This window comes from Sphingomonas sp. S2-65 (assembly GCF_021513175.1).
Classification (GTDB): domain Bacteria; phylum Pseudomonadota; class Alphaproteobacteria; order Sphingomonadales; family Sphingomonadaceae; genus Sphingomonas.
This window is the reverse complement of record NZ_CP090953.1, coordinates 3732370-3786852: the sequence shown is the minus strand read 5'-3', so window position 1 is coordinate 3786852 and position 54483 is coordinate 3732370. Positions and strand designations below refer to the sequence as shown.

57 protein-coding genes and 2 tRNA genes (2 of these 59 cut by a window edge) are annotated in these 54483 nt (G+C 64.8%); 34 read left to right on the top strand and 25 right to left on the bottom strand.

The annotated features are described in order from the left end of the window. The 3 genes in view from LZ586_RS18020 to LZ586_RS18015 are tightly spaced (at most 57 nt apart) and all read left to right on the top strand, a layout consistent with a single transcriptional unit that may run on beyond the window. On the top strand, nucleotides 1-581 hold the 3' portion of the coding sequence (locus LZ586_RS18020; protein WP_319938023.1) for an NAD-dependent epimerase/dehydratase family protein. It extends 91 nt beyond the left edge of the window; only the last 581 of its 672 coding nucleotides appear in the window; its start codon lies off the left edge, out of view; the stop codon is at nucleotides 579-581. Continuing rightward, nucleotides 578-811, top strand: a complete 234-nt coding sequence (locus tag LZ586_RS18255; RefSeq protein ID WP_319938022.1) for a hypothetical protein — start codon at nucleotides 578-580, stop codon at nucleotides 809-811. Before LZ586_RS18020 ends, LZ586_RS18255 begins: the two co-directional genes overlap by 4 nt. Nucleotides 812-868: 57 nt before the next feature. Continuing rightward, complete coding sequence (locus LZ586_RS18015; RefSeq protein ID WP_235077669.1) at nucleotides 869-2215, top strand: nucleotide sugar dehydrogenase; 1347 nt, start codon at nucleotides 869-871, stop codon at nucleotides 2213-2215. A gap of 29 nt (nucleotides 2216-2244) precedes the next feature. On the opposite strand, the gene galU is transcribed toward LZ586_RS18015, so the two are convergent. Next, on the bottom strand, nucleotides 2245-3111 hold the full coding sequence (galU, locus tag LZ586_RS18010) for a UTP--glucose-1-phosphate uridylyltransferase GalU (protein ID WP_235077668.1): 867 nt from the start codon (nucleotides 3109-3111) through the stop codon (nucleotides 2245-2247). A gap of 168 nt (nucleotides 3112-3279) precedes the next feature. Between galU and LZ586_RS18005 the strand changes: the two genes are divergently transcribed. Genes LZ586_RS18005 through wecC form a run of 3 tightly spaced genes read left to right on the top strand, consistent with a single transcriptional unit; the run spans nucleotide 3280 to nucleotide 6725 of the window. Continuing rightward, on the top strand, nucleotides 3280-4272 hold the full coding sequence (locus tag LZ586_RS18005) for a UDP-glucuronic acid decarboxylase family protein (RefSeq protein ID WP_235077667.1): 993 nt from the start codon (nucleotides 3280-3282) through the stop codon (nucleotides 4270-4272). 43 nt (nucleotides 4273-4315) lie between these two features. Next, nucleotides 4316-5446 carry a non-hydrolyzing UDP-N-acetylglucosamine 2-epimerase gene (wecB, locus tag LZ586_RS18000; protein WP_235077666.1) on the top strand — a complete coding sequence of 377 codons (1131 nt, stop codon included), beginning with the start codon at nucleotides 4316-4318 and terminating at the stop codon, nucleotides 5444-5446. After that, nucleotides 5430-6725 carry a UDP-N-acetyl-D-mannosamine dehydrogenase gene (wecC, locus tag LZ586_RS17995; protein WP_235077665.1) on the top strand — a complete coding sequence of 432 codons (1296 nt, stop codon included), beginning with the start codon at nucleotides 5430-5432 and terminating at the stop codon, nucleotides 6723-6725. The genes wecB and wecC overlap by 17 nt, the downstream gene beginning before the upstream one ends. 7 nt (nucleotides 6726-6732) lie before the next feature. Here the strand turns inward: wecC and LZ586_RS17990 are convergent, their stop codons facing one another. Continuing rightward, entirely contained in the window at nucleotides 6733-7668 is a 936-nt protein-coding gene (locus LZ586_RS17990) for a M48 family metalloprotease (protein WP_235077664.1), read from the bottom strand. A gap of 407 nt (nucleotides 7669-8075) precedes the next feature. Here LZ586_RS17990 and LZ586_RS17985 point away from each other — a divergent pair, with 407 nt between their 5' ends. Then, nucleotides 8076-8297 (top strand): hypothetical protein, encoded by a 222-nt coding sequence (locus tag LZ586_RS17985; RefSeq protein WP_235077663.1) that lies wholly within the window; start codon nucleotides 8076-8078, stop codon nucleotides 8295-8297. A gap of 120 nt (nucleotides 8298-8417) precedes the next feature. Continuing rightward, a complete protein-coding gene (locus LZ586_RS17980) occupies nucleotides 8418-9188 on the top strand; it encodes a metallophosphoesterase family protein (RefSeq protein WP_235077662.1) in 771 nt (256 codons plus the stop codon). A 39-nt stretch (nucleotides 9189-9227) separates the two neighbouring features. Here LZ586_RS17980 and LZ586_RS17975 read toward each other — a convergent pair whose 3' ends face one another. The 5 genes from LZ586_RS17975 to LZ586_RS17955 all read right to left on the bottom strand — a co-directional run bounded on the left by LZ586_RS17975 (nucleotide 9228) and on the right by LZ586_RS17955 (nucleotide 13944). Continuing rightward, nucleotides 9228-9848, bottom strand: coding sequence for an FKBP-type peptidyl-prolyl cis-trans isomerase (locus LZ586_RS17975; protein WP_235077661.1), 621 nt, complete (start codon nucleotides 9846-9848; stop codon nucleotides 9228-9230). Between the two features lie 87 nt (nucleotides 9849-9935). Further along, entirely contained in the window at nucleotides 9936-10142 is a 207-nt protein-coding gene (rpsU, locus tag LZ586_RS17970; protein WP_019368605.1) for a 30S ribosomal protein S21, read from the bottom strand. A 126-nt stretch (nucleotides 10143-10268) separates the two neighbouring features. Further along, on the bottom strand, nucleotides 10269-10655 hold the full coding sequence (locus LZ586_RS17965; protein WP_235077660.1) for a response regulator: 387 nt from the start codon (nucleotides 10653-10655) through the stop codon (nucleotides 10269-10271). A 62-nt stretch (nucleotides 10656-10717) separates the two neighbouring features. Beyond that, on the bottom strand, nucleotides 10718-13054 hold the full coding sequence (locus LZ586_RS17960) for an ATP-binding protein (RefSeq protein ID WP_235077659.1): 2337 nt from the start codon (nucleotides 13052-13054) through the stop codon (nucleotides 10718-10720). A gap of 116 nt (nucleotides 13055-13170) precedes the next feature. Next, nucleotides 13171-13944 (bottom strand): EAL domain-containing protein, encoded by a 774-nt coding sequence (locus LZ586_RS17955; RefSeq protein ID WP_235077658.1) that lies wholly within the window; start codon nucleotides 13942-13944, stop codon nucleotides 13171-13173. On the opposite strand from LZ586_RS17955, the gene LZ586_RS17950 reads away from it, so the two are divergent. The 6 genes from LZ586_RS17950 to LZ586_RS17925 all read left to right on the top strand — a co-directional run bounded on the left by LZ586_RS17950 (nucleotide 13915) and on the right by LZ586_RS17925 (nucleotide 21026). Continuing rightward, entirely contained in the window at nucleotides 13915-14361 is a 447-nt protein-coding gene (locus LZ586_RS17950) for a hypothetical protein (RefSeq protein ID WP_235077657.1), read from the top strand. The genes LZ586_RS17955 and LZ586_RS17950 overlap by 30 nt on opposite strands. 688 nt (nucleotides 14362-15049) lie before the next feature. Next, a complete protein-coding gene (locus LZ586_RS17945) occupies nucleotides 15050-16366 on the top strand; it encodes a UDP-glucose dehydrogenase family protein (RefSeq protein WP_235077656.1) in 1317 nt (438 codons plus the stop codon). 123 nt (nucleotides 16367-16489) lie between these two features. Next, nucleotides 16490-17443 carry a sulfate adenylyltransferase subunit CysD gene (cysD, locus tag LZ586_RS17940; protein WP_235077655.1) on the top strand — a complete coding sequence of 318 codons (954 nt, stop codon included), beginning with the start codon at nucleotides 16490-16492 and terminating at the stop codon, nucleotides 17441-17443. Continuing rightward, complete coding sequence (gene cysN / locus LZ586_RS17935; RefSeq protein ID WP_235077654.1) at nucleotides 17443-19356, top strand: sulfate adenylyltransferase subunit CysN; 1914 nt, start codon at nucleotides 17443-17445, stop codon at nucleotides 19354-19356. The genes cysD and cysN overlap by 1 nt, the downstream gene beginning before the upstream one ends. 16 nt (nucleotides 19357-19372) lie before the next feature. Beyond that, on the top strand, nucleotides 19373-20110 hold the full coding sequence (locus LZ586_RS17930; protein ID WP_235077653.1) for a 3'(2'),5'-bisphosphate nucleotidase CysQ: 738 nt from the start codon (nucleotides 19373-19375) through the stop codon (nucleotides 20108-20110). Nucleotides 20111-20153: 43 nt separating this feature from the next. Next, nucleotides 20154-21026, top strand: coding sequence for an HpcH/HpaI aldolase/citrate lyase family protein (locus tag LZ586_RS17925; RefSeq protein ID WP_235077652.1), 873 nt, complete (start codon nucleotides 20154-20156; stop codon nucleotides 21024-21026). A gap of 43 nt (nucleotides 21027-21069) precedes the next feature. Here LZ586_RS17925 and glmS read toward each other — a convergent pair whose 3' ends face one another. Both glmS and glmU read right to left on the bottom strand, forming a co-directional pair. Further along, the gene (gene glmS, locus LZ586_RS17920) at nucleotides 21070-22893 is read right to left on the bottom strand and encodes a glutamine--fructose-6-phosphate transaminase (isomerizing) (RefSeq protein WP_235077651.1); all 1824 of its coding nucleotides are present in this window, start codon (nucleotides 22891-22893) and stop codon (nucleotides 21070-21072) included. Nucleotide 22894: 1 nt separating this feature from the next. Next, nucleotides 22895-24247, bottom strand: coding sequence for a bifunctional UDP-N-acetylglucosamine diphosphorylase/glucosamine-1-phosphate N-acetyltransferase GlmU (glmU, locus tag LZ586_RS17915; protein ID WP_235077650.1), 1353 nt, complete (start codon nucleotides 24245-24247; stop codon nucleotides 22895-22897). A 69-nt stretch (nucleotides 24248-24316) separates the two neighbouring features. Between glmU and LZ586_RS17910 the strand changes: the two genes are divergently transcribed. After that, the gene (locus tag LZ586_RS17910) at nucleotides 24317-25012 is read left to right on the top strand and encodes an HAD-IA family hydrolase (protein WP_235077649.1); all 696 of its coding nucleotides are present in this window, start codon (nucleotides 24317-24319) and stop codon (nucleotides 25010-25012) included. Then, nucleotides 25009-25800 (top strand): SDR family NAD(P)-dependent oxidoreductase, encoded by a 792-nt coding sequence (locus LZ586_RS17905; protein WP_235077648.1) that lies wholly within the window; start codon nucleotides 25009-25011, stop codon nucleotides 25798-25800. Before LZ586_RS17910 ends, LZ586_RS17905 begins: the two co-directional genes overlap by 4 nt. A gap of 9 nt (nucleotides 25801-25809) precedes the next feature. Here LZ586_RS17905 and LZ586_RS17900 read toward each other — a convergent pair whose 3' ends face one another. The 4 genes from LZ586_RS17900 to LZ586_RS17885 are packed head-to-tail and all read right to left on the bottom strand — an operon-like array spanning nucleotide 25810 to nucleotide 28340. Continuing rightward, entirely contained in the window at nucleotides 25810-26817 is a 1008-nt protein-coding gene (locus tag LZ586_RS17900; RefSeq protein WP_235077647.1) for a nucleotidyltransferase family protein, read from the bottom strand. Next, complete coding sequence (locus LZ586_RS17895) at nucleotides 26814-27674, bottom strand: HprK-related kinase A (protein WP_235077646.1); 861 nt, start codon at nucleotides 27672-27674, stop codon at nucleotides 26814-26816. The genes LZ586_RS17900 and LZ586_RS17895 overlap by 4 nt, the downstream gene beginning before the upstream one ends. Beyond that, nucleotides 27662-27913: an HPr-rel-A system PqqD family peptide chaperone gene (locus LZ586_RS17890; protein WP_235077645.1), complete on the bottom strand. Its 252-nt coding sequence runs from the start codon at nucleotides 27911-27913 to the stop codon at nucleotides 27662-27664. The genes LZ586_RS17895 and LZ586_RS17890 overlap by 13 nt, the downstream gene beginning before the upstream one ends. Nucleotides 27914-27950: 37 nt before the next feature. Further along, nucleotides 27951-28340 carry a hypothetical protein gene (locus LZ586_RS17885; protein WP_235077644.1) on the bottom strand — a complete coding sequence of 130 codons (390 nt, stop codon included), beginning with the start codon at nucleotides 28338-28340 and terminating at the stop codon, nucleotides 27951-27953. Nucleotides 28341-28422: 82 nt separating this feature from the next. Between LZ586_RS17885 and LZ586_RS17880 the strand changes: the two genes are divergently transcribed. From LZ586_RS17880 to LZ586_RS17840, 9 genes are all read left to right on the top strand, one after another. Next, complete coding sequence (locus tag LZ586_RS17880) at nucleotides 28423-29631, top strand: ATP-binding protein (protein WP_235077643.1); 1209 nt, start codon at nucleotides 28423-28425, stop codon at nucleotides 29629-29631. Between the two features lie 52 nt (nucleotides 29632-29683). Beyond that, complete coding sequence (locus LZ586_RS17875; RefSeq protein ID WP_235077642.1) at nucleotides 29684-30736, top strand: substrate-binding domain-containing protein; 1053 nt, start codon at nucleotides 29684-29686, stop codon at nucleotides 30734-30736. Between the two features lie 10 nt (nucleotides 30737-30746). After that, entirely contained in the window at nucleotides 30747-32123 is a 1377-nt protein-coding gene (gene pstC, locus LZ586_RS17870; RefSeq protein ID WP_235077641.1) for a phosphate ABC transporter permease subunit PstC, read from the top strand. After that, nucleotides 32116-33441, top strand: coding sequence for a phosphate ABC transporter permease PstA (pstA, locus tag LZ586_RS17865; RefSeq protein ID WP_235077640.1), 1326 nt, complete (start codon nucleotides 32116-32118; stop codon nucleotides 33439-33441). The genes pstC and pstA overlap by 8 nt, the downstream gene beginning before the upstream one ends. Beyond that, nucleotides 33441-34208 carry a phosphate ABC transporter ATP-binding protein PstB gene (gene pstB / locus LZ586_RS17860; RefSeq protein ID WP_235077639.1) on the top strand — a complete coding sequence of 256 codons (768 nt, stop codon included), beginning with the start codon at nucleotides 33441-33443 and terminating at the stop codon, nucleotides 34206-34208. Before pstA ends, pstB begins: the two co-directional genes overlap by 1 nt. Next, nucleotides 34208-34897: a phosphate signaling complex protein PhoU gene (gene phoU / locus LZ586_RS17855; protein ID WP_235077638.1), complete on the top strand. Its 690-nt coding sequence runs from the start codon at nucleotides 34208-34210 to the stop codon at nucleotides 34895-34897. The genes pstB and phoU overlap by 1 nt, the downstream gene beginning before the upstream one ends. An 11-nt stretch (nucleotides 34898-34908) precedes the next feature. Then, complete coding sequence (phoB, locus tag LZ586_RS17850; protein ID WP_235077637.1) at nucleotides 34909-35601, top strand: phosphate regulon transcriptional regulator PhoB; 693 nt, start codon at nucleotides 34909-34911, stop codon at nucleotides 35599-35601. Nucleotides 35602-35677: 76 nt separating this feature from the next. Next, on the top strand, nucleotides 35678-36034 hold the full coding sequence (locus LZ586_RS17845; protein WP_235077636.1) for a hypothetical protein: 357 nt from the start codon (nucleotides 35678-35680) through the stop codon (nucleotides 36032-36034). A 166-nt stretch (nucleotides 36035-36200) separates the two neighbouring features. Further along, the gene (locus LZ586_RS17840) at nucleotides 36201-37325 is read left to right on the top strand and encodes a hypothetical protein (RefSeq protein ID WP_235077635.1); all 1125 of its coding nucleotides are present in this window, start codon (nucleotides 36201-36203) and stop codon (nucleotides 37323-37325) included. Nucleotides 37326-37364: 39 nt separating this feature from the next. Here the strand turns inward: LZ586_RS17840 and LZ586_RS17835 are convergent, their stop codons facing one another. Both LZ586_RS17835 and epsC read right to left on the bottom strand, forming a co-directional pair. Then, entirely contained in the window at nucleotides 37365-37700 is a 336-nt protein-coding gene (locus LZ586_RS17835) for a DUF2794 domain-containing protein (RefSeq protein WP_235077634.1), read from the bottom strand. 38 nt (nucleotides 37701-37738) lie between these two features. Further along, the gene (gene epsC, locus LZ586_RS17830; RefSeq protein ID WP_235077633.1) at nucleotides 37739-38422 is read right to left on the bottom strand and encodes a serine O-acetyltransferase EpsC; all 684 of its coding nucleotides are present in this window, start codon (nucleotides 38420-38422) and stop codon (nucleotides 37739-37741) included. A gap of 154 nt (nucleotides 38423-38576) precedes the next feature. On the opposite strand from epsC, the gene LZ586_RS17825 reads away from it, so the two are divergent. From LZ586_RS17825 to LZ586_RS17810, 4 genes are all read left to right on the top strand, one after another. Beyond that, nucleotides 38577-39356: a sulfite exporter TauE/SafE family protein gene (locus LZ586_RS17825; protein WP_235077632.1), complete on the top strand. Its 780-nt coding sequence runs from the start codon at nucleotides 38577-38579 to the stop codon at nucleotides 39354-39356. 127 nt (nucleotides 39357-39483) lie between these two features. Then, nucleotides 39484-40047, top strand: coding sequence for an alkyl hydroperoxide reductase subunit C (gene ahpC, locus LZ586_RS17820; RefSeq protein WP_235077631.1), 564 nt, complete (start codon nucleotides 39484-39486; stop codon nucleotides 40045-40047). Nucleotides 40048-40189: 142 nt separating this feature from the next. Further along, a complete protein-coding gene (ahpF, locus tag LZ586_RS17815) occupies nucleotides 40190-41767 on the top strand; it encodes an alkyl hydroperoxide reductase subunit F (RefSeq protein ID WP_235077630.1) in 1578 nt (525 codons plus the stop codon). Nucleotides 41768-41896: 129 nt separating this feature from the next. Beyond that, nucleotides 41897-42796 carry a hydrogen peroxide-inducible genes activator gene (locus LZ586_RS17810; protein ID WP_235077629.1) on the top strand — a complete coding sequence of 300 codons (900 nt, stop codon included), beginning with the start codon at nucleotides 41897-41899 and terminating at the stop codon, nucleotides 42794-42796. A 36-nt stretch (nucleotides 42797-42832) separates the two neighbouring features. Here LZ586_RS17810 and LZ586_RS17805 read toward each other — a convergent pair whose 3' ends face one another. Genes LZ586_RS17805 through pgsA form a run of 3 tightly spaced genes read right to left on the bottom strand, consistent with a single transcriptional unit; the run spans nucleotide 42833 to nucleotide 44072 of the window. Next, a complete protein-coding gene (locus LZ586_RS17805) occupies nucleotides 42833-43270 on the bottom strand; it encodes a molybdenum cofactor biosynthesis protein MoaE (protein WP_235077628.1) in 438 nt (145 codons plus the stop codon). Beyond that, nucleotides 43267-43518 (bottom strand): molybdopterin converting factor subunit 1, encoded by a 252-nt coding sequence (gene moaD / locus LZ586_RS17800; RefSeq protein ID WP_235077627.1) that lies wholly within the window; start codon nucleotides 43516-43518, stop codon nucleotides 43267-43269. Before moaD ends, LZ586_RS17805 begins: the two co-directional genes overlap by 4 nt. After that, a complete protein-coding gene (pgsA, locus tag LZ586_RS17795) occupies nucleotides 43518-44072 on the bottom strand; it encodes a CDP-diacylglycerol--glycerol-3-phosphate 3-phosphatidyltransferase (protein WP_235077626.1) in 555 nt (184 codons plus the stop codon). The genes moaD and pgsA overlap by 1 nt, the downstream gene beginning before the upstream one ends. Before the next feature lie 115 nt (nucleotides 44073-44187). On the opposite strand from pgsA, the gene LZ586_RS17790 reads away from it, so the two are divergent. Then, nucleotides 44188-45480, top strand: a complete 1293-nt coding sequence (locus tag LZ586_RS17790; RefSeq protein ID WP_235077625.1) for an MFS transporter — start codon at nucleotides 44188-44190, stop codon at nucleotides 45478-45480. Here the strand turns inward: LZ586_RS17790 and LZ586_RS17785 are convergent. The 6 genes from LZ586_RS17785 to aroA all read right to left on the bottom strand — a co-directional run bounded on the left by LZ586_RS17785 (nucleotide 45477) and on the right by aroA (nucleotide 51637). Beyond that, nucleotides 45477-45644, bottom strand: a complete 168-nt coding sequence (locus LZ586_RS17785; RefSeq protein WP_235077624.1) for a hypothetical protein — start codon at nucleotides 45642-45644, stop codon at nucleotides 45477-45479. The genes LZ586_RS17790 and LZ586_RS17785 overlap by 4 nt on opposite strands. A 369-nt stretch (nucleotides 45645-46013) precedes the next feature. After that, nucleotides 46014-47021 carry a LacI family DNA-binding transcriptional regulator gene (locus LZ586_RS17780; protein ID WP_235077623.1) on the bottom strand — a complete coding sequence of 336 codons (1008 nt, stop codon included), beginning with the start codon at nucleotides 47019-47021 and terminating at the stop codon, nucleotides 46014-46016. Nucleotides 47022-47243: 222 nt separating this feature from the next. Then, the gene (gene ihfB / locus LZ586_RS17775) at nucleotides 47244-47525 is read right to left on the bottom strand and encodes an integration host factor subunit beta (protein WP_184086611.1); all 282 of its coding nucleotides are present in this window, start codon (nucleotides 47523-47525) and stop codon (nucleotides 47244-47246) included. A gap of 153 nt (nucleotides 47526-47678) precedes the next feature. After that, on the bottom strand, nucleotides 47679-49391 hold the full coding sequence (rpsA, locus tag LZ586_RS17770) for a 30S ribosomal protein S1 (RefSeq protein WP_235077622.1): 1713 nt from the start codon (nucleotides 49389-49391) through the stop codon (nucleotides 47679-47681). A gap of 276 nt (nucleotides 49392-49667) precedes the next feature. Then, on the bottom strand, nucleotides 49668-50297 hold the full coding sequence (locus tag LZ586_RS17765; protein WP_235079850.1) for a (d)CMP kinase: 630 nt from the start codon (nucleotides 50295-50297) through the stop codon (nucleotides 49668-49670). A gap of 5 nt (nucleotides 50298-50302) precedes the next feature. Beyond that, entirely contained in the window at nucleotides 50303-51637 is a 1335-nt protein-coding gene (aroA, locus tag LZ586_RS17760; protein WP_235077621.1) for a 3-phosphoshikimate 1-carboxyvinyltransferase, read from the bottom strand. 101 nt (nucleotides 51638-51738) lie between these two features. Between aroA and LZ586_RS17755 the strand changes: the two genes are divergently transcribed. The 3 genes from LZ586_RS17755 (at nucleotide 51739) to LZ586_RS17745 (ending at nucleotide 52812) form a co-directional block, all read left to right on the top strand. Next, nucleotides 51739-52062: a TIGR02300 family protein gene (locus tag LZ586_RS17755; RefSeq protein WP_235077620.1), complete on the top strand. Its 324-nt coding sequence runs from the start codon at nucleotides 51739-51741 to the stop codon at nucleotides 52060-52062. An 84-nt stretch (nucleotides 52063-52146) separates the two neighbouring features. After that, nucleotides 52147-52222: transfer RNA gene (locus LZ586_RS17750), tRNA-Ala, on the top strand. Between the two features lie 504 nt (nucleotides 52223-52726). Beyond that, nucleotides 52727-52812, top strand: a tRNA-Leu gene (locus LZ586_RS17745). A gap of 14 nt (nucleotides 52813-52826) precedes the next feature. Here LZ586_RS17745 and LZ586_RS17740 read toward each other — a convergent pair. Continuing rightward, nucleotides 52827-53060, bottom strand: coding sequence for a hypothetical protein (locus LZ586_RS17740; protein WP_184086612.1), 234 nt, complete (start codon nucleotides 53058-53060; stop codon nucleotides 52827-52829). Between the two features lie 158 nt (nucleotides 53061-53218). On the opposite strand from LZ586_RS17740, the gene LZ586_RS17735 reads away from it, so the two are divergent. Further along, nucleotides 53219-54483 carry the 5' portion of an ABC transporter substrate-binding protein gene (locus tag LZ586_RS17735; protein ID WP_235077619.1) on the top strand. 220 nt of this gene lie beyond the right edge of the window, so 1265 of the gene's 1485 nt are visible here — the first part of the coding sequence; its start codon is at nucleotides 53219-53221; the stop codon falls past the right edge of the window.

The following is a 54483-nucleotide window of genomic DNA, read 5'->3' as shown; positions in this document are numbered from 1 at the left end:
CAGTGCTCGGGATCGACAACTTGAGCGCGTATTACGATGTTTCGCTGAAGGAAGGACGCACGGCCATTCTCGGCGAAAAGCCCCGCTTCTCACTTGCGCGAATATCGATCGAGGACATGTCCGCGCTGGAACAGGCATGGATGGAGTTCAAACCGGACGTGGTCATACATTTGGCCGCGCAAGCGGGGGTTCGCTACTCGATTGAAGAACCCCGCAGGTACATCGGCTCCAACGTGATCGGCACCTTCAACCTGCTGGAGCTTGCTCGACACCATCCGGTTCGCCACTTCCTCGCTGCGCCTACAAGCTCGGTCTATGGCGCGAACGCGCAGATGCCGTTCGAGGAAACGCAGCGCACCCAGACGCCGCTGAGCCTCTATGCAGCCACCAAGGGTGCGACCGAACTGATCGGACACAGCTACAGCCATTTGTTCGGCACGCCGATGACCTTCTTCCGCTTTTTCACAGTTTACGGGCCCTGGGGAAGGCAGATGCCATCGTGGCGCTCACCACCGCCGTCCCGGGCAAGACTGCCGTCGAGGGCGACAGCCTCTCGCCAGTTGCGCCCTTTCGCACCGTGAACATCGGTGCCGGCACGCCAACCCAACTTATGGACTATATCGGTGAGCTCGAAAGAGCGCTCGGCAAGACCGCTATAAAGAACTTCCTGCCTATGCAGCAAGGCGACGTGCCGGCTACGGAGGCTTCATCGGTCTTGCTGAAGCGCCTGACCGGCACAATCCCGACCACGCCCCCGAGTGCTGGCGTGCCCGCGTTCGTGCGATGGTATCTGGATCATTATCGATCTTGAAACCCCTGATGAGTGATGAACGCAGTTGCGCTGTGATTCATACCGACGGGAACTTACATGAGCATCGAATGGCCGGCCCATGGCCTGAAGCTTCAGGCGCGCATTGAGACCGGGACAGCAAAGATCGGGGTGGTCGGCATGGGCTATGTCGGCCTGCCGCTTGCAGTAGCCTTCTGCGAAGCTGATTGCTCTGTGCTGGCCTTCGATCTCGACGACGCCAAAGTCGAAGCGCTTTCCGCCGGTAGCAGCTACATCAAGCACATCGACAGCGGGCGTATTGCACCTTTGGTGAAGGCGCTGAAGCTAGAAGCGACCTTGGATCTCAGCCGACTGGCCGAAGCGGACGTCGTGCTGATCTGCGTACCCACTCCGCTGACGCGCCATCTTGAACCCGACCTTAGATATGTCGAGGCGACGACTACCGCGATTGCCAAGACGCTCCGCAAAGGACAGCTGATCATCCTGGAGTCCACAACTTACCCCGGGACGACGCGCGATGTCATGCAGCCGATCCTCGAAGCGAAGGGACTGAAGGCCGGATCAGATTTCTTTCTCGCCTACTCGCCCGAACGAGAAGATCCCGGCAATCCGACATACTCGACCACACAAATCCCCAAAGTCGTTGGTGCAGACGACGCGGTGTCCGCCGGACTGGCTTCAGCGGTGTATCGCCGCATAGTCCCTAAGACGATCTCCGTGTCGTCGGCGGCGACAGCGGAGGCAGTAAAAATAACCGAAAACGTATTCCGAGCGGTCAACATAGCGCTCGTCAACGAATTGAAACTCATCTTCACTGCGATGAACATTGATGTCTGGGAAGTGATCGACGCAGCCAAATCCAAGCCGTTCGGCTTTATGCCGTTTTATCCCGGGCCAGGTTTGGGGGGCCATTGCATCCCCATCGACCCGTTTTATCTGACCTGGAAGGCGCGTGAGTACAACCAGCATACGCGCTTCATCGAATTAGCCGGCCAGATCAATGCCGACATGCCCGCTCATGTGATCCGCGTAATGGCTGATACGCTCGACGCGCGTTTTGGCAGAGGCTTGCGAAACGCTCGCGTGTTGGTGCTGGGTGTCGCGTACAAGAAGAACGTCGACGATATTCGCGAGAGTCCGGCACTGCGCCTTATGGAAATGATCGAGGCGCGTGGGGCGGTTGCCGATTTCCACGATCCGTATGTGCCGCAGATCAATGGAACGCGCGAGCATCCGACGTTGAACTATCGCGAGGGGATCGCCTGGGATGCTGACGTGATCGCGCGATACGATGCCGTACTGATCGCGACCGATCACGACGGCATCGATTATCGCGAGCTCGCCGCGTCGGCCAAGCTAGTGATCGATACGCGAAATGCCTGCGCAAAAGCTGGCGTCGTCAGTGACAAAGTCGTGCGCGCCTGATTGCAGAATCCTGCGCGCGCGACGCGCGATCAACGAATAGTGTCGAGGAAGGAGCGAACGGAGGGAGCGATGTCCTCGCGCTCCAGCGCAACCGCAATATTGGCTTGAATGAAGCCGGCCTTGTCGCCGCAGTCGTACCGTTTGCCTTGGTAGGTTACGCCATGGAACGGCTGGTTTCCGATCATGCGAGCCATGGCATCGGTCAGCTGGATTTCACCACCAGCACCCGCCTCCTGCCCGTCGAGCACTTGCATCACCTCTGGCTGAAGGATGTAGCGCCCGATCACGGACAGGTTCGAAGGCGCGGTACCGGGCTTCGGCTTCTCGACAAGGCCCCGGACCTCCGTGAGGGTGCCGTCCTGCTCGCCTGGCGTGATGATGCCATACCGATGCGTCTGGTCGTCCGGTACGATCTCGGCGCACAGCAGATTACCGCCGACGCGGTTATATGCGTCCACCATCTGCTTCAGGCAGCCCGGCTTGCCGAGCATGAAATCATCGGCAAGCAGCACCGCAAACGGCTCGTCGCCAACGATGTCTCTCGCACACCAGACCGCATGCCCGAGGCCCATCGGTTCCTGCTGGCGAACATAGGCAATCGCGCCCGGCTTCAATTTGGTAGCATCGAGCACATCAAGCGACTTGCCGCGCTCGTTCATGGTGGCTTCGAGCTCGAACGCAATGTCGAAGTGATCTTCGATCGCGTGCTTACCCCGGCCGGTGACGAAGATCATCTGTTGGATGCCCGCCTCCATAGCCTCCTCAACGGCATATTGTATCAACGGGCGATCGACGACGGGTAGCATCTCCTTCGGCATCGCCTTCGTTGCAGGAAGGAACCGGGTGCCGAGACCACCGACAGGAAACACGGCCTTTCGCAACGGCTTGAACATCAATTTCTCCGAGACACGTGAAACCCCTCAGGTGTGAGCCACCGCCTTCCGCAAAGACGCAGACTGGTCAACCCTCGGTGGCAGCTTCTTCAGGAATGTAGAAGCGGACGGAGAAAAAACGCAGCGACAACGTTACGGCTCCAACACAGCATGAAAATAAAAGGGGGTGCTATGAGTCTGACGGAGCCCAAACGCATTCTGGTGACCGGCGGCGCCGGCTTCATCGGATCGCACTTGTGCAGCCGGCTGCTGATGCGGGGCTGCGAGGTGCTTTGCGTCGACAACTTCTACACAGGCCGGCGGGAGAATATCGAGCACCTTCTGGGCTCTCCCAAATTCGAATTGCTGCGGCACGACGTGAACTTCCCGCTCTATGTCGAGGTCGACCGCATCTTCAATCTCGCCTGCCCTGCCTCGCCGATCCACTATCAGGCGGATCCCGTTCAGACGACGAAGACCAGCGTGATGGGCGCGATCAACATGCTCGGCCTGGCCAAGCGCGTGAAGGCGCCGATCCTGCAAGCGTCGACCAGCGAGGTTTATGGCGACCCTGCGGTCCACCCGCAGCCTGAAAGCTATTGGGGCAACGTCAACCCGATCGGGCCGCGTTCGTGCTATGACGAGGGCAAACGCTGTGCCGAGACGCTGTTCTTCGATTATCATCGCCAGCATGCCTTGCAGACCAAGGTCATTCGCATCTTCAACACCTATGGTCCCCGGATGCATCCGGGGGATGGGCGGGTAGTTTCGAACTTCATTGTCCAGGCGCTGACGGGCGAGCCAATTACGATCTATGGGGATGGGAGCCAGACTCGGTCGTTCTGCTATGTAGACGATCTTGTTGACGGTATCATCGCGATGATGGACACGCCCGCGGACGTTATCGGCCCCGTAAACCTCGGAAATCCGGGCGAATTTACGATGCTGGAGCTGGCAGAGCTGGTTCGAGAGCTGGTCGGGTCGAGCGTCGAGATCATCCACAAGCCATTGCCTGCCGACGATCCGCGGCAGCGCAAGCCCGACATCACCCAGGCCAAGAAGCTGCTGAACTGGGAGCCGAAAATCCAGCTGCGCGAGGGGCTTACGCGGACAATCGAATATTTCGACGGAACGCTGCAGACCCGCTCGCTGACCTTCGCACGCAATCTGCGGATGGCCAGCTGAGCGCCCTTACCCCGTTTTAAGCTTGATCGATTAGGACGGGAAAATGGCGAAATCCAAGGTACTTTTCGTCTTCGGCACACGTCCCGAGGCGATCAAACTGTTTCCGGTGATCCGCACGCTCCAGGCCCATGGCGGCATGGAGGTGCGGACCTGCGTCACCGCCCAGCATCGCGGACTGCTGGACCAAGTGCTGTCAATTGCCGGTCTGACGCCCGACATCGACCTGGACATCATGACTCCCGGACAGTCGCTGGACGAGCTCAGCGCGCGGCTGCTGACGGGCCTGGGGCGGGTCCTGGATGCCGAGAAGCCGGATCGAGTAATCGTCCAGGGAGACACCGCGACGGCGATGGTCGGCGCGCTCGCGGCCTATTATCGCAAGGTCAACGTCGGGCATGTCGAAGCCGGGCTGCGCTCCGGAGACATCTACCAGCCCTGGCCCGAGGAAGTGAATCGCCGCATCGTCGCGACGATCGCCGACCAACATTTCGCCCCCACTCAGACCGCGGCGGACGCGCTGCTGCGAGAAAATGTCGTAGCCGCCACGGTGCACGTCACCGGCAACACGGTGATCGACGCCCTGCATATCACGCGCGCCCAGATCGAAGCCGATCCTTCGTTGGCCGCCGGGCTCGATCCGATCGCAGCCCGCTTCGCCGGCAAGCGGATCGTGCTGGTCACGACGCATCGGCGCGAGAATTTCGGCGACGGCATGGCCGGAATCGCCCAGGCGCTCGGCCGGATCGCGCAGCGGCCCGACATGGCCATTCTGTTTCCAATGCACCCCAACCCCAATGTCGTGTCGGTCATGGACGATGTGCTGGGCCACCAGCCCAACATCGCGCGCATCGACCCGCTCGACTACCCGCATTTCATCCGCGCACTCGGCATGGCACACATCGTCCTGTCCGACTCTGGGGGCGTGCAGGAAGAAGCGCCCGCACTCGGCAAGCCAGTGCTGGTCATGCGGGAGACGACCGAGCGGCCCGAGGGCGTAGCGGCGGGCACCGCAAAGCTCGTCGGCACCGATCCCGAGCGCATCGTTTCCGAAATCTCAACCCTCCTCGACGTACCCGATAGCTATTCGGCCATGGCCCGCGCCCATAATCCCTTCGGCGACGGCCATGCCGCACAGCGTATCGCGGGGATCGTCGCACATGGTTTCGGGCTCTGAACTGAAGGTCTGCGTTCTGGGGCTCGGCTATATCGGCCTGCCCACCGCTGCGGTTATCGCCCGCACGGGCGCACAGGTTGTCGGCGTGGACGTGCACCAGCATGTCGTCGACACGGTAAATTCGGGCAAGGTGCATATCGAGGAGATCGACCTGGACGGCCTGGTGTCGGGCGTGGTTGCGCGCGGCAATCTGCGCGCCTCGCTTGATATCGAGCCCGCGGAGGTGTTCGTGATCGCCGTCCCCACTCCGTTTCGCGACGATCATACGCCCGACATTGGCTATGTGCTGAAGGCGGCAACGGCCATCGCGACCGTGCTCAAGACAGGCGACGTGGTGGTCCTGGAGTCCACGTCACCGGTAGGAACGACCGAACAGGTCGCCGCGCTTCTCGGGCAACTCCGGCCCGACCTGAAGATTCCCGGCCACTGCGCCGGCAGTGCGGATGTCGCGATCGCCTATTGCCCCGAGCGCGTGCTTCCCGGGCGTATCCTGGTGGAACTGATCGACAACGACCGAGTGATCGGCGGCGTCACCCCGCGTTGCGCGCGCAAGGCGTTGCAATTCTATCGCCGGTTCGTGCGCGGTGCGTGCGTCACCACATCGGCCAAGGCAGCGGAGATGACCAAGCTTAGCGAGAACGCTTTTCGCGACGTGAACATCGCCTTTGCCAATGAGCTGTCGATGATCGCGGAGAAGATGGGGGTCGATGTCTGGGAAGTGATCCGCCTCGCCAATCGGCACCCGCGCGTCAACATCCTGTCACCCGGGCCTGGGGTGGGCGGGCACTGCATCGCCGTGGACCCGTGGTTCCTGGTGAGCGCCGCCCCGGAGCGTACGCCCCTGATCCGCACCGCCCGCGAAGTGAATGACGGCAAGATCCTGCATGTCGTCGACACGGCATCGTCGATGATCGCCGCGCATCCGGGTGCGAAGGTCGGGTGCCTGGGGTTGGCGTTCAAAGCCAATATCGACGATTTCCGGGAGAGCCCGGCGCTGAAGGTCGCCCGCGAACTCGCCCATCGCTTCGGCGATCGAATCGCCATCGTCGAGCCCTATGCCGCGGCGCTGCCCGACGCGTTCGCCGGCAGCGGCGCGTGCCTGATCGACGTCGATTCGGCGCTGGAAGCGTGCGACATCCTGATCGTGCTGGTGGACCACGACGTGTTCCGATCGATCCCGCTCGACGAGCGTGCCGACAAACTGGTCTATGACACGCGAGGTATTTGGCAGGATCAGCCGCGATCGCTGCCGGCGGAACCGCTGAGACTTGTCGGCTGATCCGGGATTACTGGCGGATCAGCAGGGACTGCCAGTCCCCGTCCAGCGGCTGATCCCGCTGCGCTATCAGGCCGGGTACAATCGGCCGCTCGGGGTGCGCCGCGATCTTTCCGATCTCCGCCAACAAGGTCCTCACCCGGTCGCGCCAATGCGGATGTGAGCGGGTCCGGAAGATGCCGCCGGCCTTGCTGGGCCCGAATGCTTTCCAGAAGGCGATGGATACGTTGGGATCATAGCCGGCGTTCGCGAGCAGATAGACCGACAGCAAGTCGGCCTGGATCTCGGTCTGCCGGAAATACTTCACGCTGCCGCCGAAGCCCGAAAGCATGCCGAAGTTGACGCCGCGCGCGTCCAGCCGGTCGCGATGGTGCAGGATATTATGCGACAGCTCATGCGCGACGGCAGCCGCGACCTGCTCCCGCGAATAGGTGTCCAGAAATGCCGAGCTGATCTGAACCATCGAACCATCGGCCGAAGCCCGGAAATCACTGGCCAGTCGAAGCTCGAACCGGGATTTGCAGATCGGCACCGGATTGACAGTGACGCGCACCGGCTTGCCCGCCCGCACTGCCTCCACGACGATCGGAGTGTCGATCGGCAGCGCCGCGAGGGCAAGCTGCGCGGCAACCAGACGGTCGGTGCTGCCCGGTTTTCCGGCAACCTGGGAGACGGCAACGCTGCCGACCCGGACCAGCGAATCGTCCGCGCGAAGGCCCGCCCGATCGGCCGGACTGTTCGGCACGACTCCCTCCACCGCGACCGGTGTGGCGAAGCCGAAGTGGGACTCGGCACCCTTGCGGGAGCTGCTTTCGAACTGATCCAAGGTGTGGATCTGCATTCCCAGACCAGGCTCCTGCCGGTCGCACAGCGCCACGTTGTTCGACGCCAGGCGCCAGCCGATCGTCGCGAGCGCCATGTCCGCCTGCCGAATCTCTTCGAACATGGCGGCGGATTCGGGCGCCCGCTGGTCTGCGGACGCAGCTCCCTCAAGAGAAAGGAGGGCGAAGAACGAGCCGGCTGCGGCAGCGATAGGGTGCATGCAGAGGTCCCTACCACTCCGGCGAATCGTCGCGCCATGACAATTTGAGCCTCGACGGCCAGCGGTGCGATGGCATCGACGTGTTGTTAAGTGTCTTGGCGCTAGTGCTACGCCGCGTTATGGACCTGACGCGCACGCACCACGGGTCGGTTTTGCGGGCAAGAGTACGGATATACCGGACCAGTGTTGCATCCGGGCCACGGCGACCATAATCGCGCCGGGTTCGGGAAATGGAGGTGTTGTCGTTTTGGGCGACCTATGTCATAGGCGCGCTGAACGAGAGCACCGGAGCTCGAAGAGGGAGTATTTTTATGTTCACTAAGCTTCTCGCGGCAGCTGCCGTCGCCACCCTGGCAACCGCACCTGTCATGGCGGCTCCGGCTGCCAAGCTTTCGCTTTCGCGCGCGTCGACCGCGGGTGACAAGGAAAGCGATATCGCTTCTGCAGCCATCATCGGCGTGATCGCTACCGTCGCCATCGTCGGCGGTGCGGTTGTCCTGGCTGACAACGACGACGATTCCGACAGCAACTAAGCTTTCGGTACCGTCTGAGAGTTACGAGTGGCGGCCTAACGGCCGCCACTTTTCTTTTGTGTACTCCTGCTCGTGTCACGCAGGCCCGCTTGCCGAACGAGCAGAACCGGGCCTGTCCAGATGCTGAAGAACCTGTTTTCCCGACGGCCGCGCGCCAGCAAAGCGCCGCAAGCATCGCTCCCCGAGGGTGAGCGCGTCTACGCCGTGGGCGATATCCACGGCCGGCTGGATCTGCTCGAACAGCTTATCGCGACGATCGAGCATGACGATGCCCGCCGCGATCCGGCCAACACTACCATCATCTTCCTGGGCGATCTGATCGATCGCGGGCCGCAATCGGCGCAGGTGATCGACCGGCTGTCGCGGTTCCAGCGCGAGCGCGCGGAGGGCGCCACCCGGCTTCTACTGGGCAATCACGAGGAAGTGTTCCTCACCGCGGCAGCGGGCGACGAGAAGAGCTTGCGCTTCTTCACCAAGATCGGGGGGCGCGAGACCATCCTCAGCTATGGCATGACCGAGGAACAGTATGACCAGCTGGATTATCCAGACCTGCTAGCCGCGTTCCAGCAGAGCGTTCCGGCCGAACACGTCGCCTTCCTGTCGGGCTTCGAAGACCTTATCGTGTTGGGGGACTATGCGTTCGTGCATGCCGGTATCCGGCCGACCGAGCCGCTCAGCCGGCAGAACAGCAAGGACCTGCGCTGGATTCGAGAAGGATTTCTGGACGTGACCGGCCCCTTCGAAAAGGTGGTGGTGCACGGCCACACCATCGTCGCTGACGTGGAGGAACTGCCGAACCGGATCGCGCTCGACACCGGCGCCTATCGGTCGGGCAAGCTCACGGCGATGGGGTTCGAGGCAGACCGGCGCTGGATCCTGAGCGCCAGCTAAAGTCAGGAACGCCTTCCCGGCGTTCCTGAAACCCTGGTCTTACTGGCCGGGCATCGCCGGGGGCGGACCGCCCGGTGCGCCACCCTGACCACCCTGCTGCTGCTGCTGCATCATCTGCTGCATCATCATCTGCTGGATGACCGCAGCGGGCACCAGGTCGCTCATCTGGACATCGAAGATCAGGACCTTGTCCGCCAATTCGCTGCCAGGACCCTGAGCCCCCGGCTCCGCGCCATAGCCGAGGCGCGGCGGGAGCCAGAAACGGTAGTGCGAACCCTTGCGCATCAGCTTCACACCCTCGGTGAAGCCAGGGATCATCGGCTGACCAAGCTGGAAGCGCATCGGCGCAGAAGGCTGGAATTCGCTGCCGTCGCGCAGGTTGCCGTGGATGGTCAGCGACACGCCGTCCTGCTCGTTCGGCGTCGGGCCCGAACCCGCCTTCAACACCTGGTACTGAAGACCGGATGCAGTGGTGTGAACGCCTGAGCGTCCCTTGTTCCATGCGAGAAACTGTTCGTTGGTGCCCCTGGCGGCGACCTGGGCACGGGTTCCGACCCAGGCGAGCCCGCCGGCCAGCAGGATGGCGGCCAGAATGCCGATCCAGAGCCAGATCTTGTAAGCACGCTTGACGGGCTGGAGCGGAACGGCGGTCACCGACATCGAACAATTCCTCGACACGGCGTTCCGCCGCTTAGCTTCACACCAGCCCGCAATCCCGATCGGATTCAGCGGGCAACCGCAAGGATCTTACCGTGCGCTGTCACGCTCCACGCGCTTGCGCTCGAGCTTGCGGGCGCGGCGCACGGCGGCAGCACGCTCGCGAGCGCGCTTCTCGCTCGGCTTCTCGTAGTGACGGCGGAGCTTCATCTCGCGATAGACGCCCTCACGCTGCAGCTTCTTCTTGAGCGCCCGCAGCGCCTGGTCGACATTGTTGTCGCGAACGATGATTTGCATAAAGCCGTAGAGCTCCGATTTGTTCAATAGCAAGAGGCCGCCGGAACCCAAGCTCGCGGCGTCGTGGCCGGGCACGTAACAGGCCCCGCCTCCGGTTTCAAGAAGAGAGTGCCGGGCGCGCGCGCCTTAGACGATCATTCCGCCGCCGCGGATCGCCAGGACCCGGCCGATCGCGTCGAACAGAGCGTCCATCGCGACGGGTTTGAACAAGAGGTCGTCGGCGCCCAGGGCCAGGCACCGCTCCCGCAGATCGACCGCGGTGTCCGCGGTCACCACGATGATCGGCAGTTCCGCCTTGGCATCACCGCGCGCGCGGATCCGCTGAATCGTTTCGAAGCCATCCACGCCCGGCATCCGCAAATCGACCAGCACCACATCGAACGTATCCGAGTCGATCATCGCCAGGCCTTCTTCGGCCCAGCTCGCTTCGGCCATCGTGGCGCCCGCCACGTCGAGCATGTCCTTGACCACCCTGCGGTTCATGGGGTCGTCTTCGATGAAGAGGATGTTCATGCGGGAAGAGAGCGCGGGAGGATGTTCAACGACGTGGCCTTTTTTCGATCATCTGAGCTGCGCTATTGCGCTATTGCACTTGAGACAAGCGCGCTGGGCCGATCGCCGGTAAATTCCACCCTGCCGGACGGAAGGAGCGCCGCGATGAGGTCGCTTCCGGCGACGGGCTTTTGGATGATCCGCTCGGCGCCCCTGATCCGCAGCGCCTCGCGGATGTCGGGGTCCGACTTGGTCCAGAGCGCCACCACTCTCGCACCCTTGGCAGCGCCAGCCAGCGCCGCGACCGCGCCGAGGGGATCGTCCCGCGTGGCTCTCAGCGTGGCCTCCTCGACCAGGAGAGCCGCCACCGGCACGTTCTGAAGTAATGCGGCGGCCTCGTCCGCGGTGGCGGCGAACTGCAAGGTGGCGCCGTGCGGCTCGAGCAAGGTCCGGATCATGCTGCGCGCGATCGGGTTGCGGTCGACGATGAGGATGCACTGGCCGGTGGCGGCCTGGGGGCTGGCCTGTTCGGGCGCGCTTGCGGGAACCAGCGGAAGCTCGACGATGAACTCGGTCCCGTACCCTTCCCTGCTCTTCACGCGGATGCCGCCGCCCATCGCCTCGGCGAGGTTGCGGCTGATGGTCAGCCCGAGCCCGGTCCCGCCGTAGCGGCGCGTGGTGCTCGCATCGACCTGGCGGAACGACTCGAATATGTCCTCCAGCTTCGCGTGGGGGATGCCGATGCCGGTGTCGGCCACCACCAGCTTGAGGTGCCGGTCTCCGTCCTCCCCCTCCGCCACGGCGCGCACGGTGATGCCGCCCTTTGCGGTGAACTTCACGGCGTTGGACAGGAGGTTGAAGACGATCTGGCGCAGCCGCCCGGCGTCGCACACGATCCAGGCGGGGGCGTGGCTGATCTCGAGATGGAACGAAAGCCCCTTGGCGAGGGCCGGCGCCTCCCACATGCACGCCACTTCGCGCAACGTCTCCCGTAGGTCCATCGGCGCGGGGTCGATGGTGAGGTTGCCGGTTTCCATCTTGGCGACATCCAGGATGTCGTCGACCAGGGCACGCATGGTCATGCCGGCGCCGTGCACGACGCCGAGGCGATCCCGGATGTCGGGCGACAGCTTCGCGTCGGACAAGATCACCTGCGTCATGCCGAGGATACCGTTTAGCGGCGTACGGATCTCGTGGCTGGTGGTGGCGAGGAACTCGGTCTTGGCCGCCAGCGCCTTTTCCAGCGCGGCGTTGGTGTGGTGGAGGACCACGTTCGCGCTGCGGACGCGGTTGCGGCTGCGGCGAATCGTGATGATCCCCCAGCTGAGCATGGCGATCACCGCGAGGGTGGCGCCGCCCAGGCTGAGGAACAGGGTCCGCTGGAACTCCGCGGTCTTGCGCAATTGCTCGGTCGTCAGCCGCTCGATGGTCAGCTGCTGGCCCTGATAGTCGAACTTCGCGGCCATCAGCGCGGCACTGGTGGTCGTGGCGACCTTGGCGGCTTCGTCGTCTAGCCGCTTCAGAGACTCGAGATGCGCAAGCGCCAGTCTGGATTGGCCAACTCGGCTAAATATTTTGTACGCGTATATGTGCGCTACCGACAGGTCCGCCGTCGTGGACGAGAGGTCAAGACCGGCAAACGCCTCGCTGATCAGTCGGACTGCGCCCGAGGTGTCGCCACGATCGGCAGCAAGCCTCGCGGCGCTCGCCAGAAGCTGACGCCGGGCCATTGATGTGCCGTCTGACGTCAGAAGCGAAAAGCCGCGCGCGAGCGTCCTTTCCGCAGCGTCGAACTTTCGCAAATCTATCTGCGCACGCGCCAAGTTGCTGAGGATCCGGGATTCGAGGGCAGGGTCCCGCATTTGGCGAGCAGACGCGAGAGCCCGCAAGAACTGCCCCTCCGCCTCTGCGTAACGGTTTGCGCGCAAGAATAAGCCGCCGAGGTTATTACGAAGCGAGAGGGAGAGAAGCGGATCACCCTGATAGGTGTTCGCCGCCTGGACATAGTATCGCTCGGCGCGCGCCAAGTCGCTGGTGACTGAATAGAGGATTGCGATGTTCTGCAATGCCACGGCCGCGCTCCTCGGCTCGCCCGCCTCAGAAAAGATGCGGTATGCGGCGTGGTAATTGGCGAGCGCCTGGGCCGCCCTACCGGCAGCCGCAAAATAGGCGCCCTGGCTCATCAGCAAATCGCCACGAAGCTTCGACGTGCCGTTGGAAGCCTCCAACAGCCGAAGACCGTCCGACAGCAAAGGGCCGGCCCGATCCACCGCGTTCAGCCTGAGCTGGGCTTCCCCTGCCAGCCACCGGGCCGTGGCCAGAGCGACGGTCCGCTCACGGCGATCGCCCAATTGTCGCGCCAGCAGCTCCAAATCCTTGGCGCGTGCCAATGCCTGGTCTGGATCGGCAACCATGCTCATCTTGGCGGCTGTGATGGTCGCCTGGATGGAGGCTTTCTTGGAAGCATCCGGAGCGGCCTCTAGCGGATGAGCCGAGAGGAAAACGCCAATAAGGAGGAGCCTGAAGGCCCAGCGGGTCACGCCCGTTTCCAGAAGCTTTCAGGCCGCACGAACGGGGATTGCCCGCTCACTCCACGGGTCAGATGGGAATCCTGCTGGAGGAATGCTTCCAAGGCATCGATGCCCATTGGTCGGGAAATCAGGAAGCCCTGGACCATGTCGCACCCCATCACGCTTAGAAGCGCCAGCGCGGAGGGCGTCTCGACACCTTCGGCCGTTACTTCCATTTCGAGCGCATGCGCCAGGTCGATGGTGGAACGAACGATCAACGGGTCGCGATTGCTCGATGTCAATTGCATCACGAACATCTTGTCGATCTTCAGTTCGCGCGCCGGGAGCTGCTTTAGATAGGCTAGCGAGGAAAGTCCGGCACCATAGTCGTCGATCGCCAGCTCCACGCCAATTGCGGCGAATTCCTGGAGGTGACGGATAGCACTTTCCGGATCGCGGATAACCGCCGTCTCGGTGATTTCGAAGCCGAGCTTCGCGTTGCTGCCCAACACGATCTCGCATGCCTTTGCGACGAAGGCGACATCGGCCAGCAGCATGCCCGAGATGTTGAGGAAAAGACGGATGTCGTACCCCGCCGCCGCGAGCCGCTTCTGATCCTCGATCACGCGATGCAAGGTCCAGAGCGTCAGCGCGCCTATCTCGCCGGCTTCTTCCGCCACGCTGATGAAGTCGCCGGGGAGGATCAATCCGTGATTTGGGTGCTGCCAACGAAGCAAAGCCTCGGCACTGGCCACTTCTTGCCGCCGGACATGGACCTTGGGTTGATAGTGAAGGAACATCTCCCCGCGCGCCAGTGCAAGCGGAAGCTCCTGCATCATGGTGAGACGGTCGAATGCGATATGCTCGAGAGAAAGGTCGCGAACGACCAGGCGATCCTGAGTGCGAGCTTCATCAAGCGCGGCTTCCGCCGCTTCGATCAGGCGAAGCTCGTCAGACTGCGCTTCGGGAGCTGCGGCCAGGCCGAACCGAAGCTGAAGCGGATGGGGGCCGGCGGCGAACTCGGCGGTGTGGGCGAGACGGTCCCGCAATTCACCGATATCCTCGACCGCGAGCTCCGCGCTTTCGCGGTCGAACGATATCTCTGCCAGTGCACGTCCCGCCGGCGTCACCTGCATGTCGGGGCATGCCGCTGCGATGGCCGCGACAAGGTCACCGATGCGCTGCTCGGCACGCTGGCGGCCCAGGTTGCGACGTAGCCCGACGAAATTCACGATCTCGCAAAGGCACAGGATCCGGAAGCCGCTCTCCTGCTTCGTACCGTCCGTAACGCTGCGTCCCGTTCCGGCACAAGTGTTCGACGGGTTCGTCAGAGAAGGCGCGGGACGCTCATCACCCGTGCCGATGTCGCAAGCCTGAGGAGAGCCGCGCCGCGACCGATCAGCAAAGTCAATGACTTGCGTCTTGGACGAACGGCCAAGTTCTTCCACGTCTGACGATTTCCGCGGGCCTCGAGACATGGCTTTCTCCTAACGGCCCACCGTTGAAGGAAGCGTTAAACGTGCAGAGCACCGCCTTTCCCTTCCATACTACGCAGAAACACTGATTGAAACAGGGTTAAGAAGCCGTTAACGATGTCGGTGCGCACCCAGTGGCGCGCGATGGGAGAAAATCGATGTTCGCTTTGCTTTCTTTTTTCCGCGACGGTGCAGGCGGCGACAACATCCGTCCGTTCTAATCCATACCGTTTGGGCTGGCGCCGTGGACTTCCTGTGAAGACCTGACGTCGGCCCAACGTTGAACCTGACAGAAGAGCGGCCGAAAGGCCGCTTTTTTTATTGCCTGCGTGAAACGATCGCCAGCGTGGCAGGTTGGCATGCGCCTGCCCTTGCGCTACCGCCGGGGTTCGTTAAGGGCGCGTAGGTCCTTCACCCTAGGGGAAATGCGTTGCGTATTGCCATGATCGGCACGGGCTATGTCGGCCTGGTTTCCGGTGCCTGCTTCTCGGATTTCGGCCATGAGGTGGTCTGCGTCGACAAGGATGCCCGCAAGATCGAGCTGCTGCACCAGAACGTCATGCCGATCTACGAGCCGGGCTTGGCAGAACTCGTCGCGACCAACGTTCGGTCGGGACGCCTGTCGTTCACCACCGACCTGGCGGAAGGGGTAAAGGATGCCGACGCGATCTTCATCGCCGTCGGCACCCCCAGCCGGCGCGGCGATGGCCATGCCGACCTTTCCTACGTCTTCGCCGCAGCGCGCGAGATCGCCGAGAACCTCACCAAGCCCAGCGTCATCGTCACCAAGTCCACTGTGCCGGTGGGCACGGGCGACGAGGTTGAGCGGATCATCGCCGAGGTGGCACCGGACAGCGGCGCGAAGGTGGTATCGAATCCCGAGTTCCTGCGCGAAGGCGCCGCGATCGAGGACTTCAAACGGCCCGACCGTGTCGTGGTCGGCACCGACGACGAAGCGGCCCGCGACGTGATGCGGGCGATCTACCGCCCGCTGTCGCTCAACCAGAACGCGCCGGTGCTGTTCACCGGGCGCCGTACGTCCGAGTTGATCAAATACGCCGCCAACGCCTTCCTTGCAGTCAAGATCACCTTCATCAACGAAATTGCCGACCTTTGCGAGGCGGTGGGCGCCGACGTGCAGGAAGTGTCGCGCGGCATCGGCATGGACAACCGTATCGGCGGCAAGTTCCTGCACGCCGGTCCGGGGTATGGGGGCTCGTGCTTCCCCAAGGACACGCTGGCGCTGCTCAAGACCGCCGCCGACAACGATACGCCGCAGCGCATCGTCGAGGCGACCGTGCAGGTCAACGACACGCGCAAGCGCGCCATGGGCCGCAAGGTGATCAAGGCGATGGGCGGCGACGCACATGGCAAGACGGTGGCCGTGCTCGGCCTCACCTTCAAGCCGAACACCGACGACATGCGCGACGCGCCGAGCCTGTCAGTGATCGCGGCGCTCCAGGATGCCGGCGCCAAAGTCCGTGCCTATGATCCCGAGGGTGTCGAACAGGCCAAGCCGATGCTGACCGATGTCGAGTTCTGCGACAGCCCCTATGTCGCTGCGCAAGGCGCGGACGCGCTGGTGATCGTGACCGAGTGGGACGAGTTCCGCGCCCTCGATCTGAAGCGGATCGCCGCCACGCTCAAGACTCCGCTGCTGGTGGATCTGCGCAACATCTATCCGCCCGCTGAAGCCGAGCGCGCCGGGCTCACGCTGGTGGGTGTCGGCAAGCCCAAGCTCGACTGAGCCGGTACGCGCGCTGCTCAAGAGGCGGCGCGCGCCAGCCGAAGACGTCCCACCGGAACCCGGTATGGCAGGCTAAACATAAACTAGATCGCGCGGCGGGGAGGCACTTCCTAAATCCGCGCGATGCTATCTTCCGTGGTCCAAGCGCCAACTTCCCCCGTCGGGCAATCCCCGGCGACGCCACCTCTGACTCATCTTCAGCGGCTCGAGGCGGAGAGCATCCACATCCTGCGCGAAGTAGTCGCGGAGGCTGAGCGGCCGGTGATGCTGTATTCGGTCGGCAAGGACAGCGCCGTGATGCTGCACCTGGCGCGCAAGGCGTTCTACCCGGCTCCCCCGCCCTTCCCGCTCCTCCATGTCGACACCACCTGGAAGTTCAAGGCGATGTACGCGCTGCGCGACCGCGCTGCGGCGGCGGCCGGCATGGACCTGATCGTCCACCAGAATCCGGAGGCGCTGGCGAAGGACATCAACCCCTTCGATCATGGCAGCCTTCACACCGATCTGTGGAAGACCGAGGGCCTTAAGCAGGCATTGGACCAATATGGCTTCGATGCGGCGTTCGGCGGCGCGCGGCGGGACGAAGAAAAGAGCCGCGCGAAGGAGCGCATCTTCTCGTTCCGAACCGCCACGCACCGCTGGGACCCGAAGAATCAGCGTCCCGAATTGTGGCGCCTGTACAATGCCCGGAAGAACAAGGGCGAGAGCATCCGTGCATTCCCGCTGTCGAATTGGACCGAGCTCGACATCTGGCAATATATCTTGGCGGAGAACATCGAGATCGTGCCGCTATACTTCGCCGCCAGGCGGCCGACGGTGGAGCGCGACGGGCTGCTGCTGATGGTGGACGATGCGCGCTTCCGGCTGGAGCCTGGCGAAGTACCGGTCGAGCGTTCGGTGCGGTTCCGGACGTTGGGCTGCTATCCGCTGACCGGAGCAGTGGAAAGCGAGGCCGCGACGCTGGAGCAGGTCATCCAGGAGATGCTGCTTACCACCACCTCCGAAAGGCAGGGGCGCGCCATCGATCACGACCAGAGCGCGAGCATGGAGAAAAAGAAGCAGGAGGGGTATTTCTGATGACCTCCTATCGCCCCGACGCGCTGATCGCGTCCGACATCGCCGCCTACCTGCACCAGCACCAGAACAAGTCGCTGCTGCGCTTCATCACCTGCGGATCGGTCGATGACGGCAAGTCGACGCTGATCGGCCGGTTGTTGTACGATTCCAAGATGATCTTCGAGGATCAGCTGGCCAGCCTGGAGGCGGACAGCAAGCGCCTGGGCACCCAGGGTCAGGAGATCGACTTCGCGCTGCTGGTCGATGGTCTCGCCGCCGAGCGCGAACAAGGCATCACGATCGACGTGGCGTACCGCTTCTTCGCGACCGAGAAGCGCAAGTTCATCGTCGCCGATACGCCGGGCCATGAACAATATACCCGCAACATGGTGACGGGTGCGTCGAGCGCGGATCTGGCGGTGATCCTGGTCGACGCGCGCAAGGGCGTGCTCACCCAGACGCGGCGGCACAGCTATCTGTGCCATCTGCTGGGCATCCGCCAGATCGTGCTGGCGGTGAACAAGATGGACCTGGTCGGCTATGACCAGCAGGCCTATGACGCGATCGTCCGCGACTATGCCGGTTTCGCGAAGTCGATCGGGATCCGGGACTTCACGGCCATTCCGATTTCCGGGTTCAAGGGCGACAACATCGCGGCACCGTCGGCGAACATGCCGTGGTTCGGCGGCCCCACGCTGCTCGGCCATCTCGAGGCGGTGGCGGTGGATGTCGAAGCGGACCGCGCTCGGCCGTTCCGCATGCCCGTGCAATGGGTCAACCGCCCGAACCTCGACTTTCGTGGTTTCGCCGGCCTGATCGCCAGCGGCACGGTGCGTCCAGGCGACGCGGTTCGGATCCTACCCTCGGGCCGAACGACTCGGATCGGCCGTATCGTCGCATTGGGGGGGGACCGCGACCATGCCGCCGCCGGCGAGTCGGTCACCGTGACGCTGACGGACGAGGTCGACTGCTCGCGCGGTGACGTGATTGCCGCCGCGGACGACGCACCGCAAGCCGCCGACCAGTTCAAGGCCACGATCGTGTGGATGGACCAGGAAGCACTGCTACCCGGGCGCGCTTATTGGCTGAAGCTCGGGACACAGACCGTCAGTGCGGTCGTGCGCGCGCCCGAGCACGTCGTGGACGTGAACACCCTCGCCAAGACTTCGGCGAAGACGCTAGGGTTGAACGACATCGGCGTCGCCGAGATCGCGGTCGACCGCCCGCTGGTGTTCGAGCCCTATGCCGACAGTCACGATCTGGGCGGCTTCATCCTGATCGACAAGGTCAGCAACGCGACGGTAGCGGCCGGCATGCTGCGCCACGCGCTGCGGCACGCGCAGAACGTCCATTGGCAGGCGGTTGAGATCACGCGGGAGGCGCACGCCGCGCAAAAGGGGCAGCAAGCGCGACTGCTGTGGTTCACGGGACTGTCCGGATCGGGCAAGTCGACGATCGCCAATCTGGTCGAAAAGAAGCTGCACGCGCTGGGCAGGCACAGCTTCCTGCTGGACGGCGACAATGTCCGGCACGGGTTGAACCGCGACCTTGGGTTCAGCGACGCGGACCGGGTCGAGAATATCCGCCGCCTGGGCGAGGTCGCCAAGCTGATGACCGATGCCGGGCTGATCGTGCTGACGGCGTTCATCTCGCCTTTCCGCGCCGATCGGGAGATGGTGCGCTCGATGGTTCCCGAGGGCGAATTCTTCGAGATTTTCATCGACACGCCGCTGGAGGTCGCCGAAGCACGCGACGTGAAGGGCCTGTACAAGAAAGCCCGCGCCGGGGAGATCGCCAACTTCACGGGTATTTCCAGCCCGTACGAGGCGCCCGTGAACCCAGAAATCCGTATAGACACGACGCGCTGCACGCCCGAGGATGCGGCCGAACGGATCGTGGAGGAGATTATGGGCATCTGGTCCCCGGTGCTGTGATGGGGAAGCGAGCGGCATGAGCGACGCCGAACTGGCCCGGAGGATCGCCACCGAGACTGGCACGCTGTTGCTGGCCATCCAGAACGACTGCGCCCAGGGCCATCGCGGCGACCGCGAAGCCAACACGCTGATCCTCGACCGGCTTCGCGAGGCGAGGCCCGACGATGCGATCCTGTCGGAGGAATCCGCCGACGACCTGTCGCGTCTCGATCACAAGCGCGTATGGATCGTCGACCCGCTGGATGGCACTCGCGAGTTCGCCGAGCGGCGCGGCGACTGGGCCGTGCATGTCGCGCTCGCCATCGACGGACGTGCCGAGATCGGCGCCGTGGCGCTGCCCCGGCTGGGGGTGACGCTGTCGAGCGAATGCCCGCCCGATCTTCCGCCCCCGCACCATCCTCCCCGCATGCTGGTGAGCCGGTCGCGGGCAAGCAGGCTGTGCGTGGACGTCGGCCACACGCTCGGCGCGCAGCCGGTGCCGATGGGGTCGGCAGGTGCCAAGGCGATGGCCGTGGTGCGCGGCGAAGCCGAGATCTATCTACACTCCGGAGGGCAGCACCAATGGGACAATTGCGCGCCGGTCGCGGTGGCGCTGGCGGCAGGGTTGCACGCGTCGCGCATCGACGGGTCGCCGCTCGTCTACAACCGCGCCGACACCAGCATCCCGGATCTGCTGATCTGCCGAAAGGATCTGGCGCAGTCCGTGCTCGACGCAGTGGCCGCGTGCGGAGGCGATCCGATACCGCAGCGGTGACGGCGCGGTTTACCTCTGCCCGCTGCGGTTCTAGGTCTTGGTGATGACCCATGCCTTGTCTGCGCGTTCGCTGCTGTTCGTCCCGGGCGATTCCGAGCGCAAGCTCGTTCGAGCCGCCTCCAGCGCGGCGGACCTTCTGCTGCTGGACCTCGAGGACGCGGTGGCCTGGGAGAAGAAGGCCGAAGCCCGTGCACTCGTGGCCGAGCGGCTGGCAAGTGCGGAGCGCGCGCAACCTTATTGGGTGCGGATCAACCCGCTCGACAGCGAACATGGCCTGGCCGATCTCGCCGCGGTGGTGCCGAGCAGGCCCGACGGCATCATGCTTCCAAAGGCCACCCGTGCCGAGGCGGACCGGCTGCACCATTATCTCACCGCGCTGGAAGTCGCCGCGGGTCTGCCCCGCGGCGGCATCCCGACGATGGTCGTGGCGACCGAAACCGCCCCAGCCTTGTTCGGGCTCGGCGACTATGCGGGCTGTCCGCGGCTCGCGGCGCTCACCTGGGGCGCCGAGGACAGCGCCGCAGCACTGGGCGCAAGCGACAACCGCGAAGAGGACGGGGAGTATGCATTCCCCTACCAGCTGTTCCGCGCACTCTGCCTGGCCGGGGCAGCGGCCGCCAAGGTGACGGCGATTGAGACCATCCACGGCGACTTCCGCGACCTTGCCGGGATCGAAAAGGTCGCCGTCAGGGCGCGGCGCGCCGGCTTTCGCGGCATGATGGCGATCCACCCGGACCAGGTGCCGGTGATCAACCGCGCCTTTTCACCCTCGCCAGAAGAGATCGCGCAGGCCGAGCGGGTCCTGGCCGCCTTTGCCGCCAACCCGGGCGCTGGAACGGTTGGGCTCGACGGCGCCATGCTCGACATGCCGCATCTGAAGCGCGCGCAGGCCACACTCGCCTTGCGGGAGCGGTGACCAAGGGCGCGCGCACCAGCCAAATGGCAGCGCGCCCGGATCCTTATTCGACGGTGACCGACTTTGCGAGGTTGCGCGGCTGGTCGACGTCCGTGCCCTTCGCCACGGCGACGTGGTAGGCAAGCAGCTGGACCGGGATCGCATACACAAGCGGCGCGATCAGCGGATGAACCTGCGGCATCTCGATCGTCGCGACCGCGTCTTCGCCTGCCTGCGCCAGCCCTTCGGCATCCGAGATGAGCACGACGCGGGCGCCGCGGGCCTTGGCTTCCTGCATGTTCGACACCGTCTTCTCGAACAGCGGACCCGAGGGTGCCAGCACGATCAACGGCACCGAATCGTCGATAAGCGCGATCGGCCCGTGCTTCATCTCGCCCGAGGCATATCCCTCGGCATGGATGTAGCTGATCTCCTTGAGCTTCAGCGCGCCCTCCAGCGCCAGCGGGTAATCGGGACCGCGGCCGAGATAGAGCACGTCGCGCGCCGAGGCGATAGTGTGCGCCATCGCCTCGATGTCGGCATCGTGCGCGAGCGCGGCGTTGATGGCGGCCGGCGCCTCGATCAGGTGACCGACGATCTCGCGCTCTTCCTCGCCCGACAGCTTGCCCTTGGCACGCGCCAGATTGACCGACAGCGCAGCCATGACCGCAAGCTGGCAGGTGAACGCCTTGGTCGAGGCGACGCCGATCTCCGGGCCAGCATGAGTCGAGAGCAACAGGTCGACTTCGCGTGCCATCGAGCTGGTCGGCACGTTGATGATCCCGGCGGTGGTGACGCCGTTCGCCTTCATGTGACGGAGCGCCGCCAGCGTGTCGGCGGTTTCCCCCGACTGGCTGACCACCACGCCAAGCGTGTTCGGCAGCAGCACCGGATCGCGATAGCGGAATTCGGAGGCGACATCGACTTCCACCGGCAGCCGGGCAAAGCGCTCGATCCAGTATTTGCCGATCATCCCGACATAGCTGGCAGTGCCGCAGGCGACGATCACCACGCGCTCGACCGTGGACAGGTCGAAGCTCATGTCCGGCATAGCCACCATCTGCTCGAGCGGGCGAATATAGGATTGCAGCGTCTGGGCGACCACGACCGGCTGTTCGTAGATCTCCTTCTGCATGAAGTGGCGGTGGTTGCCCTTGTCGATCAGCGCAGCGGAGGCGCCCGACTGGACGATCGGGCGCTCCACCGCCGCATTCGACTGGTCGAATATCTCGATCGCGTCGCGCGTCAGGACCGCCCAGTCGCCCTCTTCCAGATAGACGATGCGCTGGGTCAGCGATGCCAGCGCATGCGCGTCCGACCCAAGGTAATTCTCACCCTCGCCATACCCGACGGTCAGCGGTGCACCCAGCCGCGCGCAGATCAGCAGGTCGGGTTCGTTCTTGAACAGGAACGCGACGGCGAACGCGCCGTGCAGCTGCGGCAACACCGCCGCCACTGCGTCGCGCGGGCTCTTGCCGCCTTCCAGCTCGCGGCTGACGAGATGCGCCACCACTTCGGTGTCGGTCTGGCTCAGGAACGTGCGCCCCTCGGCGATCAACGCGTCGCGGAGCGGCTTGAAATTCTCGATGATGCCGTTGTGCACGATCGACACGTCGCCGACGATGTGCGGATGGGCATTGTCCTCGGTCGGCGCGCCGTGCGTCGCCCAGCGCGTATGGGCGATGCCGGTCGTCCCGGGCAGCGGTGCTTCGATCAAGCGCTTGCCCAGATTGACCAGCTTGCCCTCGGCGCGGCGCCGATCGATCGCTCCGTCATGAAGGGTGGCGATGCCGGCCGAATCATAGCCGCGATATTCGAGCCGCTTCAGCCCTTCGAACAGGCGATCCGCAACGGCTTCCTTGCCCAGGATCCCGACGATTCCACACATGTTACTTCGCTGCCTTCCTGGCTTGCATCACTTCACGGAATTTCCTGGCCCAGCCCGGCTTGGCCGTTTGCGGCGCCCGCGTCATGCTCAGCGCATCGGCTTCGACATCCTGCGTCACCACGCTGCCGGCCGCTACGATCGCACCGTCGCCGATCCGCACCGGCGCCACCAGCGCGCTGTTCGAACCGATGAATGCACCTTCGCCGATATCGGTTCGCTGCTTCAGATAGCCGTTATAGTTGCAGGTTATCGTGCCCGCGCCGATGTTCGCGCGCGCGCCGATCCGCGCATCGCCCAGATAGGTCAGATGGTTGGCCTTGGCACCCGCCTCCAGCACCGCATTCTTGGTCTCGACGAAATTGCCCACTCGGGCACCCTCGCCGACAACCGTGCCTGGGCGCAGCCGCGCATAGGGTCCGATGTCCGCGCAGGCAGCGACCTTCGCGCCTTCCAGATGGCTGAAGGCGTGGATGGTAACGCCGTCGCCGATCTCGACCTTGGGCCCGAACACCACATTGGGCTCGATCGTCACGTCACGGCCAAGCACCGTATCATGTGCGAACCACACGGTGTCGGGCGCCGTCAGACTGGCGCCGTCCGCCATCGCACGCGCGCGCCTGGCGTGCTGCCATTCAGCTTCCACAGCCGCCAGTTCGCCGCGGCTATTGACGCCGGCGACCTCCGCCGCGTCGGTCTCCACCACTGCCGAGCTGCGGCCATCCTGTGCTGCCAGCATGACGAGGTCGACCAAATAATATTCGCCTGCCGCGTTGGCGTTGGTCACGCGGGCAAGCAGGCCGAACAGGTCGGTCGAGCGCACCGCCATCAGCCCGGAGTTGCACAAGGTCACGGCCCCTTCTTCGGGCGAGGCGTCCTTGAACTCGACGATCCGCCGAAAACCGCCATCGGCGTCGACGATCAGCCGGCCGTAGGCGGCGGGATCGGCGGGACGGAAACCAAGCACTACGGTCGCTGGCATGTCGGGTTCATGCAGCCGGTCGAGCATCCGGCGTAACGTGGCCGCAGACACCAGCGGCACGTCGCCATATAGGATCAGCACGTCGCCGGTGAAATCCGACAGCGCCGCCTGTGCCTGAAGCACCGCATGCCCCGTGCCCAATTGCTCGACCTGCTCCACGATCTCGGCACCGAGTGGCCGCACCGCTCCCTCGACCTGCTCGCGCCCGGCGCCCACCACGACGATCGTTCGCGCGGGATCGAGCGAGGCGACGCTGTCGATCAGATGCAGCAACATCGGCCTGCCCGCGATCGGGTGCAGCACCTTGTGCGTGTCGGACTTCATCCGCGTACCCTTGCCCGCGGCAAGGATGATTGCGGCGATCGGTGATGTCATGGCCCCTCCACCCGCTGCCCTGCCACGGGAAGCTTGCCATTTCCATAGGGTTGCTGCCAGGCACGCGCCATGACCGGCTTCGCCTTCGACATTGTCGGGTTCGATCTCGACGGCACGTTGTTCGACACCAGTGCCGACCTTGCCGGCGCGTTGAACCACGCGCTTCAACAGCTTGGGCGACCGGATCTGCCGCTCCCCAAGGTGAAGACGCTGATCGGCCAGGGTACGCGCCACATGCTGGCGCTGGGCCTGGAGGCGACGGGCGGCTGCACGCCTGATCTCCTGAATCGATCCTATCCCGCGCTGATGCGGTTCTACGAAGCGCACCTGACCATGCAGACCGAGCCCTATCCCGGGCTTGCCGAGGCGTTGGAGGCACTGATGTCCGCCGGCGTGGCGCTGGCGGTGGTGACCAACAAGGCGGAGCGCCTCGCGACCGAGCTGTTGGAAGCGATGGGCGTGGCGCATGCGTTCGCGACCGTGATCGGCGGAGACAGTCTTGGGCCCGGCACCGCCAAGCCCTCCCCTGTTCCCCTGTTCGAGATGATCAAGCGGTGCGGCGGCGGGCGCGCGGCGTTCGTCGGGGATTCACGCTTTGATATAGAGGCTGCGCGTAGTGCCGGCGTGCCGAGCATCGCGGTAAGCTTCGGCTTCCTGGGCGATGGCGTGCATGCGCTCGGCGCGAACGCCGTCATCGATCATTTCGTTGAGCTTGTGCCGACGCTCGTGCGTTTGGGGGAGCCGAACCACAGGAGCATTGCATGACCAACGGACGACCCCGCGCGCTGGTGACCGGCGCTTCCGCCGGCATCGGCAAGAGCTATGCCGAGCATCTGGCACGCACCGGCCACGATCTGGTGCTGGTCGCGCGGCGCGCCGACAGGCTGGAGGATCTCGCCCGCGAGCTGGCGGACGCTACCGGGGTAGAGGCGGAAATCCTGCCTGCCGACCTGGGCAGCGATGCGGGCGTGGCCGCGGTCGTCGCGCGGATTGAGCAGGGCGGTGTCGACATGGTGGTGAACAACGCCGGCTATGCCTCACGCGGGCGTGTCGCCGAGCTGGATCCTGACGCGCTAGAGACGATGCTGCGAGTCAATGTCCTTGCGCTCAGCCGGCTTTCCGCTGCCGCGATGAAGTCGATGATCGCTGCTGGGCGCGGCACGATCATCAACGTGTCTTCGGGCACGGTGTTCATGCAGATTCCAGGCAATGCCGGATATGGCGCGTCCAAGAACTACGTGATGGCATTCACGCGCCACATGCAGGCCGAGGCGGAAGGCACGGGCGTGCGTGTGCAATTGCTGGTGCCAGGCGTGATCGCCACCGATTTCCACGAAGTCGCCGGAAACGCGATCGAGAACTTCCCACCCGAACGGGTGATGCGGGCCGATGACCTGGTGGTCGCCTCGCTGCGCGCGCTGGAGATGGAAGAGCCGGTGTGCATCCCGTCGCTGCCCGATATTCGCGACTGGGACAATTACGCCGCCGCCGAGGCACTGGTGGCAAAGAACTGCTCCCGAGACAGGACGGCGCCGCGCTATCACGGCGCCTGAGCTGTAAGATCAGCCAGGCGCGTGGCCCTTGCGCCACTTGGTCACGAGGTGGCGGGCCAGCATGGCCGGGGGCATGCGAAGGGCATGGCCGCGCATGTAGAAGGCGAGCCTAGTGAGGCGCCGCGTCGGCCTGCCCCAGCCGTCGCGCGCCAGCAGCCGGTGACGGTATAATGCGTCCTGGGTGGTCCAGCCGCGCCATTCCTCGGGAACCGCAGTGCCGTAGAGCCGGTGCGCCTGGCGCATCGCCCTGGCCACCGCGGGCGCGAGGCCGTGCAGGCGCGCCCGATCGTGGAGGCCTGCGGTACCCCACTCCTCGACCAGGCAGTGGATGTCCCACAGGTTGCGCAGCCCGCCCGCGAGATCGCCATCGGCGAACAGGTGAGCGGCGGCGTGGCACAGCACATCCGGCGGCGAGAGCATCCGCAGCTCGCTTCCCAGCGCGACGCTGTCGGCGATCAGCGCCTCGGCATCCGGCGTGATCCGGGCGGTGAGCGGGAGGATGGTGTGATGAACGTCGATCATGCGGTCGCGCTCGCGGTGGATCAGCGGCGGCAACTCGTGCATCCAGCGGCGATAATAGGCATCGTCATAGGCGTCCGGCTTCACCCACTCCCAGCCGGCGGCGAGCAGCGCCGCCTCGGCTTCGCCGATCCGCGCGTGCGGAACGAGGATGTCGAGATCGCCGATCGAGCGCCCTACCCCCGCCGACAGGCCCGCGGCGACGAACGCCGTGCCCTTGAGCAGGATCACCGCTATGCCGACGGGCGCGAGCGCGCGGCGGGCCATCTCCGCTTCCCACAAGGCGGCGGTGCGGCCCTGCTCGGCCGAGTGCCGGGCCTCTTCGAGGATCCTGGCCACGGGCGCCGGGACGGGCATGCCGTGCAGGCGGTAGCCGAGCGTGCCGATGAGCTGCTCGGCGCGGGCGATGGCGAGCAACGCGGTCCATTGCGCAGGAGACAGGCCGATCGTGGATACCGGCTCCCGTAGCGCCCCGACGAGAAGAGCGCCGCTGGTCATAGGGCGCTCCACAGCCGTTCGACCTGGGCAAGCGCGGTGGCAGTGTCGGGATAGTCGATGGCGCGTGCCGGCACGGTGCGGACCAGGTCGGCAAGCGCAGTGAAGCCGCGCTCGGTCAGGGCGACATAGTTGGTCGACGCCTGGGTAAGGCGGACGAACACTTCGCTGGGCAGTACTTCGCGTTCGCCGGCTTCGAAACCGAAGCTCGGGAACAGCAGCAAAGCCGGCACCGCTGGGCGCGCCATCGCCGCGATCGCCGCCGCATCTGGCACCAGGTGCCGGATCGTGCCCTTGGGCGTTCCCTCGAGAAGCGGGCCGAACCGCGCCTTTGGCAATGCCCGTTGCGCTACCCTGATCGCTTCGTTCTTCAGGCTGATCAGCCGCGGGAAGCCGTGCACCAGTCCCGTGTCGGGATCGATCAGCGCGAACTCGTCACCCATCAGCCTCCAGCCGCGCGCCATCAGCAGTGCCGCGAGGGTCGACTTGCCCGCCCCCGACAGGCCGGTCATCAGCAATGCCTTGCCGCCGCGTTCGACCGCCGAGGCATGCAGCAGAAGATAGCGGCGCTGGCCGAGCGCCATCTGCAGGTTCATTCCCATTTCCGCCGCCAGCAAGCCCTGGGCGAGCGGCAACGGCGCGGCGCCCGGCATGACGAAGTCGCCGCCGATGTGCACCGCCGGCCTCAGCACGCGGCGCCACGGGCGAGCGGCGAACAGGTGGACGTTGAAATCGGGAATGCCATCCTCGGGTGCGGGATAGTCGCGGTACAGATCCTGGAGCGCGGCGATCGGCTGCCGCCAGTCGCTCCCGACCCGGAACCCCACCGGCCCGATGCGCAACTGCGTCACGTGGCGCACACGCGCTCCACCAGCCCCGCGATTACCAGTTCCTCAAGCCGCGCCTCTAGTGCCGCGCCGTCGGCATCGATCAAGGCAAACCGGTCGGCCATTCGCGCCAGCAGCGCCGGTGCGGTCAGCGCCTCGTCACCGAGTTCCTGCAATATCTCGGGCACCGGCGCATCCACGACATGCGTGATTCCGGATGCTCGGTGGTATATCAGGGTAAGCGCATCGAGCGGGACGACCCGAAGGGTCACCTCGCGCGCGGCGCGATAGGCGGGAGGCGGCACGGCGTCAGCCGCGTGGCATCTGCAGCGACGCGAAGCACGTGAAGCCGCTGGTGCCCGATTGCAAGCGGCGGATATAGTTGGTGTAGGCGCGGCTGCGGTCGTAATCCGCCCCCGGCAAATTGCCCCCCGCGAGCGCGCGCTGAACATCCTCCGCCTTGAAGGTGCCGCTTGGCGGCGGGAACGCGCCTGGCGTTCCGGCGGGGACCAGCGATCCATCCGCGGCGATGTAGCTGCCGGCACGGCCGGGATCGGGCACCGGGATCTCGCAATTGGTGATCGACGCACTGGTCTGCGCCAGCGCCGGGCGTATCGACACGATCGCCGATGCACCTGCCGCGCCGAGCATCAATGCGCGGCGGCGGGTCGTCTCGGATCCTTGCGGTTCGTCGGCCATAGGACCTTGTTCTGCACCCGCGCGTCTTTCGCAATCGTAAATCATCGCTCGCTTGAAGACGGAGTTGCGGTAGAGCATGCCGATGCCCGTGTTCTTTGGATTGCGTTCCTTCCTCGCCATCGCGCTGGTCGCGCTGGGCGCACTCGCCAGCCTGTTGATGAATGGGGACGCGCAAGGCGGCTTGATCGTGCTGGTCTGCGGGGTCGCGGCGGTGCTGGTGGCATCGGGCGCCCATGACGACGCGCCGACCGCCATCGTGGCGGCGCCGGCAGTGCCAGCGGCGGTACAGGCCCCGCAGCTTGCGGCGGTGATCGAAGCGATCGCCGAACCGCTGTTGGTCATCGCCGACCACCATGTCGAAGCCGCGAACCAGGGCGCGCGCGAGCTGCTGGGGCAGCACATACTGGGCGAGGACGTGCGAGTCGCGATCCGCCATCCCGCCGCGGCCGAAAGGTTGATGGACCCGCAGGACGGCGCCAATGGCGGCCCGATCCACCTGGTGGGCCTGGGCGCGCGCGAGCAGCGCTGGGAGATGCGGATGCGCAATCTCGATGACGGCAGGCGCGTCGTTCATCTGATCGACCGCACCGGCAGCTACGCCGCCGAACGGATGCGCGTCGACTTCGTGGCGAATGCCAGCCACGAGCTGCGCACCCCGCTCGCGTCGCTGCTCGGCTATGTCGAGACTCTCGCCGACGAGGCCGGCGACGATCCAGAGATCCGCGGGCGGTTCCTCAAGATCATGTTCGGCGAGGCGCGCAGGATGCAGCGGCTGATCGACGACTTGATTTCGCTCAGCCGGATCGAGGCGGAAAAGTACCGCGCACCCAACCAGTCCGTGAACATGGGCGATCTGGTCGGCCAGGTCTGTCAGGAACTGTCGGGCAGCCCGCGTGCGGCGGACGTGGTGACGCAGATCGGAGACGTGCCGCCCATCCGCGGCGACATGACGCAGCTGAGCCAGTTGCTCCACAACGTCATCGGCAACGCCATGAAATATGGACGCGAAGGCACGCCCGTGACGGTTACGCTGATCCCGGACGGCACGTCGATGGTTCGCCTGACGGTTACCGACGAGGGCGAAGGAATTCCGGCGCAGCACCTGCCCCGCCTAACCGAGCGTTTCTATCGCGTGGATTCCGGGCGCAGCCGATCGCTGGGCGGCACCGGTCTGGGGCTGGCGATCGTCAAACATGTCGTAGAGCGGCACCGCGGCCGGCTGGACATCTCCAGTGTGGTGGGCAAGGGCACGGCCGTGACCATCCTTCTTCCCCTGCAGTCCGTGTCATAAAGGCGTAACCGTGTTGCAAGACAGCGCATCCGGCGAGGCATTTGTTCGACTCGTGCTTCGAAATGGGGGAACGGCGATTATCGGCAGGCTGGCACTGATAGCGGGCGCGCTCGCGCTGACCGCTTGTGGCAGCAACACGGCGCGGGAAATCCGCGTCGTCGGCTCCTCCACCGTATATCCCTTCACCACCGCGGTGGCCGAAGCGTTCGTGAACCAGGGCGGCGGCCGCAAGGCGCCGGTAGTGGAATCGATCGGCACTGGCGGCGGCATCGCGCGGTTCTGTGCCGGCGTGGGCTGGGAGTTCCCCGACATCGCCAATGCCTCGCGGCGCATCAAGAAGTCGGAATATGCCCTGTGTCAGCGCAACGGCGTCGGCGAGATCTTGGAAGTGCAGATCGGCATCGACGGCGTGGCGATCGCCGAGGCGAAGAACGGCCCCAATCTGCGTCTCAGCAAGCGCGACCTGTACCTGGCGCTGGCCGCGAACCCGAACGGCCAGCCGAACCGCGCGCGTACCTGGCGCGACGTCAATTCGGCGCTGCCTGCCCTTCCCATCCAGGTCATGGGCCCACCGTCCACCAGCGGCACGCGGGACGCTTTGGTCGAATTGATCCTGGCACCCGGCTGCGTGGAGGCGGATCCGCAAGCCAAGGCGCTCAAGGCGCAGACCAATCAGGCCGCGTTCGAGGAGCGTTGCAAGCGCATCCGCGACGACGGACCCTATATCGACAAGGGCGAGAACGATAATCTGATCGTCCAGGGTCTTGCCGCCAATCCCAATGCGCTGGGCGTGTTCGGCTATTCCTATCTGGAGGAAAATGCCGATCGGCTGCGCGGTGCGCCGGTCGACGGTATCGCCCCCACGGCGCAGACGATTGCCTCTGGCGAGTATCCAGGTGCCCGCCCGCTATACCTTTACGTCAAGAAGCGGCATCTTCGCGCGGTTCCTGGCCTGTCAGACTTCCTGCAGCTGTACACCAGCATGTGGAACCCGGGCGGCAGGCTGGCCTCGCGGGGCCTGATCGCCGCTCCCAACGCAATTCGCGCGCGGGCCGGTCAGGTGGTCGCGCAGCGACTGGCGTTGAACCCAGCCGACCTGCATTGAGATCGCTACCGTGAACGCACTCGCCCTCCTCTTCCTGATTGCCGGCCTTGGCCTGATCGGCTGGCTGACCGCGCGTGCGCGCGCCGCCGGATTCGATCGCGGCGGAGCCAAGCGCCTCCACTCGCTGCCGGCACAGCATGGCTTCTTCGTTGCGATCTGGGTCGTGCTGCCGGCGCTGCTGTTCGTTGCGGCCTGGAGCGCGGTCTCGCCTACGCTGGTGAAGCAGGAAGTGCTCGAACACCCCGCAGCCGCGCAGCTGCCCCAGTTCGATTTCGAGCGTGACGCGCTGCTGGCCGAAGCCAGTCGGGTTGCCGACGAGCCAGGCGCCACCGCCTTCGATCCCGTCGCACAGCAACTGGTGGCGCCGACCCGGATCGCGGAGACGCGCTACGCGTGGATCGGCACTGCAATCGCCATCCTGCTCGCCTTTGCCAGCGGCGCCCTCGCCTTTACCCGCATTCGCGCCAACTTTCCGGCCCGGAGCCGCGTCGAGCGCGGCGTGATGCTGGTGCTGCTCGTAGCTTCGCTCATTGCGATCCTCACCACCCTGGGGATCTTCCTGTCGCTGCTGTGGGAGTCGCTGCGGTTCTTCGGACAGGTATCGATCACCGACTTCCTGTTCGGCACGCATTGGAGCCCGCAGGTGATCGATCCGGCCCGGCCCGGCAAGTCGCTGGGTGCGGTGCCGCTGTTCTGGGGCACCTTCTTCATCGGCGCGGTGATCGCGATGATCGTGGCGATCCCGTTCGGCCTGATGAGCGCGATCTATCTCACCCAATATGCCGCGCCAAAGGTGCGGCGCTGGATGAAGCCGATCCTCGAGATCCTCGCGGGCGTTCCGACCGTCGTCTATGGCTATTTCGCGGCGCTGACGGTTGCGCCGGCGGTCCGCGACCTCGCCGTCGCGCTCGGCTTTCCCTATGCCAGTTCCGAAAGCGCGCTGGCGGCCGGGTTGGTGATGGGCGTGATGATCATCCCGTTCGTATCGTCGATGGCCGACGACTCGATCGCGGCTGTGCCCACTGCGATGCGGGACGGAAGCCTGGCGATGGGGGCGACCACCAGCGAGACGATCTCCCGCGTGTTGATCCCGGCCGCGTTGCCCGGGGTGGTGGCCGGTATATTGCTGGCCGTCAGCCGCGCGATCGGCGAGACCATGATCGTGGTGATGGCCGCGAGCGGTGCCGCGAATATCACGCTCAACCCATTCGAGAGCGCGACCACCGTCACCAAGCAGATCGTCGATCTGCTGACCGGCGAGAGCGAGTTCGACAGCCCCAAGACACTCGCTGCGTTCGCGCTTGGCCTGACGCTGTTCGTGATCACGCTGATGCTCAACATCGTCGCCTTGCGCGTCGTCAAGCGGTACCGGGAAGCGTATGAGTAGCTCGCTGATCCCCCAGTTGCCGATCGAGGGCCACGAGCCCGCGGAGCGTGCACCGACCGACTGGAAGACGCAGTCGATGCAGCGGCGCATCCGCAGGCGGTATGCCGCGGAGCGCCGGTTCCGCTTCTTCGGGCTGGCGGCCGTGGTGCTGTCGGCTGCGTTCCTGGCTTTCCTGCTCGTCACGATGATGTCGCAGGGCTGGCGTGGGTTCACGCGCACCGACATTGCGCTGCCGATCGACTTCCGGGCGAGCGGCGTCACCGTGGAACGCGCGCAGCTCCAGACCGCAGGCGCGGATCTGGCGCTGGCGGGCGCCGGGCTGGAGAACGCAGTCAAGGGCGCGGCCGTGGCGGCGTTCGGCGATGGCGGCGAGGACTTCATCTCCGAAAGCGCATGGGTGGCCGTGCGCGATACGATCAAGCACGATCCGTCGGTGCTCGACCGCACCGTTCGCATCGAGGTTCCGGCTTCCAGCGAGATCGATCAGGCCATGGCGGGACGCGGCACGCCGGAGTTGCTCGCCGCGGTCGCCAAGCTTCGCGATGCGGGCATGGTTTCCCGGCATCTCAACCTGAACTTCCTCAAGGCGTCGGACTCGACCGATCCGGTCGTGGTGGGCATCTGGGGTGCGCTCAAGGGCTCGCTGCTGACGATGCTGGTGACCTTCCTGATCGCCTTTCCCGTGGGCGTGCTCTCGGCGATCTATCTGGAAGAATATGCGTCGCGGAACCGTTGGACTGACCTGATCGAAGTGTCGATCAACAACCTCGCGGCGGTCCCTTCGATCATCTTCGGCCTGCTCGGGCTTGCGGTGTTCCTCGGCAGCTGGTCGCTGTTCGGCTACCGCTTCGGTCCGCTGCTTCCCCGCTCCGCGGCGCTGGTGGGCGGCCTGACCCTCGCCCTGATGATCATGCCGGTGATCGTGATCGCCAGCCGCAATGCGATCAAGGCGGTGCCGCCGTCGATCCGCGATGCGGCGCTGGGTATCGGCGCCAGCCCGATCCAGGTCGTCTTCCATCATGTCCTGCCGCTGGCGATGCCGGGTATCCTGACGGGCACGATCATCGGCATGGCGCGCGCGCTGGGCGAGACCGCTCCCCTGCTGCTGATCGGCATGCGCGCGTTCATCGTGACGCCGCCTTCGGGCCTGACCGATCCGGCCACCGTGCTGCCCGTTCAGATCTTCCTGTGGTCCGACGAAGTCAGCCGTGGCTTTGTCGAGAAGACCAGCGCCGCGATCATCGTGCTGCTGGTGTTCCTGCTCGCCATGAACGGCATCGCCATCTATCTTCGCAACAAGTTCGAGACCCGCTGGTGATGACCGACGTTCCGCATAAGATGACCGCACGCGACGTGAACGTCTTCTACGGCGAGAAGCAAGCCGTGAAGAACGTTTCGATCGACATCGACATGGACCGCGTGACGGCTTTCATCGGGCCTTCGGGCTGCGGCAAGTCGACCTTCCTGCGTACCCTGAACCGGATGAACGACACGATCGGCAATGCCCGGGTCGAAGGGCAGATCACGCTGGACGGCGAGGACATCTATTCGCCCGACATGGACGTGGTGCAGCTGCGCGCGCGGGTCGGCATGGTATTCCAGAAGCCGAACCCGTTTCCCAAGTCGATCTTCGAGAATGTCGCTTATGGCCCGCGTATCCACGGGCTCGCGGCGTCGAAGACGGACCTTGAGGAGATCGTCGCGCGCTCGCTGCGCCGGGCCGGCTTGTGGGAAGAAGTGAAGGACCGGCTGCAGGAAAGCGGCACGGCCCTGTCCGGCGGACAACAGCAGCGGCTGTGCATCGCGCGGGCGATCGCCGTGGATCCCGAAGTGATCCTGATGGACGAGCCGGCTTCCGCGCTCGACCCGATCGCCACGGCGAAGATCGAGGAACTGATCCACGAGCTTCGCGGCCGCTATGCGATCGTGATCGTCACGCACAACATGCAGCAGGCGGCGCGCGTGAGCCAGCGCACTGCGTTTTTCCACTTGGGCAATCTGGTGGAATATGGCGACACCGACAACATCTTCACCGCGCCGCGCGAAGAGCGGACGAAAGACTACATCACCGGAAGGTACGGCTAATGGCTACGGGCCACGAACATACCGTCAAGGCCTTCGATCAGGACATCGGCAAGCTGCGCGCGCTGATCTCGCAGATGGGCGGCCTTGCCGAGCAGGCCATCCACGACGCGATGAAGGCACTGCAGCGCGGCGACACTGCGCTCGCGAAGGAAGTCCGCAAGAAGGACAAGCAGATCGACGCGATCGAAGCGGAGATCGAAAAACTGGTCGTCCGCGTGATCGCCCTGCGCGCGCCGATGGCGGACGATCTGCGCGAGGTGATCGCCGCGCTGAAGATCGCGGCGGTCGTCGAGCGCATCGGCGACTATGCCAAGAATATCGCCAAGCGCGTGCCGATGATCCACACCGAGGGCGAAGACCGCATCGAGGCGATTTCGATCCTTCCGGCGATGGCGCAGCTGGCCAGCGACATGGTGCACGACGTGCTCGATGCCTTTTCCGCGCGCGACGCCGAGGCCGCGGCAGCGATCTGCGAGCGCGACACCGCGCTGGACGATTTCTATGACTCCATCTTCCGGACGCTCGTGACCTTCATGGTCGAGAATCCCCGCACGGTCAGTCAGGTCGCCCATCTGCTGTTCGTCGCGAAGAATTTGGAGCGGATCGGCGACCACGCCACGAACGTCGCTGAAATGGTCTATTTCGCCGCTACCGGCCGCTATCTTGCGGACGAAGCGGCTGCCGGCTGAGGAACTTCGACATGGCTCGAGTGAACATGCTGCTGGTCGAGGATGACGCGGCGATCGCCGAACTCGTCACCTGGCACTTCAAGCGCGAGGATTACGAGGTCAAGCACACCCCCGATGGCGAGGAAGCGCTGTTGCTCGCCAAGGAAGCGGCCCCCGACATCGTTCTGCTCGACTGGATGGTCGAGGGCTTGTCGGGCATCGAGGTGTGCCGGCGCCTGCGCCGTATGCCGGAGACCGCCAACATTCCGATCATCATGCTCACCGCGCGCGGCGAGGAAGAGGACCGAGTGCGCGGGCTCGAGACCGGCGCCGACGATTACGTCACCAAGCCGTTCAGCCCGCGCGAACTGGTCGCACGGGTCGGCGCGGTGCTGCGCCGGGTGCGCCCTGCCCTTGCCGGCGAGGCGCTGACCTATGCCGACATCGAAATGGACACGGTGGGGCACAAGGTTCGCCGTGGTGGAGAGGTGATCTCGCTCGGGCCGACCGAGTTCCGCCTGCTCAAGCATTTCCTCGAGCATCCGGGCTGGGTATTCTCGCGGGAGCGGCTGCTCGACGCGGTGTGGGGTCATGACTCGGACATCGAGTCGCGCACGGTCGATGTGCACATTCGGCGGCTGCGCAAGGCGATCAACAATGGTGACCGCCCCGACATCATCCGGACCGTGCGTTCGGCAGGCTACTCCCTGGATGCGGGGAACTGAGGGAGCCATCGGGCCAGTTCTGAGTTGGTTGCATGGGTGCGCATGCGTACCCGCCAACCGATTCAGGAGAAGCTCGATGAAGCTTATCGCACTCGCAGCCGCGCTCGCCATGGGCGGCGTGGCCGTCGCACAGGATGCGCCGCAGACGACCTCAACGACTGCAACGCCGCAGGATCAGACGCAGTCGACCACGGCTCCGACTGACACGACGGACACCGCCACCGATACGGCGCCGACGACGGGCACGACCGATGCCGGCACGGCGAGCGACGCCGCAGCCCCGACGGATAGCGCGGCCGCCCCTGCCGGCGCTCAGAATGCTGCGCCGACCATGGGCGCCACAACGAGCACGCCGGCACCCGCTGCCCAAACCTCCTATCCGCTCTGCTCGCGCACCGTGAAGGACCAGTGTCGCCAGCGCGGCGGTCGTTGATCTTCGCCTAGCGAACAATAAGCACTTCCAAGAAGGCGCTCGTCGAAAGGCGAGCGCCTTCTTCAATCAACTTGGACGGCTGACAGCAGCAGCGCTCGGCTAAGAGATTTAGTGTATTGTGCCGGTGATACACTGCGGCTAGGCTTCCTGTGAAGGAGGACTACCGATGTACAGCGAGACCGATCTCACTAGCGCCATCGACGCCGGCATCTTTACCCCCGAGGCTGTGAGCCGATTCCGCAGCCATGTCGCCTTGCACCGAGCGACACCCAGCGCCGACGAAGAATCGTTCAGGCTGCTGACGGGGTTCAACGACATCTTCGTGTCGATCGCGGCGATCCTGCTGCTGGTCGCGGTCGGCTGGATCGGCTTTCAACTGGGAGGCGCGCTGACCGGCGTCGACCTCGATGCAGTCTCGTCACCCGACGAGTTCGGCCTCCCTGCTGCGCTCGGCGCTTTCGGAGTGGCGGGCGCAAGCTGGTTGCTTGGCGAATACTTCACCAGGCGACGCCGCATGGCATTGCCCAGCATCCTGCTGCTGATCGGGTTCGCGGGTGGCATGTTCATGGGGTTCGCGGCGCTGCTGGGCGCGTTCGCGCCTTCGGTCGCCGAACAGCTTGGGCTGATCGATCCGGAGCAGCAGAAGCAGCTTGCAGGCGCCGGAGTGATCGTCGTCGGCGTGCTTACCGCTGGCGCCGCTTGGTTGCACTGGCGGCGCTTCATGGTGCCGATCACGATTGCAGTGGGCGCTCTGGCGGTGGTGTCCGTGGCGGTCGGGGCGATCCTTGCGGCCTTGCCTGATGCGCGCGGCGCATTGAACGTCATGCTGCTGGCCGCGGGAGTGCTGGTGTTCCTGTTCGCCATGCGCTGGGATATGTCGGATCGGGAGCGCACGACACGCCGCTCCGATGTGGCGTTCTGGCTGCACCTCGCCGCGGCGCCGCTGATCGCCCATCCGATCTTCCATATGCTCGGCGTGCTGAACGGCGACATCAGCCCTGGCATCGCAGTGTTGGTGATCGCCCTGTACCTGGCCTTCGCGTTCATCGCGCTGGCAGTCGACCGGCGCGCGCTGCTGGTGTCCAGCCTCGTTTATGTGCTCTGGGCCATGTACGCGCTGTTCCAACAGTCAGGGGCGGTCGAACTGGCGGCGGCCCTCACGGCGCTGGTGATCGGTTCTGCGCTGCTCAGCCTGTCCGCCTTCTGGCAGCCGATGCGCCGCACGGCAGTGCGCCTGCTCGGCAGCTTCGAGGACCGGCTCCCACCGACGCGGCAGGCGGCGATCGCCTGAAGTCGCGAGCCGCGCAGTGCGAGCTGCGCGGCTTAGCCATCACTCCACCAGTTTCATGAGCCGGCGTTCGACCGGGGCGAGTATGGGGCCAAGCTCGTGACCACGCTTCAGGATCATGCCGGCTTCGTTGACCAGCGCCCACATCCCCTGGCGGTTGCGCAGCGACGGCCGCTTCTCGATGCGGAACTCGGGCCGCTCGGCGGCCCGGCGGAAGGCGGCGAAGATCGCGGCGTCGGCGTCGAGCTGGATCGCATAATCCTTCCAGTGACCTGCCGCCACCATGCGGCCGTATAGGTCGAGGATGCGGTTGAGCTCGGGTCGGTCGAAGCCGACCTGCGAAGGCCGCCCGACCGGCAGCGGGGTTACGGTTCCCATCGACACGAAGGTAGTAAGGCGCACCTCGGCCCGCAAGTTCAGCCGATGTTGCGGCGGTCTTCGTCCTTGGCCTCGATCATCGCATCCAGCCGCTTGCGCAGCGTCTCGATCTCACAGCGCATCAACTCTAGCTTCTGCGTAGAAGGATCGAACACCTCGCTGCACGGCGTGCCATAGGGCACGAAGTCCTTCTGCCAGGTGCCTGCCTCGATCAGGGTCGGCTTGGCGGGGATGCCGACCATCACGGCACCCTCCGGCACGTCCTTGGTCACAACAGCATTGGCGCCGATCCGGGCGCGGGCGCCGACGTCGATGGGCCCCAGCACCTGCGCCCCCGAGCCGATGATCACCCCGTCGCGCAAGGTCGGGTGGCGCTTGCCCCCTACCCCATTGTCGGGGCTGGTGCCGCCCAGCGTCACGCACTGGTAGATGGTGACATTGTCGCCGATGTCGGCAGTCTCGCCGATGACGACGAAGCCATGGTCGATGAAGAAGTTGCGGCCGATCCGGGCGCCGGGATGAATGTCGATCGCCGTCATCCAGCGCGACCAATGATTGACCAACCGGGCGAGAAAGAACCAGCGCCCGCGGAACAGCCGATTGGCGATACGGTGGTATCCGACAGCCCACACGCCCGGGTACAGCAGGATCTCCGCGCGGCTGCGCGGGGCCGGGTCGCGCGCCCGGATGGAATCAATATATGCCGCCAGACGCTGGAACATGGCCGGTCCCCTTTAGTTGCGGCTATCTAGTCGCTCGCGCCGGTGAATTCCAGAAGCGCCGATCCAGGGCTTGCGCGCGCTAAACACTATCTGTCTTGTAGGAGATCGACGTGCCCGGCATCCCAGAGCGTGTAAAACCATTACGAGGCGCTGAATGTTCGCGGGCGTAACGATTACCGAGCTTCTTCCCTATGTCGCAGCAGGTTTCGCCGCCCAGCTTGTCGATGGCGCGCTGGGCATGGCCTTTGGCGTGATCTCCAGCACGTTGCTGGTAAGCGTGCTGGGCGTGGCGCCGGCCACTGCATCCGCCGGAGTGCATGTCGTGGAGACCTTCACTACCGGCGTGTCGGGCATCAGCCATGTGCTGCATCGCAACGTGAACTGGAAACTGTTCGGCCGGCTGCTGATCCCCGGCATCATCGGCGGGGTGCTCGGCGCCTATGTGCTGACGTCGCTCGACGCATCGGTCACGCGTCCTTTCGTGATGGGTTATCTCGCCTGTATCGGGCTCTACCTGTTGTTTCGCGCCGCGCGCTTTCCGCCGACCCAGCGCGAGCCGAAAATCGTCGAGCCTCTGGGGCTGGCCGGCGGCTTCCTGGACGCAGCGGGAGGCGGCGGCTGGGGACCCGTAGTGACCAGCAACCTGCTGGTGCAGGGCGCGCAGCCGCGAACGACCATCGGCACAGTGAATACGACCGAGTTCTTCCTGACGCTGACGATCTCCGCAACCTTCCTCTACCATATCGGCACGGAGGGCTTCACCCCGGAGTTCTGGCATCCTGTGCTCGGGCTGCTGATAGGTGGTGTGGTCGCCGCACCGTTCGGCGCGTTCTTCGCCAAGCGGGTGCCGACGCGCGTTCTGTTGTTGCTGGTGGGAATCGTGCTGACCTTGACCAGCTTGTACAGCCTCTCCCGGGCGATCGGCTGGATCTAAACCAACCAGCAAACGCTTCGGTCATTGGTAAAATCGATCAGTGCGACCGGACCAATCGGTTTTGCATTGCAGCAAATCGTGCCTATATCCCGCTTCGAACCAAACACCCCTACCGGAGAATTATTGCATGGCGCTTATCGGAAGCACGCTGAAGCCCTTCACCACGACGGCATATAAGCAGGGCAAGTTCGTCGACGTGAGCGACGCGGACGTGCGCGGCAAGTGGGCCGTGTTCTTCTTCTACCCCGCAGACTTCACCTTCGTTTGCCCGACCGAACTGGAAGACCTGGCCGACATCTATCCGCAGCTGCAGAAGATGGGCGTCGAGGTTTACTCGGTGTCGACCGACACTCACTTCAGCCACAAGGCATGGCATGACACCTCGCCGGCGATCGGCAAGATCGACTATTTCATGCTCGGCGACCAGAACCACGTGCTCGCCAACAACTTCGACGTTCTGCGTGAAGGCCAGGGCCTGGCCGACCGCGGCACCTTCGTCGTCGATCCCGAAGGCGTGATCCAGCTGGTCGAGATCACTTCGGAAGGCGTCGGCCGGAACGCGACCGAGCTGCTCCGCAAGATCAAGGCTGCACAGTACATCGCCGCGCATCCGGGCGAAGTGTGCCCCGCGAAGTGGGAAGAGGGTGAAGAGACCCTGGCCCCGTCGCTGGACCTGGTCGGCAAGATCTAAGGCGCCCTCCCCTCCCCCCTTGTGGGGGCGCCCAATGGCGGGCCGGGGTGGAGAGTCCCTCCCACCCCGGCCCGTTTTTTATTGAGTGGACCACACCGGCGACGCCGGAGCCGCTCGATTGAGTACACAGGAGTTTTCTCGCATGCTCGACGCAAATCTGACGCAGCAGCTCAAGGCCTATCTCGTGAACATCCGCGAGCCGATCGAGCTCGTCGCCAGCCTTGGCGATGATGCCAAGTCGCGCGAGATGGAGAAGCTGCTGAACGACATCGCCGCGCTGTCCGACAAGATCGCCGTCGTTACCGGCGCCGACAAGCGCGTGCCAAGCTTCATGATCCGCCGCACGGGCACCGATATCGGCGTCCGCTTCGCCGGCCTGCCGATGGGCCATGAGTTCACGTCGCTGGTGCTCGCGCTGCTCCAGGTCGGCGGCCACCCGTCCAAAGCGGCGCAGGACGTGATCGACCAGGTCAAGAACCTGGCCGGCGACTATGAGTTCGAAACCTATTTCTCGCTCAGCTGCCAGAACTGCCCCGACGTGGTGCAGGCGCTGAACCTGATGGCGGTGCTCAACCCGCGCATCAAGCACACCTCGATCGAAGGCTCGCTGTTCCAGGCCGAAGTCGAGGCGCGGCAGATCATGTCGGTGCCGACGGTATACTTGAACGGCGAGCCGTTCGCGTCGGGCCGGATGGAGCTGGAGCAGATCGTCGCCAAGATCGACACCGGCGCCACTGCGCGCGCCGCCGAGAAGATCGCGAACAAGGACCCGTTCGAGGTTCTGGTGGTCGGCGGCGGCCCCGCCGGCGCGGCAGCGGCGATCTATTCGGCGCGCAAGGGCATCCGCACCGGCATCGCCGCCGAGCGCTTCGGCGGCCAGGTTCTCGACACCATGTCGATCGAGAACTTCATCTCGGTGCCCCACACCGAGGGTCCGAAGCTGGCCGCGCATCTGGAGCAGCACGTCAAGGATTATGACGTCGATATCATGAACCTGCAGGCGGCGGCCAAGCTGATCCCGGCCAAGCGCGAAGGCGGGCTCCACGAAGTGGTGCTGGCCAATGGCGCAAGCCTGAAGGCGCGCACCGTGATCCTCTCGACCGGCGCTCGCTGGCGGCAGATGAACGTGCCGGGTGAGGACGAATATCGCAACAAGGGCGTGACCTATTGCCCGCATTGCGACGGTCCGCTGTTCAAGGGCAAGCGCGTCGCCGTGATCGGCGGCGGCAATTCGGGCGTCGAGGCGGCGATCGACCTGGCCGGGCTGGTCGCGCATGTGACGCTGATCGAATATGACAGCCAGCTGCGTGCCGACGCGGTGCTCCAGCGCAAGCTGGGCTCGCTGCCGAACGTCAAGATCATCACCTCGGCGCTGACCACCGAAGTGAAGGGCGACGGATCGAAGCTGACCAGCCTGACCTACAAGGACCGCAACCATGGCACGAGCCATGAGGTCGAGCTGGAAGGCATCTTCGTCCAGATCGGGCTGGTGCCGAACACCGAATGGCTGAAGGGCGCGATCGGCCTGACTCCGCGCGGTGAGATCGAGATCGACGATCGCGGCGAGACGTCGCAAAAGGGCGTCTTCGCGGCAGGCGACTGCACCACGGTGCCGTACAAGCAGATCGTGATCGCCATGGGCGCGGGATCGACCGCGGCATTGTCGGCGTTCGATTATTTGATCCGGCTGCCCGCCGAGATCGAGGCGGAGGCGGCGTAAGAGCATATACTCGGCTCTACTTGATTTCCGTCATTCCGGCCTCGAGCCGGGGTGACGGGAACTAGGTGGCCCCATTGTTCAATCGCCCCCGCAACTCTATACGGTTGATTCAATCGACAGGGACGATCAGTGGCGCAGACCTATCTTCCGACACTGAAGCAGCTGCAATATCTGGTGGCGCTGCACGATTCTGGGCATTTTGGGCGAGCGGCGGAGGCGTCGTTCGTCACCCAGTCGACGCTTTCGGCGGGCATTCGCGAGCTGGAGACGCTGATCGGCGTGGTGCTGGTCGAGCGGACAAGGCGCGTAGTGCGGTTCACGCCGCTGGGCGAGCAGATCGTCGACAAGGCGCGCCGGGTGCTGCGCGAGGCCGACGAATTGGGCGATCTCGCGCGTGCTGCTGGACGGCCGCTGTCGGGCGAGATGCGTATGAGCGTCATCCCGACGATCGCGCCCTTCCTGCTGCCACGCATCCTGCCGCGGCTGCGCAAGGATTATCCCGAACTAAAGCTGTATCTGCGCGAGGAGACCAGCGGCCAGGCTTGCGAGCAACTGCACCTGGGGCGGACCGACTGCGTGCTGCTGGCCCTGCCGTTCTCGTGCGGCGACGTCGAAGCGGCGGCGCTGTTCGACGACCGGCTGTTCGTGGCGTTCCACGAGGGCGAGATGGACCCGACGCCGATGATCAAGCCGGCCGACATCGACGAGACTCGGCTGCTGATGCTGGAGGATGGGCACTGCCTGAAGGACCATGCGCTGGCCGCGTGCAATCGGCCCGAATTGCGCGCCGAGGCGATGATGCTGGGGACTTCGCTGCACACGATGGTGCAGATGGTCGACAACGGGCTGGGGGTGACGATGCTGCCGGAGATGGCGGTGACGGCGGGTATATTGGAGCATACATCCGTCACCGCACGGCCGCTGGAGGCGGAGAATGCCGCGCGTCGGATCGCGCTGGTATGGCGCAAGGCTTCGCCCCGCGAACGTGATTTCCGATTGATGGCCGAGGTGTTGAAGCAGGCGGCCTGAGGCTGGGCAATCCTCCCCCGTGAGAGGAAGCGTTGCTTACATCCAGCGCTTCGCTGCCGCGTCGTCCGCTGTCTTCGCCTCCACCCACGTCGCATCTTCGCCGCGGCGCTCGCGCTTCCAGAACGGCGCCCCGGTCTTGAGGCTGTCGATGAGGAACGCGCAGGCGTCTAACGCCTCCCTGCGATGCAGCGCGGCGGCGGCGACGAAGACGATACGATCGCCCAGCGCCATGCGGCCGACGCGGTGAACCACGGTGGCGCCGAGCAGCGACCAGCGGGCAGTGGCGGTCTCGGCAAGCCCGGCGAGCGCGCCCTCGGTCATGCCGGGATAATGTTCGAGTTCGAGCTCAGTGACCCCGTCGTCGCCGCGGACCATGCCGGTAAAGCTCGCGACGGCCCCTGCCCCTTGTCCTTCCACCGCGGCGAGTTCGGCGGCGACGTCGATCGGATCGGGCCTGACCGCGATCCGGATCATCCGCCGGTCACCGGGGGGAAGAGCGCGACTTCGCGGACGTTGGCGAGGGGCGCGTCGAGGGGCACGAACTTCTGGTCGAGCGCCGCGCGCAGGCGATCGGGCTCGCGGAACGCCTCGGCATGGCCGGGGCTGCGCCGCGACAGCCAAGTGATCAAGTCGGCGACCGTATGGATCTCGGCAGGAGGATCGAGGCGCTCCTGGCCGATGCCGACCCGCTCGCGCACCCAGGCGAAATAGAGCAGGTCCATCAGCTGTCCATGTGCTTGAGGCCGATCCGCAGATAGTCCCAGCCGGTGATCACGGTGAGGACGGCGGCCGCCCATAGCGCGACGAGCCCGGCGGGCTCCACCCAGGTCCATTCGGGAACCGCGCCCGTGAAGATCAGTGCGCCGAGCGCGCCGAGCTGCAGCGTCGTCTTCCATTTGGCGAGACGCGAGACCGGCACAGACACCTGAATACCGCCCAGAAACTCGCGCAGCCCCGAAACCGCGATCTCGCGCGCCAAGATCACCGCAGCGGCGATGACGTGCCCGTCGGCGATGATACCCTTTGCGGCGAGCACCAGGATCACCGCAGCGACCATGATCTTGTCGGCGATGGGATCAAGGAACACGCCGAGCTTCGACACGGTCCCCTGGCTGCGGGCGAGATAGCCGTCGAAATAATCGGTGACGCCCATTGCGACATAGAGCGCGAAGGCGACGGCATAGCCGGTTGGCCAGTTCGGCCACCACAGGAACGCCACCAGCAGCGGCAGCGCCAGGATGCGCGAAAGCGTGAGGATATTGGGCAGCGTCCACATGAGCGTCGCTCTAACACCGCCGGGGCCTGAGCGGAATAAGCGTTGCTGCGGCGCCGGGGGGCCGGTATGCGCTGCCGGGTCGGGCGGAACGCCGCCGCTGTGGAGCAAGTACGGCATGATCGGTGCGCTCGGGCTGATGAAGGAGCGCCGCTTCCTCCCCCTGTTCGTGACGCAGTTCCTGGGGGCGTTCAACGACAACCTCTTCAAGAACGCGATGATCTTCTTCGCGACCTATCAAATCTTCAACTCGGTGGAGGAGGAGACGCGGTTCAGCGCGATCGCGACGGGCATCTTCATCCTGCCCTTCTTCCTGTTCTCCGCGCTCGCCGGTCAGCTGGCGGACAGCTACGACAAGGCCCGGATCATGCGGATCATCAAGGCCGCCGAGGTCGGCATCATGCTGGTCGGCGCCGCGGGCATCTTCTTGAAGAGCCTGCCGTTGATGCTGGTCGCGCTGGTGGGGATGGGCATCCACTCGACCTTTTTCGGGCCGATCAAATACGCGATCATCCCGCAGCACATGGCCGAAGACGAAGTACTGGGCGGAACCGGGCTGGTCGAGGCCGGGACCTATATCGCTATCCTGTTCGGCACGATCGCAGGCGGGTTGATCAGCCCGACCTTCGCAGCAGTCGCGGTGATCGGCGTAGCGTGCATCGGCTGGTTGGCGTCGCTCAAGATTCCCGCCGCCCCGCCGCTGACGACGCTGAAGATCGACTTCAACATCTTCCGCTCGTCCTACCGGCTGATCGCCGCGACGATGCACATCCGCCGGCTGTACCTGGCGATCATCGCGATCAGCGTATTCTGGACGATCGCCGCAGTGCTTGGCGTGCTGTTCCCGCCCTTGGTCAAGAATGTGTTCCATGCCCAGAAGGATGTGGCGAGCGTTTTCCTGGGCATCTTCTCGGTCGGGATCGCGGTCGGATCGGTGATCATCAACCGGCTGTTGAAGGGCGAGGTTTCGGCGAAATACGCGGTGGCGTCGGTGCTGGCGATGGCGGCATTCGTTGTAGACTTCCACTTCGCCGCACGCTTCTGGCCGGTGAGCGACGGCCCGCTGCTGAAGACCGCCGACTTCATCGCGCACCCGGCAGCGTGGCACGTGCTGGTCGACCTAGGGATGATCGCGATCACCGGCGGCATGTTCGTGGTGCCGCTTTATGCCTTCCTGACCACCACCGTGGAGAAGTCGCAGACCGCGCGAACGGTGGCGGCGAACAACATCGTGAATTCGGGCGCAATGGTGATCGGATCGGTCGGCATCTTCGGCATCACCAATATCCCGGGCGTCAGCGTTGCCGACTGCATGTGGGTGGTCGTCGCCTTGTGCCTGGCCTCGGCATGGTGCGCGTGGCGGCTACGTCAGGCGGAGCATGCGCCGCATGGCCCGGACGTGATTCCCTAAAGCAGGAACGTGTAGAAGCAGACGAAGAAGGCGCTGAAGCTCAAGGCAAAGAGCTTCACATCGCCATCATCGCGAGCGCGCCGCTCACGCATGACCACGCGGTGGACATGGGTGCGGAAGAGGTTGCGACGGGGGTGACCCTCGATGATCAAACGACGCTGCATGACGTGCAGTTAACGTTTTGTTTACGATTTTGGCCACTGCTGAAATCAACATCCGTGTCCAGCTTCGGAACAGCTGCGCGGTCCCAGAAACGTGCTGGAAGAGCCGGAGAGTTGACAACGCTGTCAGGAGCGGTTACGGAAAGATTGCCCCTGTTGGCAACGCCAGCCGCCGAACCCGTTCGGTCCGGCGGCTGCTGCGGAGACATCCTCCCTGCCTCTTGTCCATATGTTTGGACTTGGCGAGACGCTAGGCTCCCGCCTGGTGGCGGTCAATCACACGTGTTCACGAACCCGCTCCATCCTGTGCTTTGCGTCAGGTTGTGACGGAAATGCTACAGTAGCAACGGGTTAGCGCACGCTCCGTCCGATTTATATTATCCGACGACCGGTACTGGCCCGCACCATCAGCTGGTGCTCCAACACCAGTTGAGGTTCGGCGGCGTTCTCCCCCAGCATGAGGTCTGCGGCGGCCCAAGCCAGCTCGCGAACCGGCTGACGCAGTGTGGTCAGCGGCGGCCAGACTGCTTTGGCCAGATCACTATCGTCGAAGCCGGCGATGGAGAGCTGGTCCGGCACCGCTATGTCGAGTTCATGCGCGACGGCAAGGGCACCGGCTGCCATGTCGTCGTTGCCGGCGAAGATAGCCGTCGGCCGCCGGTTGCGGGCGAGCAGACGGCGGGCAGCTTCGCCTCCCGAGGTAAAGCTGTAGTCGCCCGCGACGACGAGCGCAGGATCGAAGGCGATGCCGCCGGATTCCAGCTCGGCACGATAACCCTCAAGGCGATCCTTCGACGAGACATGGCTTTCGGGACCGGGGATGAAGGCGATCGCGCGGTGACCCAATCCGATCAGATGACGAGTGACTTCACGCGCCGCCGCTATGTCGTCCATGGTGGTGGCCATTCCCGCGCCTTTGCGGATGCCTGGAGCGATTCGGACATAAGGCAGCCCCCGAGCATCAAGCGCGTCGAGAAGCGCAGCCACTTCGGTCACCGGCGGCGACAAGATAAGCCCGTCCAGATGCGCCTCGTCGATCAGGGCCATGACGTTCGGCACCAGATCGGCCGACTGACTGTCGATCGGCTGGAGAAGCAGGCGATATCCAAGCTCGGTGCAACGCTGCTGGGCCCCGGCCTGGATGTGATAGACATAATAAGGACTAGGATTGTCGTAGAGCAGCGCCACCTGGAAGGAGCGCCGGCCCGCTAGCATTCGCGCCGCCTGACTGGGGCGGAAATTGAGCCTGGCGACGACCTCCTCCACTCGGCGGCGCGTCTCTTCGCTGACATGCTTCTCGTTGTTGAGAACCCGCGACACGGTCTTGAACGAGACCCCCGCGATCTTCGATACTTCCTTGATCGTCGGACGTCCGGACATGCCTCTCCCCCGCAAGGCTTGCTGCCCGCTGTTACCGGCATATTGGAGGGGAAGGGCTACGCGCAACCCCAAGGGTTCTACAGCCACAGGCTTAGAACACGCGCGAGATCGGCCGCTTTCCGGCTTTACGCGAGCGTCGTCTTGTCAAAGCGCGTCGAGCCAACGCGACACTCGCACCATCCTGAGAGATTCAGACCTGCCAGGACATGGCAGCGGCGCCGGCTACGAGACGTTCAGGCGGACTCGCATTTCCTTGCCGGGCTTGAAGTACGGAACACGCTTGGCATCGACATCCACGGACTCACCGGTGCGTGGGTTTCTGCCCGTTCGGGCATCGCGTGCGCGGGTGGAGAAAGCGCCGAAGCCACGAAGCTCGACCCGACCATCCTCGCTCAAGCGGCGAACGATCTCATCGAAAAACACCGTCACGACCTTCTCGACTTCACGGACCGAAAGGCCCGGATTTTCTTCGACAAGCATCCGGACCAGTTCCGATCGGATCATCCGCATTTCTCCCATGGTGCGCGGCAAGTAGCCAGCCAACGCACGCCCTATCCTTAGCCCCGGGCCGCGCTGATCATCAACCCGAACATGTACGAATCAATGAATATTCTGGAGTAAAAAGGGGAGCGGCCATGGCCACTCCCCTTGATCGGCTTACGCCTTTTCGTTGCGGGCCTTGAGGGCCTCGCCGAGAATATCGCCCAGCGATGCGCCCGAATCGGACGAACCGTACTGCTGAACGGCCTGCTTCTCTTCGGCGATCTGCATCGCCTTGACCGAGAAGGTCGGCTTCTTCGAACGATCGAAGCCGGTGACCATGGCATCGAACTTCTGCGCGACCTGGAAACGCTCCGGACGCTGCTCGTCGCGGTCGCGGCCCAGATCGGTGCGCTTGATGAAGCCGGTGGCGCCATCATCACCGACCTGAACTTCCAGACCCGCATCGCGGACTTCCAGAACGGTCACGGTCACGACCTGGTTCTTGTTGAGGCGGTCACCCGCACCGGCTGCCGTTGCTGCCGACGGACCGCCGCGCTCCAGCTGCTTCATGCCAAGGCTGATGCGCTCCTTGTCGGGCTCGATCGCTAGAACGACGGCCTGAACGGTCTCGCCCTTGCGGTGCAGGTTGAGCGCGTCTTCACCCGAAATGCCCCAAGCGATGTCGGACATGTGGACCATGCCGTCGACGTCGTTGTCCAGGCCGATGAACAGGCCGAACTCGGTGGCGTTCTTGACTTCGCCCTCGACCGTCGAACCGACCGGATGAGCTGCCGCGAAGGCATCCCACGGATTGGCCTGAGCCTGCTTGAGGCCGAGCGAAATGCGGCGCTTTTCCTGATCGACCTCGAGGATGACCACGTCCACTTCCTGTGAAGTCGAGACGATCTTGCCCGGATGGACGTTCTTCTTGGTCCAGGACATTTCCGAAACGTGGACCAGGCCTTCGATGCCGGCTTCCAGTTCGACGAACGCACCATATTCGGTGATGTTGGTGACGCGACCGGAGACGCGTGCGCCCACCGGGTACTTGGCGCCGGCGCCTTCCCACGGATCGCTCTCGAGCTGCTTCATGCCGAGCGAGATGCGCTGCGTGTCGCGGTTGATGCGGATGATCTGCACCTTCACCGTCTGGCCGATCTCGAGCACTTCGCTCGGGTGGTTGACGCGCTTGTAGCTCAGATCGGTGACGTGGAGCAGGCCGTCGATGCCACCCAGGTCAACGAACGCGCCGTAATCGGTGATGTTCTTGACGACGCCGTCGATCACCTGGCCCTCGGCCAGCGACTGGATCAGGCCCGAACGCTGCTCGGCGCGGGTTTCTTCCAGAACCGCGCGACGCGAAACGACGATGTTGCCGCGCTTGCGGTCCATCTTGAGGATCTGGAAAGGCTGCGGGATGTCCATCAGCGGGGTCACGTCGCGCACCGGACGGATATCAACCTGCGAACCCGGCAGGAACGCCACGGCGCCAGACAGATCGACAGTGAAGCCACCCTTTACGCGGCCGAAGATCACGCCTTCGACGCGGGCGGTGCTGGCGAATTCGGTTTCGAGCTTGTCCCAGGCGGCTTCGCGGCGGGCGCGGTCGCGGCTGAGCATCGCTTCGCCGTTCGCGTTCTCGACGCGGTCGACGTAAACTTCGACTTCGTCGCCGACCTTGAGCTCTGCCTTCTGGCCCGGCGCAGCGAATTCACGCAGCGGCACGCGGCCTTCGGACTTGAGGCCGACGTCGATGACGGCCAGATCGTTTTCGATGCCGGTGACCGTACCGATCACGACGCGGCCTTCAAAGCCGTCCGCCGCGCCGAAGGTCTCGTCCAGCATTGCCGCGAAATCGTCGCGGGTCGGGTTTGGCGCAGTAGCCATTGAATAGAGTTCCTGTCTTACGTTTTTCCGGCCGGCCGGTTGTATCCGGCGGTCTTGGAGGCCAGAATTGCCACGGCGGCCTCATGCCGGTCGCGGCATCCACCGGGCGCTTGCAAGCAGAGGAACAGACGCGGTTCTAATGCGAAAACGGCGCGTGAGAGTCACCTCTCCGCGCCTTCCTCCGCGAGCATGTACTCGCTGGACGCGCTGCCTTTATGCCAATCCCGTGCTTTTCGCAAGGAGAAGCAGGCGCCGCTTGCCCGCTCTCGCCGCCGCTCAGGTGGAAGCGCTGCGCCGCGACTCGACCAACTCGATCGCCTTTTGAACGGCAGCGTCGATGGAAAGGAAGCTCGTGTCGAGGAGGGCGGCATCGGCAGCGGCGACCATCGGCGCGTCGCTGCGCCTGGAGTCGCGTTCGTCGCGGGCGCGGATGTCGGCCAATACCTTGTCCAGGCTTGGATCCTGCCCTGCCCTGCGCAGCTCCAAGTGGCGGCGCTGGGCGCGGATGGTGGGCGTGGCTTTCACGAACAGCTTCGCATCCGCATCCGGCGCGATTACCGTGCCGATGTCGCGCCCGTCGAGAACCGCGCCGCCCGGCTGTTGCGCGAACGCCTTTTGCCGCTGCAGCAAGGCGGCACGGACCAGCGGATTCGCCGATACGACCGAGGCGACCTTACCGACATCGTCGGTGCGTAGCCATGGATCGGCGAGCAACGAATCCTCGAACCCGCAGGATAGCACCGCGTCGGCTTCCACGGCGGGATCCAGTTGTGCGCGGAGCACTGTTGCCGCCACCGCCCGGTAAAGCAGGCCGGTGTCCAGGTGCGGCAACCCGTAATGGCGGGCCAGCGCGCGTGCGATGGTCCCCTTGCCCGAAGCAGCGGGTCCATCGACGGCGATGATCATGCCGGTCATTCCGCGCCTCCGGTGAGCGCATCCAGCGTTTGGAAGAAATCCGGGTAGCTAGTCGCGACCGGGCTCACATCGTCTATCGCGATCGGCTTGGCCGCGGCGAGACCGGCCACCGTCATGCTCATCGCGATGCGGTGATCGAGCAACGACGCGACCGCGCCGCCGCCGGGCAATGGCGCACCGCCCGATCCCTCGATCGCCAAGCCGTCTTCGAACTCCTCGGTCGCTACGCCTATCGCTTGCAGCGCCACGCGCATGGCGGCGATCCGGTCAGACTCCTTGACGCGCAGTTCGTGCGCGCCGCGGGCCACAGTCCGCCCCTGCGCCATGGCGGCCGCCACGAAGAGGATGGGATATTCGTCGATCATGCTGGGCGCGAGATCGGCCGGCACTTCGATCGCGCTCAATGCGGCATGCCGAACCCGCAGGTCGGCAACCGGCTCACCGCCGACTTCGCGCGCATCGACTTGCACGATGTCCGCGCCCATCAGCTTGAGCGCCGTGATCAGCCCGGTCCGGGTCGGATTCATGCAGACGTTGCGGATCACGATGTTCGATCCCGGTACGATCGATGCCGCGACCATCCAGAAGCCTGCTGAGGAGGGGTCGCCCGGCACCTCGATCGTCTGCGGTTTCAACTCCGCCTCTCCGGTGATCGAGATGATCTTGCCGTCGGGGCTATCCTCAACCGTCACTTCCGCACCGAAGCCGCGCAGCATGCGCTCGCTGTGATCGCGGGTAGGCACTGGCTCGATGACCCGAGTGATCCCCTGCGTGTTGAGCCCGGCCAGCAGCACCGCGGACTTCACCTGCGCCGATGCGACCGGCAACGTATAGGTGATCGGCACTGCCGGGCACATCCCGCGCACCATCAGCGGCAGACGCCCGCCCGGGCTCGCCTGGATGTCGGCGCCCATGTGCGAGAGCGGCTCGATAACCCGGCCCATCGGCCGCGCGGACAGCGATGCGTCGCCGGTGAAGGTCGCGGTGATCGCGTGGCTCGACACCAGTCCCATCAGCAGCCGCGTGGAGGTGCCGGAGTTGCCCATGTCCAGTGCCTGGGCCGGCTGGAGCAGTCCGCCGACGCCAACGCCCTGCACGCGCCAAATACCGTCTTCGCCGCGCTCTATACGCGCGCCCATCGCCCGCATCGCGGCGGCGGTCGCGAGGACGTCCTCGCCTTCCAGCAACCCGCTGATCCGGCTTTCGCCGACCGCAAGCGCCGAAAACATCAGCGCCCGGTGGCTGATCGATTTGTCGCCGGGAACGGTAAGCGCCCCGCGCAAGGGGCCGCGGGAGGAGACGGACAGGGGTCGAGGAGCGGCATGCGACATCGCGGCGGCTTTGACAGCCGCCTTGCGCCATGGCAAGGCGCCCACCACTTTTGGGGCTCGACTCCCCAGATCACGAAAATTCGAAAGGCAAGAGGCAACACATGGTGAAGCCGGAATGGGGCACCAAGCGCGCGTGCCCGAAGTGCGGAACGCGGTTCTACGATCTGCAGAAGGACGAGCCCGTCACCTGCATCAACTGCTCGTTCGCGTGGGAGCCTGAGCCCATCCTGAAGTCGAAGCAGCCGCTGCCCTTCGAAGTGGTGAAGACGGATGCCGCGAAGAACAAGGCGGAGGATTCCGACCTTGGCGACGAGGATCTGGACATCGGCGCCGATGACGAAGAGCCCTCGGCCGACGACGACGTCGATCTGGGCGGCGACGACGATCTGGGCGTCGAGACCGTCAAGGACGAAGACGAGCAGTAAAAATACCGGCAAGGGCACAAAATTCAAAAAGTGCCCTTGCCAACCCGGCAGGCCCCTTCTAGAGGGGCCGCCTTCCCGGGGTGTGGGGCCGTAGCTCAGCTGGGAGAGCGCTGCAATGGCATTGCAGAGGTCAGGGGTTCGATCCCCCTCGGCTCCACCATACCTTCCCGAAAACGGCGGCCTCTACAGTGGCAGAGGCTCAAGTACCGTTCATTTCACATCAGCGGACGGATGCTGTGACGTGGGAAGCTGCGGCTAGCGGCCACGCTCATGCAGGGGGTCCACGCATTCAGCTTTATTCGCGTAGCGTAGGCAGCGGTGCCATGCACCGTGCAAATCCAGCTGCCAGCTTACCACGCTAACGCCGCCGATCTCTCGTCCACGCAGCGGAATGCGCATCGTGCCGTGCTCGGGCGCAGGCGAAGTTATTGGCGACGCCGTCCTGCGCAGGCACCCTTAGACCGAGCAAGAGCCTCCCCGATCAATCCGCCGGCGTTGTCGGTTCGTGGATGCGAACGCACCCGCCCCAACGCGGCGAGCCGGCCTAAGCCGATCACCCCTGCGCGCGCACATACGAAAAAGCCCGGCAAGGACGTCCTTGCCGGGCTTTCCCTATTCAACTGGCTTGACGACAGCCCCGTCATCCGCTTGTCCGTACGCGCGTGCGGACGTGGCGGAATGGTAGACGCCGGGGACTTAAAATCCCCTGCCCTTCGGGGCGTGCGGGTTCGAGTCCCGCCGTCCGTACCAGCCGAGCCTACAGCTTAGTTGCTGTCGGGCTCGTCGTCGTTCTCGGTCGCGACCACGACGACACCGGCCACAACGGCGGCAACGCCCAGGACGGCGATGATCGGAGCGCCTGCAACCAGGTCTTCCGACTCTTCCGAAGAGGTCGAGCTGCGAAGCGACAGCTTCGAAGCGTTGCCGGCAGCGACGGCAGGCGCCGCAGCAAGCGTCAGGGCTGCAACAGCTGCAGCAGTCTTAGCAATCATACGCATGGAGTAACTCCCTAGGGCTTAAGCCAAGGCGCACAACCCATCTTTGGAGTAACAGTTCCGCCAACTTTGGTGCGCCGCAGTAATTATCGGCGGAATCGCTAGCATCCGTCAACCTAACTCAGGGCTTGGCATGGCAGGGGGAGCATCTTAGACGCCGAGTGGTTCATCCCGGAGCGCAGATCATCCGCACCTTGCAGACCCTGATGCTGCTGCTGACGCTGACGCTGGCAAGTTGCGGCACTCCGGCACGGCGGCAGGGAAACACACCCTTGGTCGCGAGTGCGATCGGTGGCGCGGCGGTGCCAGGTGATCCAAGCGCCGGGCGGTTGGACTTCGCACAGCGGGTTGTGGTGGGGGCGACCGGCCAGGGGCTCGTCCGCTTCGACGCAGGCGGGGGTATTCAGCCGGGTTTGGCCGAGCGTTGGATCGTGATCGACGATGGCCGCAGCTACATCTTTCGGTTGCGCGAAGCCCACTGGTCCGACGGGACGCCGGTGACCGCAGCGGAAGTAGTGCGCGCGATCCGCAGGGCGGCTGCGGTGTCGAGCCGCAATGCCCTTGCACCCTATCTAGCGGTCATCGACCAGATCGTGGCGATGACTCCGCAGGTGATCGAAGTGCGGCTGAAGCGACCGCGCCCCGACTTGCTGAAATTATTCGCCCAACCCGAGCTCGCGGTGCTGCGTACTCCTGGGCTCGACGGAAGCGGGCCATTCCGTGCGCGGCCGGCAGGCGGCGGAGTAACGCTGCGCGCCGCCTCCGACAGCGTCAACAGTGCGGAGGACACCGAACGGTCGCCAGGCGAGACCCTGCGACTGTACGGCGAACGTGCCGGGGTCGCTATCGCGCGTTTCAGGGCCGGACAGTCCGACCTGATCCTGGGAGGGAGCTTCGTCGACTGGCCGATCGCCGCCAGCTCAGGCATCAATCCGGCCAATCTCCATGCAGATCCTGCACAGGGCCTGTTCGGATTTGCCGTGATCCGGCGCGAAGGTTTCCTCGTGGACGCAGCCAATCGGGCAGCCCTGTCGATGGCGATCGACCGGGCGGCTCTTGTCCAATCCGTCATGCCAGACTGGGCCCCCGTCGAAACCCTGCTCCCCATGCAACTGGATTCAGCGCTGCCGCCGGCGCTGCCGACCTGGACGATCATGACGCTGGACGCTCGCCGGCAGGAGGCACGCGCACGGGTACGCACGTGGCAGCAGGCGCATCCCGGCGGCGTAACCATTCGGGTCGCTCTGCCCTCCGGGCCCGGGGCTACGCTGGTCTGGGGACATTTGGCGAGCGCGATGCTGCGGATCGGAGTCACGCCGCTGCGGGTAGCTGCCGACGATCCCGCTGACCTGCGGCTGATCGACGAAGTCGCGCCCTATGACAGCGGGCGTTGGTATGTGAACACCGCGTGCATCGCTTGCTCGCC

What these genes read in the sequence shown, in the direction of transcription:
- LZ586_RS18015 (WP_235077669.1), top strand. Translation starts at nt 869, where the DNA reads ATGAGCATCGAATGGCCGGCCCATGGCCTGAAGCTTCAGGCGCGCATT.
- LZ586_RS18005 (WP_235077667.1), top strand. Translation starts at nt 3,280, where the DNA reads ATGAGTCTGACGGAGCCCAAACGCATTCTGGTGACCGGCGGCGCCGGC.
- wecB (WP_235077666.1), top strand. Translation starts at nt 4,316, where the DNA reads ATGGCGAAATCCAAGGTACTTTTCGTCTTCGGCACACGTCCCGAGGCG.
- wecC (WP_235077665.1), top strand. Translation starts at nt 5,430, where the DNA reads ATGGTTTCGGGCTCTGAACTGAAGGTCTGCGTTCTGGGGCTCGGCTAT.
- LZ586_RS17990 (WP_235077664.1), bottom strand. Translation starts at nt 7,668, where the DNA reads ATGTTCGAAGAGATTCGGCAGGCGGACATGGCGCTCGCGACGATCGGC.
- LZ586_RS17985 (WP_235077663.1), top strand. Translation starts at nt 8,076, where the DNA reads ATGTTCACTAAGCTTCTCGCGGCAGCTGCCGTCGCCACCCTGGCAACC.
- LZ586_RS17980 (WP_235077662.1), top strand. Translation starts at nt 8,418, where the DNA reads ATGCTGAAGAACCTGTTTTCCCGACGGCCGCGCGCCAGCAAAGCGCCG.
- LZ586_RS17975 (WP_235077661.1), bottom strand. Translation starts at nt 9,848, where the DNA reads ATGTCGGTGACCGCCGTTCCGCTCCAGCCCGTCAAGCGTGCTTACAAG.
- rpsU (WP_019368605.1), bottom strand. Translation starts at nt 10,142, where the DNA reads ATGCAAATCATCGTTCGCGACAACAATGTCGACCAGGCGCTGCGGGCG.
- LZ586_RS17965 (WP_235077660.1), bottom strand. Translation starts at nt 10,655, where the DNA reads ATGAACATCCTCTTCATCGAAGACGACCCCATGAACCGCAGGGTGGTC.
- LZ586_RS17960 (WP_235077659.1), bottom strand. Translation starts at nt 13,054, where the DNA reads ATGAGCATGGTTGCCGATCCAGACCAGGCATTGGCACGCGCCAAGGAT.
- LZ586_RS17950 (WP_235077657.1), top strand. Translation starts at nt 13,915, where the DNA reads ATGGACCTTGGGTTGATAGTGAAGGAACATCTCCCCGCGCGCCAGTGC.
- LZ586_RS17955 (WP_235077658.1), bottom strand. Translation starts at nt 13,944, where the DNA reads ATGTTCCTTCACTATCAACCCAAGGTCCATGTCCGGCGGCAAGAAGTG.
- cysD (WP_235077655.1), top strand. Translation starts at nt 16,490, where the DNA reads ATGCTATCTTCCGTGGTCCAAGCGCCAACTTCCCCCGTCGGGCAATCC.
- cysN (WP_235077654.1), top strand. Translation starts at nt 17,443, where the DNA reads ATGACCTCCTATCGCCCCGACGCGCTGATCGCGTCCGACATCGCCGCC.
- LZ586_RS17930 (WP_235077653.1), top strand. Translation starts at nt 19,373, where the DNA reads ATGAGCGACGCCGAACTGGCCCGGAGGATCGCCACCGAGACTGGCACG.
- LZ586_RS17925 (WP_235077652.1), top strand. Translation starts at nt 20,154, where the DNA reads ATGACCCATGCCTTGTCTGCGCGTTCGCTGCTGTTCGTCCCGGGCGAT.
- glmS (WP_235077651.1), bottom strand. Translation starts at nt 22,893, where the DNA reads ATGTGTGGAATCGTCGGGATCCTGGGCAAGGAAGCCGTTGCGGATCGC.
- glmU (WP_235077650.1), bottom strand. Translation starts at nt 24,247, where the DNA reads ATGACATCACCGATCGCCGCAATCATCCTTGCCGCGGGCAAGGGTACG.
- LZ586_RS17910 (WP_235077649.1), top strand. Translation starts at nt 24,317, where the DNA reads ATGACCGGCTTCGCCTTCGACATTGTCGGGTTCGATCTCGACGGCACG.
- LZ586_RS17905 (WP_235077648.1), top strand. Translation starts at nt 25,009, where the DNA reads ATGACCAACGGACGACCCCGCGCGCTGGTGACCGGCGCTTCCGCCGGC.
- LZ586_RS17900 (WP_235077647.1), bottom strand. Translation starts at nt 26,817, where the DNA reads ATGACCAGCGGCGCTCTTCTCGTCGGGGCGCTACGGGAGCCGGTATCC.
- LZ586_RS17885 (WP_235077644.1), bottom strand. Translation starts at nt 28,340, where the DNA reads ATGGCCGACGAACCGCAAGGATCCGAGACGACCCGCCGCCGCGCATTG.
- LZ586_RS17880 (WP_235077643.1), top strand. Translation starts at nt 28,423, where the DNA reads ATGCCCGTGTTCTTTGGATTGCGTTCCTTCCTCGCCATCGCGCTGGTC.
- pstA (WP_235077640.1), top strand. Translation starts at nt 32,116, where the DNA reads ATGAGTAGCTCGCTGATCCCCCAGTTGCCGATCGAGGGCCACGAGCCC.
- pstB (WP_235077639.1), top strand. Translation starts at nt 33,441, where the DNA reads ATGACCGACGTTCCGCATAAGATGACCGCACGCGACGTGAACGTCTTC.
- phoU (WP_235077638.1), top strand. Translation starts at nt 34,208, where the DNA reads ATGGCTACGGGCCACGAACATACCGTCAAGGCCTTCGATCAGGACATC.
- phoB (WP_235077637.1), top strand. Translation starts at nt 34,909, where the DNA reads ATGGCTCGAGTGAACATGCTGCTGGTCGAGGATGACGCGGCGATCGCC.
- LZ586_RS17845 (WP_235077636.1), top strand. Translation starts at nt 35,678, where the DNA reads ATGAAGCTTATCGCACTCGCAGCCGCGCTCGCCATGGGCGGCGTGGCC.
- LZ586_RS17840 (WP_235077635.1), top strand. Translation starts at nt 36,201, where the DNA reads ATGTACAGCGAGACCGATCTCACTAGCGCCATCGACGCCGGCATCTTT.
- LZ586_RS17835 (WP_235077634.1), bottom strand. Translation starts at nt 37,700, where the DNA reads ATGGGAACCGTAACCCCGCTGCCGGTCGGGCGGCCTTCGCAGGTCGGC.
- epsC (WP_235077633.1), bottom strand. Translation starts at nt 38,422, where the DNA reads ATGTTCCAGCGTCTGGCGGCATATATTGATTCCATCCGGGCGCGCGAC.
- LZ586_RS17825 (WP_235077632.1), top strand. Translation starts at nt 38,577, where the DNA reads ATGTTCGCGGGCGTAACGATTACCGAGCTTCTTCCCTATGTCGCAGCA.
- ahpC (WP_235077631.1), top strand. Translation starts at nt 39,484, where the DNA reads ATGGCGCTTATCGGAAGCACGCTGAAGCCCTTCACCACGACGGCATAT.
- ahpF (WP_235077630.1), top strand. Translation starts at nt 40,190, where the DNA reads ATGCTCGACGCAAATCTGACGCAGCAGCTCAAGGCCTATCTCGTGAAC.
- LZ586_RS17805 (WP_235077628.1), bottom strand. Translation starts at nt 43,270, where the DNA reads ATGATCCGGATCGCGGTCAGGCCCGATCCGATCGACGTCGCCGCCGAA.
- moaD (WP_235077627.1), bottom strand. Translation starts at nt 43,518, where the DNA reads ATGGACCTGCTCTATTTCGCCTGGGTGCGCGAGCGGGTCGGCATCGGC.
- pgsA (WP_235077626.1), bottom strand. Translation starts at nt 44,072, where the DNA reads ATGTGGACGCTGCCCAATATCCTCACGCTTTCGCGCATCCTGGCGCTG.
- LZ586_RS17790 (WP_235077625.1), top strand. Translation starts at nt 44,188, where the DNA reads ATGATCGGTGCGCTCGGGCTGATGAAGGAGCGCCGCTTCCTCCCCCTG.
- LZ586_RS17785 (WP_235077624.1), bottom strand. Translation starts at nt 45,644, where the DNA reads ATGCAGCGTCGTTTGATCATCGAGGGTCACCCCCGTCGCAACCTCTTC.
- LZ586_RS17780 (WP_235077623.1), bottom strand. Translation starts at nt 47,021, where the DNA reads ATGTCCGGACGTCCGACGATCAAGGAAGTATCGAAGATCGCGGGGGTC.
- ihfB (WP_184086611.1), bottom strand. Translation starts at nt 47,525, where the DNA reads ATGATCCGATCGGAACTGGTCCGGATGCTTGTCGAAGAAAATCCGGGC.
- rpsA (WP_235077622.1), bottom strand. Translation starts at nt 49,391, where the DNA reads ATGGCTACTGCGCCAAACCCGACCCGCGACGATTTCGCGGCAATGCTG.
- LZ586_RS17765 (WP_235079850.1), bottom strand. Translation starts at nt 50,297, where the DNA reads ATGATCATCGCCGTCGATGGACCCGCTGCTTCGGGCAAGGGGACCATC.
- aroA (WP_235077621.1), bottom strand. Translation starts at nt 51,637, where the DNA reads ATGTCGCATGCCGCTCCTCGACCCCTGTCCGTCTCCTCCCGCGGCCCC.
- LZ586_RS17755 (WP_235077620.1), top strand. Translation starts at nt 51,739, where the DNA reads ATGGTGAAGCCGGAATGGGGCACCAAGCGCGCGTGCCCGAAGTGCGGA.
- LZ586_RS17740 (WP_184086612.1), bottom strand. Translation starts at nt 53,060, where the DNA reads ATGCGTATGATTGCTAAGACTGCTGCAGCTGTTGCAGCCCTGACGCTT.